This window comes from Nostoc sp. NMS9, from assembly GCF_017114995.1.
GTDB lineage: Bacteria > Cyanobacteriota > Cyanobacteriia > Cyanobacteriales > Nostocaceae > Nostoc.
Genome location: NZ_JABXKL010000099.1, coordinates 1 through 57,671, shown reverse-complemented (window position 1 = coordinate 57,671; position 57,671 = coordinate 1). Strand labels below are relative to the sequence as shown.

The following is a 57,671-nucleotide window of genomic DNA, read 5'->3' as shown; positions in this document are numbered from 1 at the left end:
AGTCGCAGATGTATGTGTGCATACACCCACTGCGGCAGCAGAAATGGTTGTGCCACCACTTTCAGAGTTGTATACTGAGCATCGCCAGCGAGTTGTGGCTTTACATGAGACAGTGCATGACTTTAGAGAAAATGCTGAAAATAAACTGCAAGTATTACGGAACCGTTTGCGACGTTTGCGGTTAGATCGGCAAGTGCAGCAGGAGGTGGAAAAGCTAGCTTGGAAACGTCAGCATTTGGTGCAAATTACGACGGGGCGATCGCAGCAAGCAACCCAGCATTTAGAATTATTGCGGCAAAAGTTGGCTAGTCTTGACCCGAAAGCGGTGTTACAGCGTGGTTATGCAGTGGTGAGGCGGGAAAATGGAGCGATCGCTCGTTCGGCAACTGAATTGGCTGTGGGGCAAGATTTAGTGATTCAGTTGGGGCAGGGTGGGGTTAAAGTGAAGGTTATGGAAGTGAATGAACCGCAGAGGCGCAGAGAACATGGAGAGTTGAATGGTTAAACGTAAGGGTGCTTCTAGTTCTGAGGAGGGTTGGAATTATGAGGCGAAGGTTGCTGAGATAGAAGGAATTATTACTCGCATTGAGGCGGGTGAGTTGGAATTGGAAGCTGTGTTTGACCAATTTGCAACTGCTGTAGAGTATTTACGTCAGTGCGAAGGTTTTTTGCAGCAACGACAACAGCAGGTGGATTTGTTGATTGAAACATTAAGCCAAGAGTAGAAGCCAGAGCCTGATATCAAGGCTGAAACAGTCAAATTCAAACCAACAGAACCCCGACTTTTTGGAAAAGTCAGGGACTTGTTTATGCGCGTTTGATTCAGGATTGCTATAGTTAAAGTATCTATTTAAAACCTGTATATTTTATAGAGAGTTTTATTAGTCAGTTAAATATAATTAAAAATATAAACAGCTAAAAAGAAATAATTTGACTTAATAAATCTCTATTCTAACTACATATTCAACATTTCTGATTTATCCCAGAGTTTTAATGAGGAGTTTGAGAAACTGAGAATGACTGATGAGATCATTGATTTGACAAACTGCGATCGCGAACTGATCCATATTCCAAGTCTGATTCAGCCTCACGGGGTTTTACTAGTTTTGCAAGATCCTACTCTGGAAATCCTTCAGGTGAGCAGAAACACCCAGGAATTTGTTGGTCGTCAACCTGAAGAATTGCTGAACAAGTCGCTGTCAGATTTACTCGATGCCAAGCAGATTAAGCTGATTCAACAATGTCTGGCAGAGAATTTTGAGAGCGTTAATCCCCTTAACCTGTCTATCAAATATCTGAATAAATTAATTTTTTTTGATGGCATTGTACATCGTTTAGATAATATCATTATTCTGGAATTAGAGCAGAAAAAAGCGAAGGGCAAAACAGGCTTTTTTGACTTCTATCAACAGGTAAGAGGAACGATTACCCGTATTCAGAAAGCACCAATGCTGCTGGAAATGTGCCAGATTGTGGTTACAGAAGTCCGGCGAATCACTGGCTTTGATCGCGTCATGGTCTATCGATTTGATCAGGAAGGGGCAGGCAGGGTAATCGCTGAAGAAACCAATCAGGAAACGCCCTATTTGGATTTACACTATCCGCCCTCTGACATTCCCAAGCAAGCCCGACAGCTATACACTCTCAACTGGCTGCGGCTGATTCCAGATGCCAGCTATCAGCCTGTCGCCTTAATTCCAGCGAACAATCCCTTAACAAATCAACCGCTGGATCTCAGTTTATCGGTGTTGCGGAGTGTTTCTCCGATTCATCTAGAGTACCTGCAAAATATGGGCGTGACCGCCTCTATGTCTATTTCTCTGATGCAGGATCAAAAGCTTTGGGGATTGATTTCCTGTCATCATTCCTCGCCCAAATATGTTTCTTACAATATCCGCACTATGTGCGAGTTCATTGGACAGGTGATGTCTGTAGAACTGGCAAACAAAGAAGCCAGTGAAGATATTGATTACAAAAGGCAATTGAAATCATTGCAAACTCAATTTGTGGAAGGTTTGTCTCAGGCTGAGTGTTTCTTGGATGGGATGGTGCAATTAAAATCTCAATTACTGAATCTGACCAGTGCCACGGGAGCGGTGATATGCAGTGGCAACCAGTGTATTCGAGTGGGTAAAACGCCATCAGAGGAAGAGGTTCACGCCTTACTTGATTGGATTAAACCTCACCTGTATCATAACTTGTTTGAGACCCGATCACTCACGAAAGATTACCCAGCCGCCGAGTCATTTAAAGCGATCGCCAGTGGCGTTTTAGCCCTAGAAATTTCTAGAGTTCATCACAATTACATTCTCTGGTTTCGTCCAGAAGTAATTCAAACGGTGAATTGGGGCGGCAATCCCAACAAGCCTATGGAAGTTTTGTCAGATGGCAGTTTCCGAATGTCTCCCCGCAAATCCTTTGAATTATGGCAAGAAACAATGCAAGGGTATGCCCTACCCTGGAAACCCTGTGAAGTTGAAGCGGTTGCTGAACTGCGAAGCCTGGTTGTGGGCGTTGTGTTGCGGCAAGCAGACAAACTGGCATCGATGAATTTTGAATTACAACGGAGTAACGAAGAACTCGATTCCTTCGCCTACGTTGCCTCCCATGACCTGAAAGAACCGCTGCGGGGAATTTACAACTATGCTAACTTCTTAATGGAGGACTATGCAGACGTACTGAATGACGATGGGATTGCGAAACTCCAAACCCTGGTGCGGCTGACGCAGCGAATGGAAGACCTGATTAATTCACTTCTTCATTTTTCCAGATTGGGACGCGCCGAACTGATCCGGCAACCAGTTAATCTGAATGAGTTAGTGCAGCAGGCAATCACCACGTTGACTATTGCTCGACCGCAGCAGAGTGAAGTTGAGTTTCGCATTCCTCAACCCTTTAAGAACGTTGAATGCGATCGCGCTCAGATCAATGAACTCTTCACCAACCTGATCAGCAACGCTATTAAGTATAATGATAAACCTGAAAAGTGGGTGGAAGTTGGTTTCATCGAAGAAAATAGGGAAAGAAGAGTAGCTTCTACTTCTGTGACTTTTTACGTTCGTGATAACGGCATTGGCATCCCCGAAGAACATCTCGAAAAAATCTTTCAGATATTCCGCCGCTTACATGGACGAGATGACTTTGGCGGTGGAACTGGGGTAGGGTTAACCATAGCCCGCAAAATCGTGGAACGGCACGGTGGTAGAATTTGGGTGGAATCTACCCCAACTCTTGGTAGTACGTTTTACTTCACCCTGTCAGTGGAGGCAAATACATGACTAGCTTTTCAGCTTCTCCTTTCAGGGAAACACCATTACTTTTAATTGTGGAGGACAGCAACGAAGATTTTGAGGCACTGCAACGATTTCTAGGGCGATCTACCATTGCGATCCCCATTCAGCGGTGTGTAAATGGGGAACAAGCTTTGGCGTTTCTTTATCGAACTGGCAGCTATGTTGAACGCGAAAGTGCGCCCCGTCCAGGCTTGATTGTGCTTGATTTGAACCTGCCTGGAACCGATGGACGAGAAGTGTTGCGCCGAATTAAACAGGATGACAACTTAAACATGATTCCGGTCGTGGTGTTTACCACCTCTAACAATCCCAAAGATATCGAAGTATGCTATCGATATGGAGTCAACAGTTACATCGTTAAGCCGATCAATTTTGCTCAACTGAAACGAGATATTCAGATGCTGGTAGAGTATTGGTTTGAAGTGACGACACTGCCCGATTGCCCGAAGGATTAGTTATGAGTCAGAGATCGCGCATTGTCTTAATTGTCGATGATTCGCCAGAAGATCGAGAACTCTATCGGCGGTGTTTGCTGCGCGATCGCGAGTATTCCTATACACTTTTAGAAGCAACTTTAGGACGGCAAGGACTAGAACTTTGGCAGCAACACCAGCCCGATGTTGTGTTGCTTGATTATCGACTGCCCGATGTGGACGGACTGGAATTTATCGCTCAATTGCAATCCCTGAGCCAACAGCCGTGCTTACCTGTGATTGTTGTTACAGGCCAGGGCAATGAGGCGATCGCAGTTCAGGCGATGAAAGCGGGCGCACAAGATTATTTGGTCAAAGAACAAATTACCCCAGAAGGGCTGCAAATAGCAGTAAATGGGGCAATTGCAACAGTGCAGTTACGCACCCAACTGCAACAGCGTATTGACCGAGAGCGCGTAGTCGCACATATTACCCAGCAAATTCACCAATCGCTGAATCTAGATGAAATTCTTCAGACAACCGTAGCGCAAGTCCGGCAGTTTCTCCACACCGATCGCGTCCTGGTTTTTCGATTAAAACCTGACGGGGATGGCACAGTAGTAGCAGAATCCGTTGGGGCAGAGTGGCGATCACTGCTCTTTGCGACGATCCACGATCCTTGCCTAGCTGAGAACTACCTCGCATGGAATCGACCGGAAAATTTAAGCTCCGATCCCGCTTTTGTCAAGAATTATATCGAACGTGATCATCAGGGTTGCGTAACTGCAATATCTGATATTCAGGATAGCAGTATTGACCGATGCCACGTTGAATTGCTGGCTCAGTTTCAAGTGAAAGCTAATCTGGTCGTGCCAATTCTGCAAGACAACCAGTTTTGGGGATTGCTGATTGCTCATCATTGTGCTTCCCCTCACTCGTGGCAACCCTTAGAGATTGACTTGCTCAAAGAACTGGCAATTCAGGTAAGTATCGCGTTGCGACAGGCAGAACTATATCAGCAGGCACAGCATGAACTAAAGGAACGCCAACAGGTAGAAGCGGAACTGCGCCAGAGCGAAGAACGGCTACAATTAGCACTCTCAGCCTCTCGGATGGGAACGTGGAACTGGAACATCAAAACGGGAAAAATTTCCTGGTCAGATAACCTGGAAGCCTTATTTGGAATGCAACCAGGAGAGTTTGACGGCTCATTTGATATGTTTGTCGCGCGATTGCACCTTGACGATCGCGATCGCGTGCTGGCAGCTGTAGCTCGTGCTGTCGCCACCGGAGAAGACTATGACATTGAATTTCGGGTAGTCTACCCAAACGGTAGAATTCGATGGGCACTGAGCCAGGGCAAGGTGTTCTACGACCAACACAGACAACCAATTCAGATGGCGGGTATCGATCTAGATATTACCGAACGCAAACGGTCAGCCGAAGCTCTGCGCGAGAGTGAGGAACGTTTTCGGCAGCTTGCAGAAAATATTGATGCGGTGTTCTGGATTAGAGAAGTGGCGGAAAACCGAGTCAGCTATGTCAGTCCTGCCTACGAACGCCTGTGGGGATTGAACCCGCAGGAATTGTATCAAGGACAACAAGCATGGGTCGATCGGATTCACCCGGAGGATCGAGAATCGACCCAGAGAGCATTTCAGGAAAAAGCTGTCGCAGGTAAATTTGATGAGCAGTATCGGATTATTTTACCTGATGGTAGTATTCGCTGGGTTCACGATCGCTGCTTTCCACTGCGAGATGAAACAGGAGAGATTTATCGGTTTGCAGGTATTGCCGAAGACATCAGCGATCACAAACGCTCTCTTGCAGCCCTGCGCCAGAGTGAAGAATTTAAAAACCGCATTTTAGACAGCAGTTCTGATTGTATCAAGGTATTAAGTCTTGATGGGCGGCTCCTGTATATGAATACAGGTGGACTGTGTTTGATGGAAATTGACGACTTAAATTATCTCAATACTGAATGGCTCTGTTTCTGGGAAGGCAGCTATCGGCAAGAAGCAGAGCAGGCACTCGCTGCCACTAAAGCAGGCCAAGTCAGCATTTTTCACGGATACTGCCCAACTGTAAAAGGCACTCCGAAATGGTGGGAAGTGGTCGTTAGCCCGATTCTGGATGCCTTTGGGCAGGTGGAACGAATTTTATTGATTTCACGAGACATCACCGATCGCAAACAAGCTGAAATCGAACGCGATCGCCTATTGCAACTAGAACAAGCAGCAAGAGCAGAAGCCGAACGCGCTAATCGGATCAAAGATGAGTTTCTGGCCATTCTCTCCCACGAATTGCGATCGCCTCTCAACCCGATTCTCGGCTGGACAAAACTGCTGCAAACCCGCAAATTTAGTGAAGCTAAAACGGCTGAAGCTTTAGCCACCATTGAACGCAACGCCAAACTGCAAACTCAACTGATTGATGACTTGCTGGATGTAGCCAAGATTCTGCGCGGCAAACTCAGCATAGATGCGGCTCCTGTGAATTTGGCATTTGTGATTGAATCTGCGATCGACACAGTAAATACAGCAGCCCTTTCCAAATCAATTGTGTTGCATTCAGTACTGCCAAATATTGGGCAAGTCTCTGGAGATTCTAACCGCCTTCAACAGATCGTTTGGAATTTACTTTCCAACGCGATCAAGTTTACCCCCAAGGGAGGACGAGTAGAAATCAGACTAGAGCGAGTTGACGATCAGGCACAGATTAGCGTCAGTGACACTGGCAAAGGCATTAACCCAGATTTTCTCCCGTATATTTTTGAATCATTTCGTCAGGAAGATGTTTCAATTACTCGCAAGTATGGGGGGTTAGGATTAGGGTTAGCGATCGTCCGGCAGTTGGTTGAGGCTCACGGCGGCACCATCGCGGCTGATAGTCCTGGTGAAGGCTTGGGAGCGACCTTTACAGTCCAGTTGCCACTGCTGAATGTTCAACCGGAAATCAAGCAGACAGATGAGTTGTCACAACCAGCACTCGAACTCACAGGGATTAGAGTTCTCACAGTTGATGATGACCCCGATGCCCGTGAATTATTAACAGTATTGCTTGCTGAATACGGCGCGCAAGTCCTGACTGTTGCCTCTGCGACGGAAGTATTGGCAAACCTAGAATCCTTTCAACCCGATGTCTTAATCAGTGATATTGGGATGCCCGAAGTCGATGGCTATTCTCTGATCCAACAGATCCGCGCTTTAACCGCCGAAAAAGGGGGAAAGATTCCTGCGATCGCTTTGACTGCTTATGCCAGAGTTGATGATTACCAACGAGTGATAAACAGTGGCTATCAACGGCACGTTACCAAGCCCCTCGATCCAGAAGAGTTAGTTCAAGCTGTGGTGGCACTGGCGCAGACGAAACTAAATTCTACCATCCCTCAAAATGATTCAGTTTAAACCTTTTTAACTACTTATCTGCTGAACTTAGCCCTTTCTGCAACACTGCTAAAACTTGTTGCATATTTCCCGCAACTAATGCTGATGCATCAAGCCACAATCCCGGAAACACTTGACTTTGAATTATGCCTGACGCATTTGGTATCAGCGCTACGTATTCACCATTTTGCAAGCTGAACCAACTAACAGTCCGCTCAAAAACCTGCCAAACAATATATTCCTGAATGCCATTGCGACGATAGGCACGTTTTTTATCATACAAATCTTTGCTAGCACTACTGGCGGCAACTTCTGCTACTAATTCTGGAGCACCTTCCACGTAACCATCAGTACCCAGATGAGATGATCCGCCACACGCTGAATCAATTAACAAAATTGATTGTATCGTAGTGCATTAAGCGAAAGAGACGTAGTACTAAGTCTCTACATTGTTTTTCGGTGCTAAGTCTCTTTCGACATCGCTCAAATTTAAACATTAGTTGTCAAAAATTGAGCGTTTGCAGCTAATATTCTTCCATATATAAGAAACGCTTAAGTATTTGCAGCAAATGTATAATTAGTTCTTGCAAACACTTAATACTTTGCAACAAATGCTCTTCCATGTATAAGAAACGTTTAAGCATTTGCAGCAAATGTATAATTAGTTCTTGCAAATGCTTAATGCTTTGCAACAAATGCTCTTCCATGTATAAGAAACGTTTAAGCATTTGCAGCAATCATTGTAATGAACTTATAAATCTATTTATTTCCTGAAATATAACAGATATCCTAAGAAGCTACGGTGTACACACAAGTCCTAAAAACCTGGTTTGATGAGGCTTGACTCGTTCCCAGGCTGCGCCTGGGAATGCATTCATTGAGTCTCTGACTCAATGTTTTGACTGGAGGCGGAGCCTCTAATAAGCCATTCCCATGCTCTGCATGGGAGAGATAAAGACTGCATATTAGCGATCGCTCTTTCTGCAACTGAGTTTAGCTGTGGGAAAAGATTTGTTGATTCAGTTAGGGCAGGGTGGAAATATATGAGTAAAGGGTAAGAGGATGTTTGAAAAGTCATGATTGATGTATCAAATATTTTTTTACCCCTCCCTAACCCTCCCCAATACATACGGGGAGGGAACCGGATTTTTCTTGTTTCCCCCCTTGTAAAGGGGGGACTAAGGGGGGTAAAAACGCAATTAAAATCACAGACAATCACTTTTCAAACAACCTCTTAGCCTAAATTTTAACTTTTGAAATTAAAATAAATTATATTCTACAAAAAAATACAAACCATTTTCTTGCCATGTATTACGTGAAGTATCAACAGAAACTAAAGGAATACCCCACTCAACAGCAGCAGTAAAATTATTACCTTGTAACCACCGCAAACCCAAACCAACAGCAGCTAGAGTGTTAATATTATTTTCATATCTATTGGATGAATTACTCCAAGCACTACCAACATCAACAAAAGGAGTCACTTGTAGAACTCCCTTCCAGGAAGGTAGATGTAAAATTGGTAGTCGTAATTCAGCAGAAGCAAGAGCGCCATTATCTGTCGATAACAAATCTTGACGGAATCGTCGAACACTATTTACACCACCTAAACCAAATTTTTCTGAAGCTAAAAGTGTTGTGGAAGCTAGTTGCACATCGCCACGAATCAAAAGTAGGGTATCAGGAGCTAATAGGCGTACCCATTGTGCTTGGCCTCGCCAAGCGAAAAAACGGCTATCAGGAGCGGTATCATTGATTGTGGCATTGAATGCATCAATTCCCAAACTAAATTGAGAACGAGCGGCAATTACTTCTTGGCTATTACGGGAAATCCATTCTTGGAAGAATCGCAGGGCAGATACTCTGGTGCGTCCTTGTGCATCAGCTCCTAGTGAGAGGTCAGAAAGGGGGATACCATATTCTTCTAGAAAAGAAGAGGAAACCTTACTTTCTCTATGATAAGCAGTGATTCCAAGGGCGAATTCTTGGTTAGGAGTTTGGAGTAGTGGCTGGCGGAATGTGAGTTCGTAACGTTCGAGGGTTGATTCAATATCTAGGATATTAAAAGGACGTTCAATAAAATTGGCTGGTCTATTACCATAGCGGAAGGTGAGAGTGCCATTGTGGGGATTGAGGGGTAAGCTGTAACTGGCATCTATAGCATTACTGCCATCAGTATTGCTGTATGCTAACGATATACTATCTCCAATTCCCAGTAAATTGGATTCCTTAACTTGCAGTTGGCGACGAAAGCTACCAGAATTAGGGGGAGGACGATTGTCCAGTACTATTTTTGTATTAAATGTATCTGCCTCAGTTACCTTGATGGCTAGTAAACTAGTATCGGTTCGTGAGCCAGCAAACAGTTCAGCAGACAAGCTTTTAATTAAAGGATTAAGCTGTAATAGTTGCAGAGACTGTAATAGGCGTTTTTGATTCAAAGGGGTGGATGCACCATTAGCTATACGACTGCGAATATAATTTGGGTTAAGTCGCCTAGTACCAGTGACTTGGATATCCTCTAATTTGCCTTCGATTACCTGGATTCGGACAACACCATCTGTGAAAGTTTGTTCAGGAATATAAGCTTCAGAAGTAATGTATCCCTTTTGATTGTACAATTCGGTAATTTTGGAACGAGCTTCTAATAATTGTGCAAAAGTAATCGGCTTGTTGATAAAGTCCTTAAGTACCTCATTCAACTTTTTTTGGCTAAAAACCGTACTACCAACGACTTCAAACTGTTTAACAGTGAAAGTGTAGGGAATTTCAGGGAGTGGTTGCTCTAGTGTGGGTAGCCCTTGATCTGGTTGGAGTAATTGGGATGGAGGGGGTAGTTGCGGTGCTGGAGACGGTGGTGTTGATTGTGTTTTAGTTGGTGGCTGGACATCCTGCACTCGCCCAACTAACCCAAGCGAGGGAGAATTGTTTTGAGATAACTGCGCCTTACCAGGTGTAGTTGTGATGCTGTTAAACAACATCAGCAAACAAGACATGGCAAAAGTATGAGTAACTTTAGCTACCATAACACTGCATAGGCTTTTGCCTGGAAGTATAAGGAGTAAGAGTGGTTGGATTAGCACTAAAAACTATTTGTCCAAAGGCATTTAGCGTCACTCCTGTGGCCTCAACAATACGTTTAGGAATATAAATAGTTGGTTTAATCCTGACAGGTAGTAGGGAACGCTTCTTGTTGCTGGGTTTAAGAGATACCCAATCTATTCGTATTGCATCAGGGTTGAGAATATCTTTAGGATTGGATGGTAAACCGCCGCGTCCGAGAATAACAAACTTGCTTTGAGCATAACCTGGACTGTAGCAGCTTGGCCCAAAAATAATTTCATTCGGGTTGAGAAAAAACAAGTTAGGAGAGCCATTGTCTTCAATCAAATCGTTGTCAATCCCGCTAATCGAGGTAAGTTGAGATTGAGCAAAAACACGCCCTTGCAAAGAAACAATAAACATACCCGTCAAAATTAGAGAACTATACCAAAACCGCCAATTTTGAGTTATTCCTGACATAACACCCCTCAATTAATCAGTAATTTGACCGTGGGTAGTAGTGCATAGTAACGATCAACTAAATAAGTTTCTGGCGGATTTTCGCCTCCTTAATCCTGACTCTGGCATTATTGACCTGAAGGCTCACTATCGTGGCTTTCGATATGTCCATGAAATATTAAAAATGCTTCCAGAAATCCCTGAGCCTCTTTTATTAACTCAGATTTTTGCCAAGCTTACATCTTTAGGTCGTATCCATCCCGTTTCTACTGGCTTTGAACCCTCGGAAATTGGCAAAGGTATTGACCTTTTACTGACAATAATTCTAACTATCCTTAATCTCGAATTGAATGTCTGGCATATTTTGTTTTTAGCAAACAAATCTCTTGCAAAAGTCCCTTCGCGCGGTAAAATAACAAAATTTTGCAAGAGGTCTAACCATGAAAGCATTTCTTTTTGTAACCGATTTAGATGACACCCTCGTGTATCGCACCGTCGGTGATGACAGCGCTTTACCAGAACTAAATCAACTGCTGGAGAGACATCGCCAAGAATACGGTACTAAAATCGTTTATTCTACCGGGCGATCGCCTGTACTTTACAAAGAACTCCAAGCTAAAAAAAATCTTTTGCAACCGGATGCCCTCGTCCTATCTGTGGGTACAGAAATTTACCTTCATGGTACTGATACTCCAGACTCAGATTGGTCAGAAATCCTCTCTCCGGGATGGGAACGGGAAACTGTATTATCTATTACGAAAAAATATCCTGAGTTAGTTCGGCAACCAGATTCAGAACAGCGTCCCTTCAAAGTGAGTTATTTCCTAGAACAAGAAGTATCTGCGAATGTTCTACCACAACTTGAAGCAGAGTTGCAGAAATCTAAATTAAATGTAAAGTTAATCTACAGTAGCGGTATTGACCTTGACATTGTACCCCATAGCAGCGATAAAGGTCAGGCAATGCAGTTTTTACGCCAAAAGTGGAAATTTGCAGCAGAACAAACAGTTGTCTGTGGTGATTCGGGTAATGATATTGCTTTATTTGCTGTAGGCAACGAACGGGGAATCATTGTGGGGAATGCCCGCAAAGAGTTACTCCAATGGCACAATGAGTATCCCGCAGACTATCACTACCTGGCTTCATGTTTTTGTGCAGGTGGAATTATCGAAGGCTTAAATTATTTTGGTCTCTTGTAATGATTAGTTATTTAAAAGGTATAGTCGCTGGTATCCAAACAATTGGCGCTAATCGCGTGATTCTGACTCTGGAAGTGAATGGCTTGGGGTATGATTTGCAAGTTCCCCAACGGCTAGCAAACCAGTTACCAGAGTCGGGAGGAGTAACGCAAATTTTTACCCATTTGCAAATTCGTGAAGAAGTGCCCTTTCTTTATGGCTTTGCTTCCCCAGCCGAACGCGATTTATTTCGCCACTTGCTGACTGTCACAGGTATTGGTGCAGCCTTAGCGATCGCACTCTTAGACACTCTGGAACTACCAGATTTAGTCCAAGCAATTATCGCTGGCAATACACAAATCTTGATTCAGGCTCCCGGTGTCGGTAAAAAAATCGCCGAACGCATCTGTTTGGAACTGAAAAGCAAATTAGTCGAGTGGCGCAAATCAGCCGGGTTCTTCGTCGCCACAGGGGGGCCTGCACCAGGAATTCTCGAAGAGGTGCAAATGACCCTCTTCGCCTTGGGATATACTGCCCATGAGGTCAGTCACGCTCTGCATGTGGTCAGCGAAGACATCGGACTACCCAAAGATGCCTATGTCGAAGATTGGATTAAACAAGCGATCGCTCATCTCAGCAGCGAACAAGTTTAATTGTCATTTGTCATTGGTCATTTGTCATTGGTCATTTGTCATTAGTCATTTGTCATTGGTCATTTGTCATTGGTCATTTGTCATTAGTCATTAGTTATTAGTTATTTCTTATTACCCCCTGCTCCCCTGCTCCCTGCTCCCCTGCCCCCCTGCTCCCCTGCTCCCCTGTCTTCACTCCAAACTCCCCATGCCCACCGATCCTTATGCTTGGCTAGAACAGTCCTTAGCAACAATTCATCGGGCAGACTGGTATCGTTCAGTACAACCGATCAATGGTCGTCCGGGTGCAACGGTGGTTTTAGCTGGGCAAGAGGTAATTAATTTTGCCAGCAATGACTATTTGGGATTGGCTGGAGATGAGCGTTTAATGGCAGCGGCGACGGCTGCGATCGCTGAATTTGGCACTGGTAGTACTGGTTCGAGATTACTCAGTGGGCATCGGGAATTGCACAGGGAGCTAGAGTCGGCGATCGCATCTACCAAACAAACAGAAGATGCCTTGGTATTTAGTTCCGGGTATCTAGCGAATTTGGGTGCAATTACCGCCCTCGTTGGCAAGCGTGATTTAATATTCTCTGACCAGTACAATCATTCCAGTCTTAAAAATGGAGCGATTCTCAGCGGTGCAGCAGTTGTGGAATACCCACACTGTGATATGGCAGTATTAAAAACTCAGTTGAACCAGCAGCGGCAAAATTATCGGCGCTGTTTGATTCTTACTGATACCGTCTTCAGCATGGATGGCGATTTATGTCCGTTGCCTGCACTGTTGGATCTCGCTGATGAATTTAGCTGTATGCTGCTAATCGATGAAGCTCATGCCACTGGGGTACTAGGAAAAACTGGCGCTGGATGTGTCGAACATTTTGGGTGTACAGGAAAGCAGTTAATTCAAGTTGGCACCTTGAGTAAAGCTTTAGGTAGTTTAGGCGGGTACGTAGCAGGAAGTAGCACTCTAATTGACTTTTTGCGGAACCGCGCACCCAGTTGGATTTATACCACTGGGCTTTCACCTGCGGATACAGCCGCGGCCTTAGCAGCAATCAAGATCGTGCAACAAGAACCGCAACATCGTGCCCAATTGTGGGGGAATATACATTACTTGAAAACTTTGCTGCAACAGTTACCTAACCTGAAATTACTGCCTTCTGAATCACCCATATTATGTTTTCAATTGCCTAATGCCACAGATGCACTTAAAGCGGGAAAACAGCTAAGAGATGCTGGCATTTTTGCCCCAGCAATTCGTCCCCCCACAGTGCCCACAAGTCGAATCAGAATATCTGTGATGGCAACTCATGAAGTAGTACATATTCAAAAATTGGTAGCAGTATTAAAGGATGTCAGCTGACGACAGTAGGGCATTGGACATAATGAACGGAGTTCTGAGGTGGATGAACCGAGTTCCGAGGTGGATTAATCCAGTTCAAAGGTGGATGAACGGAGTTCTGAGGTAGATGAACGGAGTTCTGAGGTGGATGAACGGAGTTCTGAGGTGGATGAACGGAGTTCTGAGGTGGATGAACGGAGTTCTGAGGTGGATGAACGGAGTTCTGAGGTGGATGAACGGAGTTCTGAGGTGGATGAACGGAGTTCTCAATCTCCAATCCCTTTTACAAAACTGGCAATTGATTAAACAAGATCCAATAAAAACCAAGCTGTTGGACTGCTTGGTTAAATTGTTCAAAATCAACAGGTTTGACGATGTAGCTATTCACCCCAAGCTGGTAACTCTCGATCATATCCCGGTCTTCAGCAGAAGAGGTCAGCACCACAACTGGATCATTTGTGTGCGTGGATCAGACTTGAGTTCCCGTAAAACTTCTAATCCACTTACCCTTGGCAGTTTCAAATCTAGCAAAATAACTTTGGGTTGATTCCTCATGCTACGGTGGGTGTACTCTCCCCGACAAAAGAGAAAATCTAGGGCTTCGGCTCCATCTTGAAGTAGTTGAATATTGTTGCCAATTCTACCGCGACGCAATGCTCGGATAGTTAGCTCGGCATCAGTAGGATTATCTTCAATTAATACAATGGAAATTGGTTGCTTTAAAGATGGGTCATTGGGCTGATCGATGGGTTGTTCACTCATGGGTTAATTTACCCTTGAAGGGTGAAATAAAAGGTTGCACCTAATGCCATTTTTTCTATTAGTGCAGTCGCCTGAGCTATACTCAAGTTTTTTGAGCTTTTAATCCTTTGTTTTGCAGATTTAAAACCTGATGTCATCAGACTGATCCGTTAAGTAAGATAGACGCTTTGCTTTTCAGGGTACTACTAAACGTCTTTAATACTTAAATCATTTCCACGAATCTATAATTGTGCAAAATAATCTGTAAATTTAGCTACAAAATTAGATGCGCTTACCCTGGAATTTGGCCAAGGTTATGTGTTCTCTAAACCTCTAAGATATGAGACAGCAGAAGTACTTCTAGCAAGTTAAACTATGTATTTATCCTCTGGTGAATCCGACAACAAATGAGCTAATGAAAAAAGCAGAAAAAGCTCTTACCCAGATATTATTCTATAATTTTTGTTATAAATTAATTAGCTTCATGTTTGTATTTAGTATTTTACATTAGTAAAACAGTGTCATTTATCTTGAGGGATCGAGCTAAATTTTTACTTTGCATATCAGATAACTAACAACTTAACCTCTGGCAAAAGAGGTTTTTCTAATTCACCAAAAATCTATCTGTAGATAAGTTACTAAAATTTACAAACTAGCTTAGGGTATCTACAGCCTCTGCAATGAGTATTGGTTTTTCCAAGAACTTTTCATGCCCCATATTCATTATTCTCAGTTATTGCGTTATGGCATCGTTGTATTAATTGTCGCACTAACATTAGTGCTAATTTTGATGCTAGACCCCTGGTTAAGCATGAGTGAAACTCCTTTCCTGCTGTTTTTTAGCGCTGTTATGGTGAGCGCTTGGTATGGTGGTTTGAAATCAGGGCTATTAGCAACTTCCTTGTCTGCGTTACTGAGCGATTACTTCTTTCTCCCTCCAGCTTATGAGCTTAGTTTTGACTTATCCAATTTTGTGCGAATTGGGTTATTTGCATTACAAGGATTGCTCTTTAGTATCTTATGTGAGGCATTAAAAACTGCTAAAAAACGGATTGATGAAAATCTCCAAAAGCTAAGAGTTAGTGAAGAACGATTTCGATTAGCTTTAAGTAGTTCAGATATTGTGGTCTTTCAACAGGATCGTGATTTGCGATATCAGTGGATTCATAATCCTCAAGGTCTAGACACTGCTGAGGAAATGTTAGGTAAGTCTGATGATGAATTATTTTCACCCTCAGTAGCAGCGCAATTGCAGGCAATTAAGCTAAAGGTAATAGAGACTGGTGTTGCAACCCGTGAAGAAGTTTATCTGACAACTTCTGGAGAAGACTGTTTTTATGATTTGCTAGTTGAACCACTAAGGGATGCAGACAATAGCATTTTAGGTATTACCTGTGCAGGTGTGAATATTACTGAGCGCAAGCAGGCTGAGGAAAAACTACACTATATCGCCCAAATTAGTAGTTTACTCTCTACTTCGTTAGATTATGAACAAACCTTAGAACAGATCGCCAAAATTTCAGTTCCCCAGCTTGCTGATTGGTGTAGCGTCGATATTTTAAATGAAGATGGTTCTATTCGCCGCCTACCCATTGCCCATGTAGACCCATCGAAAGCGGAGTTAGCGCGTAAACTTCAGGAGTATGTGACAGATTACAAAGGTGCAAGTGCAATTACTAGAGTACTGCAAACTGGGCAAAGTGAATTGATCTCAGAGGTATCTGACTCGCTATTAGTAGCAACTACTCAGAATCAGGAACACTTAGAACTTGTTCGGCAATTGGGGATGAAGTCTGTAATGATTGTGCCGTTAATCGCAAAAGGGCGCATACTCGGCTGTATTACCTTTATCAACACCCGATCGGATCATCGCTACGATCGCACTGACCTAACTTTAGCAACAGATATTACTCATCGTGCTGCCTTAGCGGTGGAAAATGCCCAACTTTATCGAGACATCCACCAAGCTTTAGTCCATTATGCTGAATCGCTATCTCTTCTAGATGCGCTGTTAGAAGCGGCTCCTGTTGCCGTATGCTTTTTGGATCGGGAACTGCGATATATCCGCATTAATCAAGTTTTCGCCCAGATTAACGGTTTAGCTATAGAAGAACATTTAGGACGCAAATTTAGGGAAGTGTTGCCAGCGATGGCGGCTGAGTTAGAGCCACAGTTACAGCGCGTGTTAGATACTGGAGAACCCCTGCTGAATATGGAAATCAGCGGTGAGACAAGGGAGCAACCCGAACGTTACGGTTACTGGCTGGGCAACTATTACCCAGTTCATAACGCAATGGGTGAAACGGTAGGAATTGGAATTATTTTGGCAGATGTGACAGCAGCAAAGCAAACAGAAGTTGCTTTGCGAGAAAGCGAAGAAAGGTTTCGGGCAATGTTCAATCAGGCAGCTGTCGGTATTACTCTAGTAGGGTTGGATGGACGATTTCTGCAAATTAATCCTGCCCTATGCGAAATTACTGGGTATAGCCATGAAGAGTTAATTCAAATGAACTTTCAGGAAATTACCCACCCTGACGACTTAGAAGTTGATTTGGAAAATGCTCGGCGAGTTTTAGCAAAAGAAATTAGTGGTTATTCCCTAGAGAAGCGCTACATCCGCAAAGATGGTTCCATAGTTTGGGCAAACCTAACCTCATCAGCAGTTTGGGATGCTAAGGGAGTTCCAATGTATGCATTAGGGATTATTGAGGATATTAGCCATCGCAAACGAGTTGAAGCCACACAAAACTTTTTAGTCGAAGCCAGCACCTTACTAGCTGCCTCATTAGATTATGAAATCACCTTGGAAAATGTGGCAAATCTAGCAGTTCCAACTTTAGCCGATTTGTGCATTGTAGATGTCTTCCAGGAAGATTGGTCAAGTAAACAAATTGCGATCGCAATTGCCGATCCCACAAAACTAAATATTTTAGACGAAATCCGACGGCGTTATCGACCCCAAACCAGAGCCAAACAGCTTTTACGGCAGCTAAGGTTAGGAATATCTGTCTTTTATCCCGAATTATCTGACTCACATCTTCTACAGATGTCTGAAGACAACGAACATCGGCAATTGCTGCAAAGTCTGGGTATTCGTTCTCTAATGGTGATTCCAGTTCGTTCTCGCGGGCAATTATTTGGAGCAATCTCTTTTTTTACCGCCGAGTCAGGTCGGTACTATCAACAAACAGACTTGGCTTTAGCAGAGGATATTGCTCGGCGGGCAGCGACAGCCATCGACAACGCCAGACTTTACCAGGAAACTCAACGGTCTGTCAATCGCACAGTACTTTTACAAAAAATAACTGCTGCCTTCTCAGAAGCCTTAACTCCCCAACAGGTGGCTGATGTAGTGGTGAACCAAGGCATTGCCGCCTTGGAAGCTACTGGTGGTTCCGTTGTCTTACTTACTGAAGGAAATACTACCCTAAAAGTTGTGCAAGCAATTGGCTATCCGCAAACGCTCATAAATACTTCGACAAGTTTTCCGATCGCAGCACCTAACCAAATAGCAGAAACAGTCAGAACTGGGCAGCCGATTTTTTTAGAAAATTTAGCAGCCATGATTGCTAGATATCCCGACTTAGCAGATGTTGTCACTGTTATAGCGAATAATGCCTGGGCTTCCATTCCCTTAATAGTAGAAGGTAAAGTAATTGGGGCTTTGGGATTAAGCTTTACTACTGGACAAATATTTAATGAAGAAGACCGGGGATTTATGTTGACACTGGGACAGCAGTGTGCGCAAGCGATCGCTCGCGCTCAACTTTACGAAGCTGAAAAGACCGCAAGGGCACAAGCTGAGACAGCTAACCGCATTAAAGATGAATTCCTCGCTGTCCTTTCCCACGAACTCCGAACTCCCTTGAATCCGATTTTAGGGTGGGCAAAGTTACTCAGAACCCGCAAGTTTGACGAAGCTACTAAAATCCGAGCATTGGAAACAATCGAGCGTAATGCTAAATTACAAACCCAATTGATTGGAGATTTACTTGATGTTTCGCGGATTTTACAAGGTAAGGTTAGGTTAAATCTCCATGCAGTCGATTTAAAAATAGCGATCGCATCTGCATTAGAAACGGTACGTTTAGCAGCAGAAGCCAAATCAATTCAAATTCAAACGGTGTTAAGTAATGATATCGGCAAAGTTCTCGGCGATGGCGATCGCTTGCAACAAGTGATGTGGAATCTCCTCTCCAATGCCGTTAAATTCACACCCACAGAAGGACTTGTAGAAGTGCGTCTAGAGCAAGTTGGTTTAGATGCTCAAATCCAGGTAATTGATACAGGTAAAGGAATTAACCCAGAATTTTTGCCCTACGTCTTTGATTACTTCCGCCAAGCAGATGCTAAAACAACCAGAGTATTTGGCGGATTGGGATTAGGACTGGCAATTGTGCGCCATCTTGTAGAACTTCATGGTGGTACAGTTCAGGCAGAGAGTCTGGGAGAAGAACAAGGGGCTACCTTCACAGTTAAATTACCTTTGCTTAAAAATTCTGAGTTGCGAATCAGCAGTAGTGAGGCTTCTCAACCAGAACTCAATACTGAGGAGACATTACTTGCTGGAGTGCAAATCCTGCTTGTGGACGATCAAGCTGATGTGCGAGAGTTTTTTAACTTTGCGCTGGAACAATATGGCGCGACGGTAACAGCAGTTGAATCAGCAGATGAAGCGCTGCAAACATTAGTGCAATCAAAGCCAGATATCCTCTTAAGCGATATTGGAATGCCCTTGATGGATGGGTATATGTTGCTACGTGAGGTGAGAAAATTACCGCCAGAGCAAGGCGGACAAATTCCCGCGATCGCTTTAACTGCTTATGCTGGAGAAATTAACTACAACCAAGCAATGGCAGCAGGATTTCAAAAACACCTACCTAAACCCGTCGATCCAGTGGATTTAGCTACAGCGATCGTTAGTCTCATTGGACACACTTCACCTTCAGAGTAAATCAACTCTTCAATTTCTCTTCTTTCCTTTAGAAATTAAATATGTATTTTTTATTTTTCTTCAGAAATTTGCCATTTGCAAATTGATGTTATAAATTGGTGCTCAGGTTTTAATCAGAGATTTATTTACCAATGAAAACCCAACAGTTCAGTTCAACAACCCTAGAAAATAGACCTACCAAGACGAAAAAACAGTCTTTTCCTGGTATGAGTATTGGTACTCCTAAAGTACCATTCCCTAAATGCCATAAAATAGCACAACAACATGAGTTACTTAGTGACTGGGAACACGCGAGTTGAAACCATGTAAATTAAAGGGGTGATGATTTCTTTGGCTCTATTGCCATAAGCCAACAATCTGAGTATTTTCCTTCATGCAGTTCATGTGCGGGCAATAGCTTTACCTTCACAAAACCAGATTTCTCATAGCAGCGAATAGCACGAGAATTGTCAACGTGCGGATCTATGACAATTTTATCAGCTTGCCGCTGTTCAAAAAGATAGTTGATAACTATCTCAAGAATTGTTTCTAATTAACTGCAAAAGTATTGATTCAAGGCTTTGTAATGCAGCATTAGTAGTGCGTTGATGTTCTTCAAAATTATGCTGGTGTTGTTCATGACTATCACGTAACTCAAGCAATACGTCATCCAAAATTGCACTACGAGCTAAAACACGGTCAACATTATCTGTAAGGTTGTTAACACTCGCTGTAAGCTCTCTCATTTCCTGCCTTAGTTCATCTACTTGTGTCTGGGTATTAGCTTGTCTTTCAGCTAATCCTAAAATTATTTGTTCAGCACGGTCTAGTCGGCTAGGGAAAGGTGTGTCGGTCATTTTCTTTGTGTTTAACTCCTACAATTTTACTTTTTTATTTGATTTAACGTGAGTTCGACGCATAGGAAAGCGCAAAAAGCTTGCTATGTATAAATTTGCTCAACTGAGCATTCTTCAGGCGATGTCTACGACAAGCCGCTTCTCTACGTTCGCGTAGCGTGTCGCAGACAGACGCTCCGCGAATGCGTCTACGCGACGATTGATTGAGAATCGGTAAAAAAGTAACAAAAAATGCCGAGACTAAAAATATCAAAGAAAAATCAAGGTCTCGGCTATATCAAGGATTAAGAAAGTAAACTATTTGCTGACAATACATTTCATCTTGCATTAGACGAATAGATATTTCGCCTTTTTGAATCAGCATATCTTGTCTATATATTTTTTTACAGAAATTATTTAAATCAGCGATGCAATGATATTAATACTCATAGCTAAAATGGTGGTATTGAAAAAGAAGGATAATATGCCATGTAACAAAGTCAAGCGCCTCATATCGGGTGATGTTGTCTGCACATCTGAAACTTGACTAGTCATGCCAATTACAAAAGAATAATATAAAAATTCCCAGTAGTCTGGATAGTCATTATGAGGAAAATCTAAACCTCCGGTGATTTCTTCACTATGATTACGATTAATATATTTGTAATAGCTGTGTGCATATTGCACTGCAAACATCGTATGAACTAGTAACCAGGAACCAACAATGGTCATAATTGAAAGTATGACATGTAGAGTAAGCAGAGTTGTTGACAATCCTTTTTTATCAGTTAATAAAAACCCAATGGCTAAAACACTGGCACAAGCCGCAGCAATCACCAGCATCAATATAGCCAAATGTCCTTCATATTCACTCTCAGCATAGCGGCGAATTTTTTCTGGGTTAGCTTTAATCATTTTCCACCACGTTATGGCTAAGAAAAAGTCAATACCGGAGTTCCAAGCGCAGAGAATGCGAGTAGGTAAGTGCAGCCAACGCGGCAGGATTACTGAAACTAATACCGCAAGTCCGACAGCAACAATCAGTCGGGGTCGGGAGTCAAAGTTTTTAAACAAATTAAGTTTCACAAATATTGCGATCGCAGAGTTTAACTAATTCGTAATTCATAATTTTCGGTGAAACACCACACCACATTGCACAATCGTCATTCCAGATTCTACTGGATCTGAATCCACATAAGTAGATGGATAAAAATATTTACAACCATTGCAAATCAAGTGAAGTAATCCAAAACTCTGCGATTGTCTCTCTTTTCTACGAAAGGCTATGCGAATGTCTCACTTGTAATGACATCGTGTAATTAATTTTGCCCAACTACTTACTTATTTTCCCAGTCTTTAATCTCCAGTCCTTAGTTCAATTACAAATTACTTGAACTTGGCTCTAATCGTCTCTATTCGTTGACGATTAACACCCAAATCGCTCTGACCTAAACGTGAAGCTGAACGCACATGGATAACATTCGCATTCCGGTCTAGATAGAATTCTACATCATCCACAAATCCCAGTAAAGCACTTTTAAATTCTGCATATAAATAATCTTGACTTTCGGTAATGATTTTGGTTCTTGGTAAAGACTCAATAATCTGTTTAAGATTAGTAATTGCTTCTTCTGAAGTAGATGTAAAAGTCAGTGGTGCAATTTGGTGCGATGCATCTGTACTCTGACTAGAAACGCAGTTAGGGGAATTAGGGCAGGATGCTAATTTACCGTTGCTAATACCTAAATTATTTGGTCGTTTGCCAGCAAAAACCATAATTATATCTCCGGGTGAGTGAATAAATATACTCTCACACATTTGTTTGAATCACTGTAATACTTTGCCGTAATCGCATCTTCTTACAAATGACAGATTCACTCCAACATCGGTGATGCGATCGCTGTTTATGACTCATATTTGACTTTTTCAGAAAAAAAGCTTGTATTCATTGCTCAATAAAGCTTACAGGCTATATTACACCTATACCAAGTCACTTCAGACTAGTACAGTATGGCGTAAATAAACATACCATTTCAAATGGCGCAAGAAGCTCGGAATATAATTATGCGTGACTTTTGAATGCGTGACTTTTAACTTCCGCCTTGCGGTACTAGGCGATACTCAAATTAACTCGGACAATCAAATCGTTGTAATCTCGATCGCCACCATTTGCCAAATCCTCAAAGCCAAAAGCGTTATTCCCTAACAGGCGAATATGATCTGCTTTGTCAGTGTTAGCGCCCAAGAAGGAGAAGTAAACTGCCGGATCGTTATTAGTATTGCTATCAAGAATTGCATCAGTCCCGGCATTAACAATGATAAATGGGACAAAAATAGCACCAGGTTGAAAAGTACCTGTAAAACTTGCTGTACCTTCGTTAGCCACACTCAAATCAATACCAGCGACACGATTACTAATAGCAGCTTGAGTATAACCAGCCTGTCCAACAAGCACATCTGCTGTACCATCGCCATTGGTATCGATGCCACCATTCTCATCAGTTATCTGATAAAAGCCGACAAAGTTATTAAAAGCTGCTTCTCTATGAACCACAAATTCGGCTTTCACCAATTGTGTCACATCTCGTAAATCAATCAGTTCAGGTTCATATTTTCCTTGAAGACCAGTACCTAGAGGTGGGTCTTGCTCTGTTGCTGCAATCTTGACAACCAAATTCTGAAAGTTGAGAGAGAATCCTTTATCATCCACATTCGTATCCGAGGAAAAAAGCACCTGAGAAAACGAAGTTTGTCCAGATAGCACCGCCTGAGTAGTGCTGCTACGGATTAAATAAAATCTTAGGTTGCTCTGAGAGTTGAATTCCAGTAGCCTGCTTAGGTCAGTGGAATTAAAACCATTAGGTAGTTTTGCAAGAGATGAAAGAAGCACCATTGCTCGTTGGAGAGCTAGTTCGGTGTAATTTGCACCACCAGGGGCTACGCCGTTAATCCTACCTTCTGCATCGTCAACGACAAATACACCCAGTTCATTGACTTCTTCAGAGGTATTGCTTTTAATCTTGACTGAGAGTTTGGCTTTTTCACCGTTAACTTGATTTTTTATCGTAAAGATATCACCTGTAATTCTTGTGAGTAGGCTGGTTGATTGAGTCTCAGCGGTAATCACTTGAGCAACGGTGAGTGCAAATACATCACTAATTTCAGCCCCAACCGAATCTTTGGCGGTAACTTTGATGTTCAAGCTACCCAAGTTATTATTCGTAGGAACGCCGCTGAAAGTACGCTTATTAGGATTGAAGCTTAACCAACTGGGTAGTGGGTCGCCGTTGTCTAAGCTAGCAGTGTAGATCAAGGTATCTTCAATATCTACATCCCTAAAGGTGTTTTCAGGGATGGTGAAATTAAAGGTAGTTTCTGCCGTAACTTTTTGATCAGCGATCGCCCGATCTACAATTGGTGGATTGTTGGCTTTAGCAATTGTGAGTGCAAATACATCACTAATTTCAGCAAAAGCCGGATCTGTTGCGGTGACTTTAATGTTCAAGCTACCCACATTATCATTCGTAGGAGTGCCGCTGAAGGTAAGCTCATTAGCATTGAAGCTTAACCAACTAGGTAGTGGATCGCCATTGTCTAAGGTAGCAGTATAGGTTAGGGTATCTTCAAGATCCACATCGCTAAAAGTGTTTTCAGGAATGGTGAAGTTGAAGGTAGTTTTTGCTGTAGCTTTTTGGTCAGCGATCGCTCGATCTACAATTGGTGCACTATTGAACTTAGCAACTGTCAATACAAACACATCACTGACTTCATCCCCAGAAAGATCCTTGACTGTGACTTTGATATTCTGATTACCCAAATTCTCTACCGTAGGAGTACCACTAAAATTATGGGTAGCAGAATTAAAAGTTAGCCAACTGGGAAGTGGATCGCCGTTTTCGAGAGTAGCAGTGTAGGTGAGGCTATCGCCAGCATCGATATCAATGAAAGTATTTTCTGGGATAGTGAAATTAAACTGCGTATTTATGACTACCTTTAAATTAGCGATCGCCTCAACTACCTCTGGTGCATCGTTAATGTTCTTAACAGTGAGTGCAAAATCATCACTGACTTCAACCCCAAAAATATCCCTAGCAGTAACTTTAATGTTGAGGTTACTCACGTCCGCATTTAAGGGAGTGCCACTCAAGGTTTTGGTCGCAGCATTGAAGCTTAACCAACTGGGTAGAAGATCGCCGTTTTTGAGAGTGGCAGTGTAGGTGAGGCTATCGCCAGCATCGATATCAATGAAGGTATCTTCTGAGAAAGTGAAATTGAAACCCGTGTCTTCTGTTGCTTCTTTGTCTGCGATCGCCTGAAATACCTCTGGCGGATCATTGGTATTCTTAACAGTGAGTACAAAAACATCACTGACTTTAGCAAGATAAGTATCCGTGGCAGTAACTTTAATGTTCAGGCTACCGACATTTGCATTCAAGGGAGTACCACTGAAGGTTTTGGTAGCAGCATTGAAGCTTAACCAACTAGGTAAAGAGTCACCGTTTTCGAGAGTGGCAGTGTAGGTGAGAATGTCTCCAGGATCTTGATCTTGGAAGCTATCTGAGATTGTGAAGTTGAAATTTATGTCTTGTGGAGTTTCTTTGTCTGCGATTTCCTTCACTATCACTGGATTTTGGTTAACCCTGTAGCGTGCCACAGCAAAGTTATTGGCGCTTACTCCCGCGACTATTATCGTACCATTATGTTGGGTGAGAGCGTAGGCATTATCAGTAGTATTTGTGCCGATATCAGTAGTGATGATGCCAGTAGTGTTGAAATCAGTGTCAAGAGTACCATTGCTGTTGTAACGTACTAAAGCAAAGTTATTGCTACTCGAACCCGCCACAATAATTTTGCCATTAGCTTGCACGCTAACGCTGTAGGCGGTGTCAGTACCGCCCAAGTTAGTAATGACCTTGCCAGCACTACCAAAGCTGGTGTCGAGACTACCATTGCTGTCGTAACGTACCACAGCAAAGTTACTGCTACTCACTCCTGCCACAATAATTTTGCCGTCAGCTTGCACGCTAACGCTGTAGGCAGTGTCTGTGGTATTAGTACCAATATCAGTAATAACCTTGCCAGCACTACCAAAGCTGGTGTCGAGACTACCATTGCTGTCATAACGTACCACAGCAAAGTTACTACTACTCACTCCCGCCACCAGAATCTTGCCATCGTCTTGCAGGGCAATGCTGTAGGCGATGTCAGTACTGCCCAAGTTAGTAGTGACTTTGCCATCACTATCAAAGCTGGTGTCGAGACTACCATTGCTGTTGTAACGTACCACAGCAAAGTTACTATTACTCACTCCCGCCACCAGAATCTTGCCATCGTCTTGCAGGGCAATGCTGTAGGCGATGTCAGTACTGCCCAAGTTAGTAGTGACTTTGCCATCACTATCAAAGCTGGTGTCGAGACTACCATTGCTGTTGTAACGTACCACAGCAAAGTTACTATTACTCACTCCCGCTACCAGAATCTTGCCATCGTCTTGTATGACAATGCTTCTACCAGTGTCAGTGCTATTAGTACCAATATCAGTAGTGACCTTGCCATCACTATCAAAGCTGCCATCGAGAACTACAGGTAGAATTGAAGCGTAAGCTGTTATTACTTCTTGCCCAAACGCTAAACGAGGAACAATAGGCGCTGTACAAACCTCCAGTTCCCAGTCACCACCTAATACAGCACTCCCTGTCAAGTCATCAGAGGCCGCTACTACTGCACCTGTCAATTCGCTCAGACAGCGTATAAACAATACACCTGGCTCGGTTTGAGCGACCTTGCAACCATACAGCAGTAGTTGTGCATCTTCACTCAAAGCATTTGCCCAACCCATAAGTTGGGCTGCGTAACCATTGAGCGTTTCGTTGTTGAGTTGACTGTTGCCCAAATAGATGCACCCAGGTGCGCCGTGGGAAACAATGTGCAGACTATTGACCCTCTGATGAGACTCCAGCACTTGACTAATTTGCTCAATACCATCTTGGTTGGCATCTAAGACTGCAACTAAGGTATCTGGTAATACACCCATTACCAGACTTTGGTAGTCATCAACCTGTGGGTCAATAAAAACTAGGCGAGTAGGATACAAGTCTAAAGTTGGTTTAATATTAATGCTGTTAGATATTTTGTTTATAGTAAAGTTTTTATTGCTACTATGCTTTATCATAATTGTCCAATAGTAAATCCCTGATATTGAGCAAAAATGAAACTTTTTGCAGGTCATTGATGGTAGTTGCTTTCAATGTAGGAATAAAATAAATCCTTTCCCTCGGTAAATCCACCAGTTTAATTAATGGGAATTTAGAAATTTTGGGCATAGAAAGTAGCTGAAACCTTTGATAAAAAAAACTCAGTACACATCTACATCCCGGCGTTGCATATTTGCGGGATGATTTAGCAACTTCCAAAAATTTCTCCCTGCTTCCCCTGCTTGCCTCAATTCATGCCACTGTTCTGCAATGCCCTATTCCCAGATTCCTGTTCCCTCCCTACACAAGTAAGTTCAGGAATCAAATCGGATTCCTATATGATCCGGTAAGTATCGTCTAAATGAAGAGAGATTTATGACGCAAACAATTTCAATTAACGACTCTGGGCGCTTGCAACTCACGCCGCTAGAAATCCCATCCCGTCTGCTGTTGGGACCAGGGCCATCTAATGCCCATCCCACAGTTCTCCAAGCGATGAATACTTCACCCGTTGGGCATCTTGACCCAGCTTTTCTCGCACTCATGGATGAAATTCAGTCGTTGCTACGCTACGTATGGCAAACAGAAAACTCACTTACCATTGCAGTCAGCGGTACGGGAACAGCTGCAATGGAAGCAACCATCGCCAATGCTGTAGAACCCGGTGATGTAGTTTTAATTGGTGTAGCTGGTTACTTTGGTAATCGCCTCGTAGATATGGCTGGACGTTATGGCGCTGATGTGCGAACCATTACCAAACCTTGGGGACAAGTTTTCAAATTGGATGAACTCCAAACTGCCTTAAAAACTCATCGTCCAGCTATCTTAGCTCTAGTTCATGCCGAAACTTCCACCGGCGCACGTCAACCGTTGGAAGGGGTCGCTGATTTGTGTCGTGAATTTGGCACTTTGTTATTAGTGGATACGGTGACAAGTTTGGGCGGCGTCCCCTTGTTTTTGGATGCTTGGGGAGTTGACTTAGCCTATAGTTGTAGCCAAAAAGGGTTAGGTTGCCCGCCTGGTGCTTCTCCCTTTACTATGAGTGCGCGTGCTGTTGAGAAATTGCAACAGCGGCAAACGAAAGTTGCAAACTGGTATTTAGATATGTTGTTGCTAGGCAAGTATTGGAGCGCTGAACGCACCTATCACCACACAGCACCGATTAATTTATACTATGCATTGCGGGAAGCACTACGTTTGCTTGCAGAAGAGGGATTAGCAAATTCCTGGCAGCGGCATCAAAAGAACGTAGAATATCTCTGGGAAGGTTTAGAGAATTTAGGACTGAGTATGCACGTTGAGCAAGAGTATAGACTGCCAACGCTTACCACTGTCCGCATTCCAGCCGGAGTAGATGGTAAAGCGATCGCTCGGCAGTTACTCAATGAACATAATATTGAAATTGGCGGTGGTCTTGGCGAACTCGCTGGAAAAGTTTGGCGCGTGGGATTGATGGGCTTTAATAGTCGCAAGGAAAGTGTTGACCAACTTTTAGCAGCACTACGGCAGGTTTTACCTAAGTAGTTTTGATATAATTTGGTGCGTTAACAGTAGCTTAACGCACCTGAGAAAAAGAGCGTAGGTGTAGCCCACCGTAGGCATCGCGCTAACATTATTTAAGAATTAAAGGAAAGTTGATACTTTACACTTACTTACTCTTTTTACTTATCCCAAAAATTAAAGAAAGAGCAAGGTTAATTTTTGCAGGTCAATACAATCGCATTGTCAGTCGTTGCATTAACTAATGTAGTATTGTGTTTAAATAATAGTTATGATTCCCACAGTCATTGCACCCCACCCCTTAATCCCCTCCCCTTAGCAAGGGGAGGGGAGACAAAGCGTAGCTTTGGCGGGGTGGGGTTCTTAGGGTTCATAAATATCTATTGAGTATTCCTCACTAGTTCACTGCGAGAAAAAACCAACAACCAGCAGAGGCAAGAGTATTAAGACAGATACAATCAAAACGAGGGTTGCCGGATCGACTTTAATTTGGTTCTTCTCTGGATCGCGCATTTGGCACTCTCTCGAACAATAAGTATATTAACTAAGCCTAAATGATGGTTACTTTTTTTTCCAAGCCCAATGAGGTTTAGAAGTGTAAACTTTTTAGCCCATCAGCTTATTTCTTCCAAGGCAATTTAGTCCCCATTTCAGTTAAAGCTGAGAAGATCAGATAAAGAATGAGTAACCCAGCAGCCGCAAAGAAAGCGAGTAAATTGTTATCCATAAATGCCCCACGCTAAAACTTCGCTAATCATAGCGGAATCATCTAATCTTTAGCATTTTTTTGAGTCTGCAATCTTTGATCTTCTGGGTGCAAACTGTACCAGCCATACCAGTGACGAACTGCTAGCCAAACCGCTGAAAGCAAACCCGCTAAACTAAGAGTTAGTCCGCTAAACGGTACTAATAATCCAAAAATAGGTAGCACTGCTCCAGCTATAGTGGCGACGATCGCAGCCAGAGAAGCACTGCGGCTAGCTCCCAATCCCCATGTTAAAATTAGTAAAATGATAGAAATTAAAGTCCAAGCCAACTGAGCATTGATAACGCGAGCTAGATAGGTCAAAGTCAATAGACAAGCAAAGAAAATACTAGCAGCGATCGCAATATTTCTAAAACTCATTGGCAGTGACAAATATAACAACAATATCCACCACAAAAATATTGCCGGTGCTAGTAACAAAAGTCGGGGAATGATGCCAGTATGACGAATGGGGTCAGTATTAGTAAATACTCCAAATGGATTTTTGACTGAAACATTATCGTCAAATTTCCAAGTAAACTGAGTACTACGTCCATTAACTTTAATCTCATTCGGTACAACACCACTAGCAAAATCAGCCGGAGCAAAGTTGGCAATTGCTGTGAGGCGAAAATTAGAAAGCAACTGTCCTGCGGCGCTATAAACCCAGCGAGGCCCGCCTTGAGCCTGATAGGTGACTCGAAAGGTAGTTTCTTCTCCTGGTTGCAGCCGGAAGGGAAAACCATAGTCTCCCGGATTGGTTTGTTGTAGCCTAGTACCGTTACGCTCTACTTTGTAGCCAGCAAGCAGTGTGTAGCCGTTAGGTGGCGGTGCTTCAAAAAAGAAATTATTAATATCCTTGAGTTGGTTAACTACTTTATAATCAGCAGTGTATTCCACGCGATAAATTGAACTGCGACCTGGAACATCTACGCTTTGGTCTAGCTTGACTTGAATTTGCGAACCACCCAGCGTTAAGAAGCGGTTAACCTCTCGCGTATCATTGACTTTGACTATTTTGCCATTGGCTTGCGTGGTATAAGAGTATGGCTCCTGGGTAGTGTAGCGCACTTGCGGGGCAGATTGTTCGAGCTTTTCACCTGCGACACTTTCAGCTACTTGAGTCACCCTTGTTTGTTCCCAGTGATGATAACGATTGCTCAAAGTTGAACAGAGAAAAAATCCCGGTATTAACAGAACTAATACTAGAGTTAAATGCTGTAATCCCCGCAACAGTTGGGAATAACGAACAGCCCATTCGCCAATGAATATAAATTGTTCCGGCTGGCTGCGACGCAGAGAAAAACTGATCAGTGCGATCGCAACTCCCAAAGCTACGACCAAAAATACTAATAACAGTGAAGCTTTAAGCGCCTGGGTTCCAAATTGAACAAGCTCAATCGGATGCGTCAAATCGGGTAATCCGGGAATACCTTGAGCAGAAGATGACATTGGTTGATTTTTACAGAATTTGGAGAACCAGACCAATAAAATCTCTTAAAAGTTTCTGGACAATAGTTTTATTTGATACGCAGACAGTTTAAAGAAGTGCTGCGTTGGCGTAGCCAGCCGTAGGCATTGCTCTGTCTCTGACTTGCTCAACTGTAACTTGGTATAAATACCAAAAACCCGGTCTTTATGACCGGGTTTTTGAGCGGAAACAATGGGGATATATTCCCCGAAGGTTAGTTATAGAGGTTCAGTATAATATCGATGCTCTGATATTTACTACCACGCCGTTGTTACCTATTCCGGAAAATTAGCTAAGAATTTTTGACTAGTCTTCTTTGATCTCCTAAAATACAGCAACCTACTGGTAGCATCAGCGTGTAGGATTGATAAATATTAATTTTCCGGCTTTTGCTGATGAACAATGCATTTGGTAGCTGGCAAGAATGGCTAACAGTATTTATCTATCTAGGTTTTACCGTCTTTATTATCTGGCGCGTGTTTACCGCCGAGAAGAATTAAAAAAGCTGCATATCATCTCACCAGGGCCTTTTTGCTCAAAGGGCAAAACAGTCCCAGCTTGTTGAACCTTGACTCGTTCGCGACAATTGTAAACCTCTGTAGGTCTTTTTATGCCATCTACGCTAACAATTGCCTTGTATTCCCAATAATTTTTGGCACTTCGGCTGATACTGAGAATGCAAACCCGGTGGCGTAGACCGTCGTAGACAGCATAATTGCGGCATACAGATGCAAAAGCCGGATGTACCACTGAGAAAGGTAGTATTAATAGCAACAGAAATATTATGTATTTAATCCTGCTCATAAAAAATTGTTTAACATTATTTGGAAATATTATTAAATTTTTCAACCCTTTGAGTTGATTCAATTACTTTTCCTAGTTTCACAGACCAGAGATTGCAACTCCATAGCAGACAAAGCATGAGAGCAGCAGCAAAAAAGCTCTGCTTTATGTGCTATTTTCCGCTAAAGTTTACTAAGCTAAATTGAACCATGCCCAAACACTTTCTCTACTTTGAGGGAAAACATCTAGTACAACACGGCTTAAATAAACCACCCCTGACGCTCGATGACTCGCTAACGCTGCGCTAACGGGTGACGCTCGCAGGCTCGCTAACGCTGCGCTAACGGCAGTTCCTCATGGGGGGAACCCCCATCCATCGCCTTTGGCGTCTCCCCTTCTCCCAAAGGGAGAGGCTAACGCCAAGGGAGAAGACCGGACTGCCTCACCATTCCAAATCAATGCAACGCTTACACTGTATACCTGTTTTAATTTTAAATTTTGAATTTTGAATTCCGCCTTGCGGTACTAGTGCGTCTGTTCATGTACCATACCCTAATACCAATTGGTAATATCCTGCAAGAAGCTGCACTTAGTGCCTCTATTTAATTGAGAAAGTCAGATTACATCTGGCTGGGTTCCCACCATTTGTATCTGTAGTCTTATTTTGGAAAATTGATATAACAACAAATGTGCAAAAAAAGTCAGTCGTAAGGACGATAAAATTGCAACCAAAAACAAATTTTGAGCAATCTGAGATTACACGCTGTTTTGCAGCAATACTGCTCTTTGGTCAAGTGTGGCTACATTTACTCCAAGGGAAAACCTACTATCGCAAGATTTTGCAACATCTTGTTACCGCTGGGCCAGGTTCTATCTCTCCAGTTCTCCTTGTCAGCGGTTTTGCAGGAATGATTTTTACTATTCAAACGGCGAGGGAATTAGTGCGATTTGGGGCTGTCGATACAGTGGGAGGTGCTTTTGCCTTAGCTTTTTGTAGAGAATTAGCTCCAATTTTGACCGCTAGCATTATGGCGGGACAAGTAGGTTCTGCTTTTGCAGCAGAAATAGGTGCAATGCGAGTCACCGAGCAAATTGATGCACTTTATATGCTCAAAACCGATCCCATTGATTATCTAGTACTTCCTAGAGTAATTGCTTGTTGTTTGATGGTGCCTTTGATGACGATTTTGGCTTTAGTTACAGGCATCATTGGCGGAGTTTTTGCCGCATCAAAGTTTTACCAAATTATTCCCGAAACATTTTTAGAATCAGTCAGAAATTTTTTAGAACCGTCAGATTTGTTTATTATTTTGCTAAAAGGATTTATTTTTGGAGTGCTGGTTGCTGTCATTGGCTGTAGTTGGGGTTTAACTACTAAAGGGGGAGCAAAGGAAGTAGGAGAATCGGCAACAAAAGCAGTTGTTACTAGTTGGGTATCCATTTTTATTATGGATTTTTTCCTCTCTCTACTGCTATTCGATCAGCCTGCGTTTTGAACCCAAGTAAATAGTAAACAAGATTCACAACTTTTTTAAGAAGTTGGGAATATGAACCAAAAAGGAAGTTCTGGGTAAGCAATACTGATTATGAAGCGTTGGCACAGGCATCGCTAGCTTTATTGGATATACTTCATCACATTAGCGGAATTTGGGAATATATGAACTTGTAGATTAGCGCACCCAAAGCTAAACCTCCCAATGAAAAGATAGAGGCAGTTGAAAAAGCTAGGACTTCCTTAAGACCCGCTCTTTGAAAGTCTATTCTGACTAATATAGTCGCTGAAATGATGAGTAAGGTATCAAGAAATACCTGAAACCAGGCAATCATGATAAAGAACAAGAAAGCTGCAAAGACGGCAACGCCGAAAGACCTGGTATTTGATTTAAGCAAAATCCTATAGTAATATGTCATCTTCGGCCAAGGAGCGGTCAAAGTTACAATTAAAAGTAAGATAGCAACTACAGTTGCCACCCACACAAATATAGAAGCATGTGTTTCAGATATTACCCAGCCCAAAGTACTGTAACTCAGTAGTACTAGCGCCAGGGACACCCAAGGAACTCTTTTCAAAATTGACATGGGTTTATATTTCTAGTACAGGGTTAAGGTTTTATCGCATAAATAAGTGTAGTAACTCAAGACTTTATTTTGCTTGAGGACTTGCTCAATTTATGATGGTTGTCCTCCCTTAACGATATCCCAGTATAAAAGGAGTTTTTCCCGATACGGGTATCAATGAGACAAGAAACCAGAAGTTATTACAGATAAAATTATATAGATTTTGAATATATGGCTTAAACTAGTAAGTTTAGCATTATATTTTTATAGCTTCAATCAATAGACTTTTATGCTATTCCCAAGAAAGCCAAACAAGTTTGTCGAGAATTGCGGTACAAATTAATTAAAGATTTGTAAACTGTTAGCAGCCTAGTAGCCGCGTGTCACATCTTGTTAAGGAATTATCATGAGACAACTTGTTATTGCTGAACGCGTATGCCTCATTGGTCATATCGCGTCAAAAGCCTTTGGACTGGTAGGGATGCTACTGGTAGTACCTAATGCTGAAATAATTTTCAACTTATCGCAGGTAGGTGAAACTGCCATACAGTTAAGTATGGCTGGCGGCGGTGTAGTTGATATCATCTTAGGGACAATAGCTGTCTCCATTTATGCCTACCGGACGTTGGGCTTAGGAACTTGGCTAGCATTTATGCTACCAGCTATGTTTATCTCTTTGGGGAGTGAACTACTGGGAACTAGCACAGGGTTTCCATTTGGTGATTATAGCTACTTGAGTGGCTTGGGTTATAAGATTGGAGGGCTAGTTCCTTTTACAATTCCTTTATCTTGGTTTTATGTTGGGCTGTCGTCTTACTTAATTGCAAGAACTGGTTTGAAAGTGGCTCAAAAACCCAGTTGGGGTCGCCATATTGCTGCGATAGCCGTTGGTGCTTTACTCTTCACTTGCTGGGACTTTGCCCTTGAACCAGCTATGAGTCAATCTTCTCTGCCCTTCTGGTATTGGGAACAACCAGGAGCTTTCTTTGGAACACCTTACCAGAACTATGTAGGTTGGTTTGGTACTAGCGCCCTGTTTATGAGTGTGGCAGGATTATTGTGGAGAAATACCTCGATTAAATTAGAGCGATCGCAACTAAATCTGCCCTTAGTCGTTTATTTAACTAACTTTGCCTTCGCCGCCGGACTCAGCTTGGCCGCTGGATTCTCCATTCCTGTATTACTCGGCTTATTGCTAGGTGTGATTCCGGCTGTGGTGCTGTGGTCAAGGAGTTCAACCACACCTGCTCAAGTTACTGTTGAACCAGTAACCAAAGAAGTATCAGTAGCAAAGGTTGAAGTTGCCTTGAAATAAGCCTGGGAACTGGGGACTGGGGACTGAGAATTGGGGAGGGAGAAGGGAATAAACCAATACCCAATGCCCCATGCCCCATGCCCATTTATGTTGTATAGTAGCGATTTTAATTGTTAAGTATTTTGACAACAGTAGACAACGCTTCGATAGTGGAAAGTACAATTTCTCTTTTATTGCTACTTATCCAAGTACCAGCAACGGCGATTCTGTTTTCACGCCTGTTAAAGGGGCCAAGACGCCATCCTCCAATAGAACCCCAACAACCGACACCTGAGCTTTTGGGTAGGGTTAGCATCGTTGTTCCCACACTGAACGAAGCACTTCGCATCAGCCCTCTGTTGGCTGGTTTAAGTCAGCAAAGCTATGAAGTTCGGGAAATTATGGTTGTAGACAGCAAATCTAGTGATGGCACCCCCGACTTAGTAAAAGCCTCACAGCAGAAAGATCCGCGCTTTCGCCTGATGACAGATGATCCCTTACCCTCTGGTTGGGTGGGGCGTCCTTGGGCGTTGCATAACGGTTTTCTATATAGCTCAGAGGCTAGTCAGTGGTTCCTGGGGCTGGATGCTGATATCCAACCACATCCTGGTTTAGTTGCTGGTTTGGTGAAGACGGCCGAAGCACAAGGCTACGATTTGGTTTCTCTTTCACCCCAGTTCATCCTCAAATATCCTGGGGAGTGTTGGCTACAACCGGCTTTGTTGATGACTTTGCTTTACCGATTTGACCCAGCGGGGATCAATACAGAGCAACCAGAACGGGTAATGGCAAATGGGCAGTGTTTTTTGTGTCGTCGCTCCGTTTTAGCTGCTGTAGGTGGTTATAGCAGTGCGAAGAGTTCTTTTTGTGATGATGTCACGTTGGCACGTAATATTGCTATCCAAGGTTATAAGGTCGGTTTTTTAGATGGTGCAAAGGTATTAAAGGTACGCATGTATGAAGGGGCGATGGAGACGTGGAAAGAATGGGGGCGGAGTCTCGATCTCAAAGATGCAACTTCTCGCTCTCAGTTGTGGGGAGATTTATGGCTACTCGCATCTGTTCAAGGTCTACCCCTTTTAATTGTCCTGACTTTTTTGTTGATTTCTCCCACACTCTCATATTTGCCCACTCCCCCACTCCTGCTGCTGGGACTGAATTTATTCCTGTTGGTGATTCGCTTTGCAATGCTAATAGCGATCGCACCTTCTTACGATCGCATAAACGCTAAAGGCAGCTGGTTATTCTGGCTTTCTCCTTTGGCTGATCCCTTAGCTGTGCTACGAATCTTTTTATCTGCATTGCGCACCCCGCGCGAGTGGCGAGGACGCAAGTATATATAGTGGGGCATTCGGCATTGGGCATTGAGCATGGAGAAGAGACAAGGAAGAAGGGGGAGACAAGGGAGAGACTTGTTCAATAATTCCCCTTGTCCCCTTGTCTCCCCTGCCCCTCTGCCCCTCTGCCCACTCCCTACTCCTCTTCCCCTCCTACTTGATCCCCGCGTTCCAATTCCCAAAGAATTTGATTTCCTTCACGGCGTACCCGTGACACTATCCAGTTTCGCCAGCGCCATTGATCTCCACGACTGGTGACAGCGCTGGCGTGGACATCCATCAAGTCTGCTAACTCAGAACTGGTGATTAAGTAGCCTTTTTCAGAAATTTCGTCAGCTATACGCAGAGTTTCGACCAAGCTGCGGAGTTGCAAAACCCTCATTTCTGGCGGTTTTTCATCGGTTACGGCCGCAGTTGGCCCAGTTGATAGTTCCATAACGGTTATTTCTGGTGCAGAAGTACTGATTTCTTGCGGACTTTGGTTAGTTATTCTAGAGTTTTTTTCATAATCAGCTACTTTTGCTACATTTAATTCATTTTTGTAAGGTAAAGATTTATAAAAATCTGTGGAAGATAATTGTTGTAGGGAAGGGGTTTTGCCACTAGCATAAGTGCGAGCGATCGCATCACAACGTTCGTTACCTATGTTACCAGAATGTCCCCGGACGTGTTGCCATTTTACTTGTTGGGTATTGAGTTCATCTAAGATTTCTAAAAGGTCTTGGTTTTGGACGGGTTTACCATCTGACTTTTTCCAGCCTTTATTTTTCCAGCCTTTCACCCATTTGGTAACGCAGTTAATCAGGTATTCGCTATCCGTATGAAGGGTGATGGGTTGGGCTTGTTGAGATGTTTGCAGAAATTCAAGGGCGGCGATTGCAGCTTGCATCTCCATTTTATTATTAGTGGTATGAGGGGATGCATCACCCATTTCGTGGATTGAGCCGTCGCTGAAGTAGACGACAACACCCCAACCACCAGGGCCAGGATTACCGGTGCAAGCACCGTCGGTGTATATGCTTTGAATTATGGGTTGGGTGGACATGCTTAGAGTATCGAACCGCGAAGGTAAGAGTTATTAGCGGCGAATTTTTTTTAACAATATCCAGGCTATTATACTGATAAAATCTCTTTATTCTGACTTCTGAATTCTTCTCTAATCCTCATTATCTGGCAACTTTTCCATTTCTTCACTAATTAGCGTCTGAAAATCTTCGTCACAATGATTATGCAGATGAACCACACCAGCTAGGAGTTCTGCTAGAATTTCAGCTTGTTGGTTCGCAGTTAAACTAGTTAACTGTAACTGGTTAACGAATGCTTGTACTTTCAGGCATTCTATACCTAATTCAGCAATCAAGGTACTGAGGGTTGAATTGGTTATTGCAAGAGGGCGATCGCTAATCTGCATATTTTAGTTATTGTCCCAATCTTTTACGTGCTTGTTGGATTGCCTTGTCAAAAGCACAAATCTCTTTTTACCAATGCTTAATTAAACCTTCGTCAGGAAAACTCTTCTCTGATTCTAGTTTAATCTTTTCTTGATGTTCGCTAATTCTTTGAGCTAAAGATTCAATCGCCTTTTGATGGTGCTTCTTACTCATTACTCAGAACGATAAGCAACACGGAGACTTTGGATTAAAATCACCAGAGATGCGATCGCCATTAACCCGCCCCAAAACCAGTAAGGTAAAAGCAAATATCGCTGCATTTGCGCTGTATCAGAAATTCCAAGGGGACCAGCAGAACTACTAAATAGATAATCAAGTTGATGGTACGTACTTACACAAGCTTGTACACCCAAAAATTGAATCACAAACCCTTGCGTCCAGCGAGGTGCTCTTAAGGCAATACCTAAGATTATTAAACCTAGTAAGGGAATTGCCACCAATCCAAACCAGGAACGCACCCAAATTAAGGTGGACAATAGCAAAAAACTTCCTAAAATTTTCAAACAGAGGGTTGCTGCTGTAAAACTGCGAGAAGCCAGAATCAAAGCTGCACCGGCAAGAGGCGGCCCCATTGGCCCGGCTGCGGCGATTATTGCCGGGACAATTGGCCCCAACGACGACCGGATGCCATAAGTTGCGACACCAGAACCATTGCTAAAAATCTGCAACTTCTGAAACTGTCCCCCTAATAGCAGTGCCATTAAACCGTGACCCATTTCATGAAACCAAGTTGCCAGAATTGTAAATGGGTATAAGATATAATCCCCTCCTGGTACTTGCCACAATAAAGCAGTTGCGATCGCTGCTGCAACTAGCCAGGTTCGCCCCATGCGTTCAACAACTGGCGGGGCTTCTTTAGCGAGCAAGGTTTCAAAATTTTTACTTGGTTCCCTCATAGGTCACTCATTGGCAGTGTATTTCCATCCATCCTAGTGTAATTATTCAGGTAATGGAGTTGCTGGGCAATGCAACAATTCGCACCTCGAAGCGACGGCTGTCAACTATGGCCTTTTCAAGAACAACATAGTTATCCGTCGCTTGTTTGATGCAGTTCATTTGTTGCTCCTCCAAAATGGATGCCGGAGGATGGGCAGAAAATACTTAGACTGATGTCACAATCGATCGAGAATCAGTTAAGCAAGCTGAAAGAGGAATGTCATCAAGTCTCCTTTACCCAAGCTGATGCGATCGCCTGGTCGCAAGCGATGGCGGTTCCCTGGTAAAAGTGGCAAATTATTAATATAAGTGCCATTAGAACTTCCTACATCCTCTACATAATGAGCATCTCCCTCGACGCGAATATCTGCATGAATCCGCGAGACAATTTCGGAATTGGGAAATCCTGAAACATCTATATCTGGAGGAATCCGGTCATTAGGCTTGCCGATATGAATCACAGAAAAATTTTGCGGTAATTCAATTAAGCGATCGCTTTGAACGTGGATTAACCGTGCTGTAACCTGCTGCAATTGCGTTCTGGCAGCAGTTGCAGTTGGTGCTGCTGGCGGTGGTGCTTCGGCTTCAGAGGCTGGTGCTGGTTCCACAGGTGGTGGAGTTGGAATACTACTTTGTCCAGAGACTACGGGTTGAGCTACAACGGTTGACGCTGGTTCTGGGGGGCTGCTTACTGTAACAGGTACCTGTGGCGTTGGTTCTGGGGGAACTTCTACCTCTGTTGGTGGTAAAGATGATTCAGGACGATGGGAGTTAGTAGAACCGCTAATTCCCAAGGCATCTGGTTGTAAAAGTTCTAACAGTGGATCGGGTGGAACTAACGCTGGCACTTCCACGGGAATATCGGGAGTTACTGTTGCAGCTACTGCCGTATGAACGTGTGGAACACCTGCAGAGTGAAGGTTATAGCCACACTGACCGCAGAATGCAGCATCTGCCTGCACAGTTGCCCCACAACTGGGACAATTAGTAGTCGCAGGTAATGGTGTATAACAAGCTTCACATTGGACAGCGCCGTCAGGGTTGGGATGATTGCAATTAGGGCAGACGATCATCGATATTTAGCCTTTGTTCAAGATCATCATAAATATATTTAGGACTGGCAAGCAGAGGGCGGCCGTAGATTTAGATTCTAGCAATTACTGCTAATCGAACAATGAATTGGACACTCTTACACGGGGAAGGAGAGCAGAGGGGCAGGGGTGCAGAGGAGCAGGGGAGCAGGGGAAATAATAGTAACTCCTAACTCAGCACTTAGCACTCCCAATGCCCCATTGTTCAATGTTGAAGTTCCAAACCTGCTGCCGCATCCAGCAGCCACCAAAGTTCTCCTTGGGGCTGAATTAAGCGGGATGGGTAAGTAAAGTCATCAGCTACAGGTGCAAAGACTTGCGCTAAAGCTGGTCGTTTATTAGCCCCAGCAACCAGAAAAATCACGCTACGAGCAGAGTTGATGAAGGGATATGTGAAACTTATCCTGGGGTTTCCGTCTTTGTTACCTACAGTGACGAGGCGATCGCCTACTTTCAGAGCCTCTGTGTGGGGAAACAAAGATGCGGTATGTGCATCATCACCCATTCCTAGTAATACTACATCCAACGGGGGAAACTCGAGACCAGAAGAATTGAAAAATTCTTTGAGTTGTTGTTCATACTTGGCAGCAGCCAGTTCTGGATTGGCTTCTAAAGTTGGTACGGGGTGAATGTTAGCCGCTGGGATATCAACGCGATCTAGCCACGCACGACGCGTCATCAGTTCATTGCTATCGGGGTGATCTGGTGGTACGTAACGCTCATCCCCCCAGAATATATGAATTTTATCCCAAGGCAGTTTTTGAGTAGCAATCGCTTCGTATAACGGTTTAGGTGTACTGCCACCAGATAAGGCGATGGTAAACTGCCCCCGCTGCTCAATAGCAGTTTCTAACTTAGACAGGATTAATTCTAGCGCTCGTGCAACCAGCGCTGGCTGATCCGGTAGAACTTCAACGGTTTTGTTCATGGCTTCATCATCATATTGCTGGCTTCCAGCAATACAATACCGAACTTATTACAATCTCCCTTTTTAACTTTTGAAACATTTAACATCGTGGATTAAGTAGACTGGAAAAATGTAGACCCTCCTTATCACCTTTAACCGTAAGTTGTCAGTAGTGAGTCGTACTAACTACTAACCACTCTCATGATTATTTTTATTTACATCCAGTTACTTGATACTTTGTTGATTAACGCCACAGAGGATACATTTATTAATTCTTATTAAAAATTAATAAACCTAATTAATCACAAACAACGCCTCCCAGTCTGCGATCGCTTCACGTTGGGCAATTAACAATTCCTGAATTCCTTTTTGGGCGACATCTAGCAGTTGATCCAACTGAGTGCGGCTAAAGCTGCCTTCTTCGGCTGTTCCTTGGACTTCAATGATTCCCAGATGTTGATTCATCACTACATTAAAATCTACTGTTGCAGCCATATCTTCGATATAATTTAGATCCAAAAATGGCTCTCCCTTCAGTAATCCTACGGAAACTGCTGCTACCTGTCCACACAAAGGCGATCGCTCCAATACGCCCTCTTGCAACAATTTAGAAATTGCAAGAGCCAACGCCACAAACGAGCCTGTAATTGCTGTTGTGCGAGTTCCAGCATCTGCTTGTAACACATCAGCATCCACAGTCAGCGTGCGTTCTCCCAGTGCCTCAAAATCCACTGCTGCGCGTAAGCTACGTCCAATTAGACGTTGAATTTCTTGCGTGCGTCCAGATAATTTCAATAATTCCCTTTCTTGCCGTTTTTGGGTAGCAGATGGTAGCATTCGGTACTCAGCAGTTAACCAGCCTTTACCAGTTCCTTCGAGAAACTTTGGAACTCCCTTATTAACGCTAACGGTACAAAGTACTTGCGTATCACCGCATCTTGCAAGAACAGAACCGGGGGCAAAGCGGGTGAAATTGGGGTAAAAGCTGATCGGACGTAGTTCGTAAGGAAGACGACCGTCAGGACGCTGCCAAGCCATTGGAGTTGCCTCAAGTTTTACAATACTGCCTTAAGATTACCTTAGTGTTATTGGGCATTGGGGATTGGGCATTGGGGATTGGGCATTGGGGATTGGGCATTGGGGATTGGCAAGAATTCTTCCTAACTCCTAACTCCTAACTCCTAACTTTCCCACTCAGCACGGGCTAAACGCCCCGCTACCGCTAACAGCACTAAGTACTCAGCACTCTTCAAGGAACTGAAAGTATAGTCAAAATATTTTGTTGCACCATTTCTGGTGATTGGTCGCCGTTGATTGTCAATAAACAGCGACGACGGTCGTAATATTCTAGGATGGGAATGGTGCGATCGTAGAATAATTCTACACGGCGCTGCACGATTTCTGCTTGGTCATCTGGTAGCGATCGCCCCAAGGATCGACTAACCATCACTGCTTCTGGAACTTGGAGATAAATTGCCCAATCTAGCTTTTGCCCTAAATCATCCAATAAAAAATCTAATTCTTCAGCTTGGAAGGCAGTACGGGGATAGCCTTCTAACACCCAATCGCAGTTAATATCTGGTTGTCTGAGGCGAATTCGGATCAATTCAACGATCATTTCGTCTGGAACTAACTCCCCTTTTTGCATGTAGGGTCGTGCGTGGTAGCCTAGTTCACTCAAGCTAGCGTAAACCGAAAGAGAAGTCCGGGGATCGGCTTCCAACCATCGAAATTCCGGCAGGGGCTGATTGCTAGATATTGCTTCTCGTAAAATCTCACCTGTGGAAATCAGAGGAATATCAAAGTATCTGCAAAGCCTTTGTGCTTGAGTGCTTTTCCCCGATCCTGAACCTCCCAGAATCACCAATCTCACAACAATTTACTCCTCATCCTGTCAAATTCACTACTAGCTAAGTCTGTTTTGCCCAAACAACCGACAAATCTAACATTTAGCGATTTTTAGGCGTTTTGCCTAGCTTTTTTAAATAATTGGAACTGTAACTCTTATGTTTTCATTTTTACAACTCATTTCAGAGAAAAGACAAAAATTTACAGCAGTTAGCGGTTTTATAAACTACATCCAGAGACATTACATGCAACGTCTTTACAAGCTTTCGGGTTTTGTCTACGTACTTCATTTGCTTGAAATCTGCTGTAAATCAAAATAACTCTTGACTTCAATACAAATGTAGTGTTTGACTAAGAATGCAATTTGCCAAATCCACCATACCTGTGAAAAACAGATTGATTATACAGGCAAATTTGTCAGTTTCACTGCCAGTAATAACCCTTTACTTATTGTATTTTTTTTGAACTTAATGTTATGGTTGCTCAACTAGAAACTCAAAGTATCAATTCAACCCTAACCCTACCATATCCAGTTGAAGGACTAGTGCAAGTTTTCACTAGCTCCCATCGCAACTTTTTTACGAGCGTGATGGCTCAATCACTGAGAATAGCTGGACAAGGAACGCCAGTATTAATAGTGCAGTTTCTCAAAGGAGGTATTCGCCAAGGACAAGATCGACCTATACAATTAGGACAAAATTTAGATTGGATTCGGTGTGATTTGCCTCGTTGTATCGATACACCACATTTAGACGATACAGAAAATCAAGCCTTACAAAAGTTATGGCAGTATACACAACAAGTTGTGTGTGAGAGTAAGTATTCTCTCGTGGTGTTAGATGAGTTAAGTTTAGCGATTAACTTTGGTTTAATTCCTGAAACGGAAGTTTTAGCGTTTTTGGCAAAACGCCCTCCCCACGTCGATATCATTCTCACAGGGCCAGAAATGCCGAAATCTCTCTTAGATGTGGCAGATCAAATTACAGAAATCCGTCGGAGTTATCGACCTTAAACAAAATACTCAATTTCTGCTAATATCGTAATTCTGTGTAAAATAGTTTTTGAAGCTGTGATTAAAAACGATATCTGGATTAGAAAAAAAGCTGAAAAAGGGATGATATCGCCCTTTGAGCCAAGTTTAATCCGTCATAGTGAGGAATTACCTGTCATTTCGTATGGTCTTGGTAGCTTTGGCTATGACATACGCCTATCATCATTAGATTTCCGTATCTTTAGGCATATTCCAGGAACTGTGGTTGATCCCAAAAATTTTAATCCTGAAAACTTGATGCCAGCGGAGCTTCACACAGATGTCAATGGCAGCTACTTCATTCTTCCATCTCACTCTTATGGACTTGGGGTTTCCCTTGAAAGGCTAGAAATACCTAATAACATCACAGTAATTTGTATAGGCAAGAGTACTTATGCTCGTTGTGGAATAATTGCAAACGTAACTCCAGCAGAGGCTGCTTGGCGTGGTTACTTAACTTTAGAGTTATCCAACGCTTCTAGTGCTGACTGTCGCATTTATGCTAACGAAGGCATAGTACAGTTAATGTTTTTGGAAGGAGAAACTTGTGCTGTTAACTATGAGGCACGTCAAGGTAAGTATCAAGATCAGCCAGATGTTGTAACTATCGCTCGGGTTTGAATTTCAAAATTAGACATTTGAGTTATAAAATTTTCAAATGGTTAATCTAAACTTTTTAAGAAGCTGTTTAAAAGCTATGGATTATAGTAAATGTCACATTAAATTAATTGCAATAAATATATCTAGGTGAGAAAGAATCACTTAGTTCTATCTCTATTTTCTGTAGGAGATGTTTGTACTGCTTGTTGATGTAAAATAGGCTGTAAAATTTGAACTAGTGTTAAAAGTATAGTTGCAATAGTTAGAATAATAGTAAAATACGTCTGATTTGTCTCAATAAAATCTCTAAGTTCACTGAATAAACCCTTTCTAGTGTTTCCAGCAATTCTTTTAGAAGGTTTCTTATATGGAATAGCTCCCTGTTGGACATCAAGTATATAGAGTGTACAAAATACTTGTCCTTTTTGAAGTTTAACGGTTCTTTTGCCTAAATTGAAAACTGTGATCGAAAGTTTTCCGTCGTATCCAGGATCTATTTTTGATGAGGTATTAGATAAACCATCTTGTAAAAGAGATACTTTTGGAACTATATGACCAAATCTACATTTAGGCAATTTAAACGCTTCGGCCGTCTCAATAATTACAGTAGCTCCTGGTTGTAGAGATATTCTGCCATTATCTAATAAATCAGTTTTACCTGATTCTCTATGATCTCTATATTCATCGCCAACTTTTAAATCGTAAGTTACATTACTAGAGTCTGTATTACGAATTTGTTTGGCATCAAGATTCTGTATAAATATTACGTTTCCTTCAAGACCACCAGCTTTTTCATACTCTTCCGCAGTTTCCACTACAGTTCTGTTACTACCATCCAATATAAACGGGATAACACTCATCTTGTTGTCGAGCTTAAAAACCTGTCATCTATTATACTGTTACATTTGGTAATTTTACTCTATCAAACAGAATTCAGAAAGAAAAAATTGTGCTATAACTTACGTAATGCAGCAATGCAAATACAAGACTCACCTAAAAATTGTTACGCTGGCTAAAGTCTAAGCAATTCAAAATAAAACTTTAAGTTTTGAATTGTAGTAGCCAGTAGGGATCTAATCTCACTCTACCTAAACGCTGCTTTTCATACCATTGTGCGATCGCTCTAAATCATACCCAAAAATTAGAGTGCGATCGCTTGCTTTATCCCACTGCAAATTCTGTCAGCTTTCGCATATAAGGAGGCTGATAAGCCAGCACTATATCTTGCTTAGGAATACCATATTCTATTAATTCATTAGCCACGCCAATCTCAGTCCCATCATACTGAATCCAAATCTTACGATCTCGAATATCTAGATGAATTAAACAGCCATAAACTCGACGACGATTTTCCCACCCCGTATTCACAACTTGATAATGATCCTGTTGCACATCAAAAATAGTTTGTCGTTCGATTTCACCATAGGCAGGTTTAATCTGAGCATGAATTGTCAAAACTTGCTGGATGATTTGTCTATACTCCGCTAGTTTATCCATTGTACAATTACCTCATTTTCAGGGTCAAATACTAGCTAGTTTCAATTGATATTCATGAATACTCAGTTGTGGCAACTGCCGTGAGAAAAAATCTTCATAAGTTGCTAGCGGAACTGCTAAATAGAGAACTCGCTCTGGTTCTTTTAGTTTTAGTGCTACTCGATAATTTAAACATTGTCCCAAAGCTGTATGAAACTCAGAAATCGCAGAAGGAGCAACAAAACTCTTGATTTCTACAGCAATCCGTTCGTCTTGTTTTTGGGCAGCAATTAACCGTTCTGCACCCAGATCAATTTGCAATTGTCCATCTGCTAAATCAATAGACAGTGGATCGTGTGTAATTGTCCAGCCATCTTTTTGCAAAGCCAATCTAACTAAATTATGGAAAATATCTCTTGCAGACATTCATTAAAATTTTAGGCGTTGCATAATTAAGGGATGAACTGTCCACATTGTGCATCCAACCTTATCCGTAAGAACGGGCATCGTCGTGGTAAACAGAACTACATCTGTGTCTCTTGCGACGTGCGTTCCGCCCCGCTTCGCTAACGCCAATTTCTAGAATCATATTCAAAACGCGGATACGACGACGAAATTAAACAACGATGTCTAACCATGTATGTAAATGGTATTGGTTTTCGCGCTATTGAGCGGCTGACTGGAGTCAATCATAATACGGTAATAAATTGGGTGAAAGAAGTCGCTCTAAAATTACCAGATGCGCCTGAACATTCAGAAATTCCTGAAGTAGCACAAGTCGATGAACTTGAGACATTTGTGGGTAAAAAAAAACAAAATTTGGGTATGGACGGCAGTAAATAATCATCTTCCAGGCATTTTAGCTTGGACTCTAGGAGACCGTAGTGCCAAAACCTTTGCAAAACTATGGAAGATTATTAAATGTTGGAAATGTTATTTTTACGTAACAGATGGATACCCAGTTTATCCATGTTTTATCGATGATTGTGACCAGATAATCAAAAAAACCTACATGACACGAGTAGAAGGAGAAAATACCAGATTAAGACATTATCTAGCACGCCTTCATCGAAAAACTCTTTGCTATTCTAAATCAGAAGAAATGCTTAAGCTATCAATTCGATTGTTACTGCACTACCTCCATTATGGATTTGTACCCTTAGTAGCCTAATTCATCCCGCAACTATGCAACGCCAAATTTTAAGTGTAATAACTCGAAAATTTTATAATCTAAACCTTCATCACATTCTAGCTCTCAGCCAGAGTTGGAGCGATCGCTTTATCCTACAAAACATTCCGTAAATCTTGAATTGTATTTGCTACAACAATCCTGCGTAAAATCTCTTTCAATTGCTCTAAGTCAGAAATTTGCGAAATTTGCGACATCAACTCCAAACCATCGCTGCCAAATTTCGCCTCTAAATTTGTTTCGATGCTAAAGATTATTCCACGTACTTCTCCTCGTGCTTCTCCTCGTGCTTCTCCTTCTGCTTCTCCTCGTGCTTGTCCCTCACGCAAAATTTCTTGATACCAAGGTGACTCTCTTAAGACTGTCATATCCCACCTCATGATTTCCTGAACTAAAGTACTTTCTAATACAAAGGTTGCAAAAAATGCCAGAACTGTCTCAAGTTGATTTAATTGCTCATCAGCACGCAGCATTCGCAATGCTTCCCTAATTGTAGACTCGTTTTCTCCGCCTTTGAGAATTGGTACAAAGGGAAGTAGTGACGGTAACGGCGTCTCAAAAGCAATATTTACATCAACCTCCCAAAGGTTGATTACGCGGTAATCTTGAATTGCTCTTAACCCGATAAAATTGGATGCAAAGCTTGTAGGTATTTCGCTGTTGCTGATTTTGAGAATGTTAATCAGTACAGGGTAGGTTTGTAGTTTATATTTCTCTTCCGCAAGAGCAGCATAAGCACGCATCCGACGCGGCATTTCTGATGTGTAGCGCAATTGTAACTCATTGAGGATGAGAAATTTTCCGTATTGGGGACTTTCAGCCTGAATTACAACATCACTTTGTCGGCTAATCCATTGGAATTCTGTATTTAAGATTTCGCCTGTAACAATGTCGGGAATTCCTGTCACCCATTTTGCCCAATTATTTGGTGCAAGGCTGATTAATTTTTTAGTGCTAACATCGGCAGCTTTGTTCATCAAAAAAAATAGATGCGATCGCCTTAAATCAAATCCAATAAATCCGACGATAGTCGCGTCGCTTTATCCTACCGCAAATTATGTCAACTCTCGTATATAGAGAGGCTGATCGGTCATTAATCTATTCGTCATTAATCTAAGGTGCTAACCTTGCTTTACCTAGACGCTGCTTTTCATACCATTGTGCGATTGCAGGTGCCCAATCTTCAAAATGAGGCCACATCATTTCACACAACTTTTGAATTTCCAGTTGAGCATCTTTCTTATTTCTCAGGTCACAAAAATGCAAGAAAGACCTTAAATTAAAACTAACTACAAAATGCTGGCGATAATCAAAAGGCACTTTGCCTCTGGCGTGTTCTTCAGACATTCCCGCCTCAAAATCAACTTTATATCGTTTAGCTGCTTCTAAACACCACTCCAAATCTGCTGCTCGTTGCTCTGGTGAATAGTGGTACTTTTTGCCTTGTCTATCAGTGTAATAACCAACGGGACGTAGGTAAAAAACATCTTCTATGTCTTTCTTTCCTTCTACTACATCAATAAATTGGTTGCCTGTGTACCTAAAAGATTGTACATCAAATGATACAGAAACACGATGAGTCCGCGCCTGCTGCATCACACTGTGGGGAAAGTAGCCACAGTTGAAAACAATCTGGGGATGCTCTAAAGGCCCATAGTGTCCCCTCTCACCTGCTAAAAGCCGCTTAACAATAACTTCGCCGCTTTGTGGCTCCGACGGCCAGGAGTCGCGCTCATCAAACACGAACCCATCGGTATAGTCCTGGTGCATCGCGGCATAAATCACCTGCTGCGGGTTTGGTGTTTTGGCAATAACCTCTACTCGAAATCGATGCATTAGCTGTTAGGGTATGGATTTGTGAGGTAGTTCGGTCTTCTCCCAAAGGGAGAGGCTAGCGCCTTTCCTTCGGAACGCTACGCGAACGCGGAGCGTCTCGTAGAGAAGGGGGTTTCCCCCATGAGAAACTACCGTGATTGAAAGTGCTTACGAACAAGGAGCAGAGCCTGTTGCTGAGACATGGCTTTGAACTCGATTCATCATCATATCTTTTCTCTGGCTTGGACTACTACTCGATTAGATTAAAATACTTTACAAATATTAATAAATTTGTTACAGTTGTTTACATAAACAGAATACAGGGAAAAATCCATGCGTACAAGCACTGCTATAATTGACGACCAAGGCAAACTGAACAACTTTGCGATCGAGCCAAAAGTTTATATAGATAAGCAAGGCGATCGCACTGGTTTCACTCCCTATGCAGAAATGCTTAACGGTCGTTTAGCAATGATTGGTTTTGTCTCTCTGATAGCATTAGAAGTATTCACAGGACACGGTATTGTTGGTGTTTTGGCAAATCTGTAAAAACTAATTTATTTAACATATAGCCGTTCCCATTCAGATGCGGTACAGCATTATACGAGGGGTGTAGGGTGTACCTCACGCAAATGAGAAGCGCTATAACTCTCAATAAATGATAGGAGACGCTAAAATTACTGTCTTTTAATTTATGGAAAACTTAGTGCTAGAGTGAACGTCGAAACACTACTGAAAGATTATTAGCTGGCATTTGGTAAATCTGTTGCAAGATCAGATTTTGTGCCCTAGCTACTGCTATGACATCATCCAAGTTACGCACACCCCACTCTGGGTTTTCAGTGCGTAAATATTCGTCAAAAGCTGCATTACTCCCAGATGTATTTTCTCCATCTTGTTTGAAGGGGCCATACAAATAGAGGATACCTGCTGCTTTTAGGATACGACCTGCCCCTGCCATTAACCCTATACAGGCTGACCAAGGTGAAATGTGAATCATGTTGATGTTGACAATGGCGACAATTGGCTTCGTATTCAGCCAATCAAATCCACTATTTTCCACAACCCAAACTGGTTCTCTTACATCTAGCTCAAGCGGTGCATAAACGTTATCACATACATTGTGTTCAGTCCATGAAATAATGCTGGCTCTTGATTGTGGATTTACATCGGTTGGGAGCCACAGATAATCTTTGAGCCTGGATGCAAAAAAGACTGCGTGTTCACCAGTACCACTTGCTATTTCTAAAAGAGTGCCGCTCTCCGGCAACACTTGTAAAAGTACTTCTAGAATTGCTTCGCGGTTACGCTCGGTTGCTGGTGCGTATTTTCGTGCGTCTTGTGGTGTCATCTGGATCGTGATATTTATAATTAATATGAATATGAAACTATAGACATCTCTGAAATATCAAACGAAGAACTCGACAAATTTTTAGAAAATATTTGCACAAGTTTGAGCAAGTCACTTTTTGCAGCCTCACCGTCATACAACCATTTTATTAAATCATCAGGGGATAACCAAAAACTTTCAATAAAATCATTTTTATTGTACTCTGGACTACAATTTAATTTGATTTCATAAACCTTCATAAAAGCAGATACTTGATACTGATTTGGTGTTAAATATCCCAAAAGTCGAAAATGAAGTATGTTTAACTCTAAGTTCAACTCTTCTTTAAGTTCACGTTGTAGAGCATCTTCATAGGTTTCTCCGGTTTCAACATGACCAAACAAAAAAAGGATACAAGCCCCTGAATTTATTTATGGAAAAGAAAAAATGCAAAGCAACATTAATTCAAGCCCCCGGATTTATCCGTGGGGTCTTCAATTTTGAATTTTGAATTTTGAATTCCCCGCAGGGGTTGACCCCCCATACTGACATCAAGACAAAGGGGAAAGATACTTTTGTGTGCTAACAACAAAAACATTCACAACTCTAAAATTGCATAGTCTTTGACGATATATTTCCGAACGTTTCTTCTGCCCAATTACGCAATCATTTTCATCTACAATGTCAAGTATTTCATCATCTTGTATCATAATTAAATCTCTCTAGAATTGGAATTGGCTGATTAAAATATACGCCAATGTTAATAACTGTACGCAATCTGAAATGTTGGAGTGAATCGCTTTGGAGTGGAATGCCCAACAAAGTCAGAGCGAACGCCAGGAGACGAAGATAAATAACTTTTGACTACAATCGTTAGTTCGCTTTTAGCGAGAGGCTTTCATTAATTTGGCTCTCTAGCTCAAGAAAAATTTTCCAGAGATTGGATCTTGCTTGAGGGATTGAATAAAATCCCTCAAAGTCATCATGCTACCTGTTAAGGTGAACTTAGGAGTGCCATTTTGAGTAACGATTCTCACCTCACTGTCTTGGATCTGAATCTTATTTTTAATGCTATCCCATAGAGCATCGAAGCTCTCATCATCCTTACAACCATTGGCTTCAAGGAATTTTTGGCGTACTTCTGTTTTCAGTGCCAGTGCTTCTGCTGCTTGAGTACGCGCCTCAAAGTGCTTAACTACATCTTCATAGGCACTTTCTCTCAGAGTTTTGTTTTCAGCCTGAACTTGTTCTAACTGAGTTTTGATGGCTTTCAGTTGGGATGCTAAAGCGGCTGATTTTTGATATTCAGCTTTTAAGGCTTGCTTTGCATTGGCTAACAAGGTTTTATAATCTAGCTGATCTTGATTTTTTTCGGATTGCATTTTTATCTCTCGATCAACACATTTTCGGTGATCAACTCTCGTCAGTTATATAACAAAACTGGCGAGAGCTTAGTAAATATTGTCTGTGTTATCTGAGTGTCAACTATTTCACCAATAATGGTGATTCAGAGTGAGGATTCTCCTGAATACTACTCAAACTAGAACTAATGTGGGAGCGGATAGCTCGTTCATAAACACTAGTCTGCTGAGTGCGTACCCCTACAGCCTGATATATTAAGTTAACTTCTGGAAACTCAGACCAATACATTAAAAAGATGTCTTTAGCTGGAGTAATAATTTCATAATTATTCTCTTGTCTTTTCTTTCTAAGTTTACAATTATTTAGTTGTAATTTTTGTCTGAATAGTTTTTCAAATTCTGGAATTAAATCTGAAGTAATTTTCATGGTTAATACACGTTAAAACGTGCTAATTATGCAAAGACTATCTGATGATATTACTAAGTATGACACTTCAGATACCTCTTACAATATAGTGTATCAGTTATCGGGTATTTGAGAAGGGGATTCAGAGGCAGGGTCACTCGTTGGCGTAACCTCTCATGCAGAAGCAGACTGGGCGATCGCTGGAACCTTTTAATCAGGATTTTTGTGGTACAAATACACTATTTACTAAAATATACTTATCAAAAGTTTGCCCGCTTGCAATGTTATGTCAGTATAGCTAGTACAGCCGGAAGTTTGTGTACCTTTAACCAGTTGCTCAGAACAACTTGTCTGCCTATTGTCTGCTGAATTGAGATGGTAGCTGGATTTACGCGCCCACTGTACTAGTTAGCAGAACACCCTGTATAATTACACCACTAAATCATCTTTGGGGTAAAACCTTGCGAGGTATTCACTACCCAATACTGTTTGGTTAAGGCAAGAGACGTGATGAATCACCACCTCTATAATAATCAGTCTTTCGTCTTGACGGCGATTTATCGCGTCTTTGTGATCTAGAATTTTCATCAAAAAACCTTAAGCGAACCGTATTGATTCACTACCTACAGGCTACAGCCTGGGCCTTCAATACCCTCTGCAAAACTGATTAATTCCAAGTACTCTGGATTTTCCACAAGCTTTTTAGCAGCTAGCAATCCGGCAATGCTCCAAGTTTGATAAATTCGGGCTTCTTTGCCAATTAAACGACCATTGTTGCCATCATAGTATTCTGGGAATTTATCTCTAAATAAACGCCTTTCGGCAATAGCGATCGCTGCTTGAGCAAGTTCTGTTCGATCTGCTTTCAGTGCCGCAGCGGTAAATAACCACAGTAAAACGGGCCAGTTACCGCCGTTGTGATAAGACCAAGCCCTGTTCTTAGAGTCACATCCTGTAACAATTCTCCACTCTAAACCTTCCAAAGCGGGAAAGCAAATTTTAACAGGCATATAGCCGATCAAGTCTTGCCAACGTTGGGCGAATAAATTCATAATGCTTTGAGATTCTTTTTCGCTGGCTAAAGAAGTTAAGATTGCCATCAGATTTCCCAAAGCAAAAAAGCGAAAATCTATGCGTCCCGGCCCCAGATTTCCCGCTAAATATCCTCCAGTTTCGGGCAACCACTCAGTCAACCAACTAGGAATTGATTCTGAGTTGATGTTGAATTTATTAACAATTTCTTTACCAAATTCGTTATCTTTGTAACGATAGATTTCCCCCAATCGCTTCAGGTCTAGCCAATAATAGTTGCGGATATGATATTTCAAAGATCCCAATCGCCTATTGACTTTGCCGAGGTAAGTATCGCCATCCCCATCTGGTAAAAGCAATTCACCAGCAGCCCTCAAAGAGGCGTAGAATAACACCTGAATTTCTAAAGGATGTTCGTAAACTCCCATGCGACGGTCAATCATAAACGCGCCATCGGGAACTAACATTGTTGGGTACATGGAAAACCGATGTACTAAGCAAAGATCCAAAATTAGTTTGATTCCGGCTTGAAAATCTGGCTGACGCGCTAGTGACAAATCGCCTGTAGCTTTTTCATAAGCTCGTAGCAAGAGAATCCACCACATACAAGAATCAATCGGGGGAACACGAGCGATCGCTTGCTCTCCAAAATCAGCGACCAAAAATTCTTCATTCCCATTAGAATGAACCTTGAAACTGGCAGGCATTAATCCCGCTCCCGGTTCAAAGCAGTCTATTTGCTTTTCATGACTTTGTAATTTCAGTGTTTCTACTAAGAAGTTACGCACAATCTCTGCTTTGCCGTGCATGAGAAACACCAAGGCAGAAGGGATAAAATCGCGGAGGAAGCACTGGTCATAATTGAGTGCATCTGACTCCAGATCGTGGGCGGCTAGAGTCCCAATGGGTTTTCCTTGGTAATAAATTACAGACTCTTCCAATAATTTCCAGGCTTCTGCTTCCATCTGACTGTTCTTATCGATCGCGCTAGTCATAGGCGTTTAATTCCACTAATAGGTATGTATCGGCTTAATGTGGAAAGTACGCCAGCCTAACCTCAAGCTGACCAAGATTCCCGGAAGTCAGCATATAGAGTCAATCCACCATCTACAAATAGCGTTTGTCCGGTGATGTAGGCGGCTTCATCCGAAGCTAAAAAAGCTACTGCGGCTGCCATCTCCTCTGAGGAGCCAGCACGTCCCATTGGGATGTGACTTTCCACGATTGCCTTTTTTTCAGGATCATCTATCCAAGCTTGATTCATTGGCGTGATTGTTGCTCCGGGGCCAATGGCATTGACACGAATACCAAGGCTTGCATATTCCAAAGCTAAAGTTTTGGTTAGGTTTTCCATCCCGCCTTTGCTAATGGAATAACTGATATATAGCAATCGCCCAATAATTTCGTGAATGCTGGAAATATTAATAATCACCCCCGGACGATTAACAGACAGGAGGTGTTTAATAGTTTCACGGGCGCAGAGATAAGCACCCCGAAGATTGACTGCAATTACCCGGTCAAAGTCTGCTGTGGTAACTTCGTGGGATGGACTTTCTGTTTGAATGCCAGCATTATTAACTAGAATATCTAAACTGCCAAATTCCTTTACTACGGTGTTGACCATCTCAACAATGTCTGATTCTTGGGAGACATCTCCCTGAACCAGCAGCGACTTCACACCACAATTTTCGATATTTCCGCAGGATTTTTGCAATGCCATCTCTTCCGTGTCTGCCGCCTCTTCAGGGTATGAGCGGTAATTGATGGCGATGTTGCACCCTTCTTTAGCGAGTCTGATAGCGATCGCCTGACCGATACCTGAAGTTGCACCTGTAATCAAAGCATTCTTTCCTTTTAAGCCTATCATATTTCCTCCTTAAGCTGCCTTTATTTGATATTTGCATCAGTCAAACAATTAGTGAGATTTATAGTCATCTAAAGAATGATTGACTCATAAGGGGTAATCGTGCCTTGTTTGATTAAAAAGCTGGTACTGCTATGCGTAATTTTTATACCACAAACTTTTCATTGATTTAAAATGGATGCTTTATTTACACCCTGCTGTACTACAGACAGCGATCGCTCCATAGTTTCGATTAAGTTTGGATGCACATCTGTGTGCTGTTAATTAATAAATAATATATCAGTTTTTTATCCCTAATTCTTTAGTATCTGCTACTGGGAAAAAGTAAAATATCTATTACTTCACCTACTAGCAAACCCAAGACAGCAAGGACAGTTATAACCCAAAACGAATCTAGTTTATTGCAGCCAGAAAAGCGCATTTCCAAATCAGCTAAAAGTGTAGTGGCTAATGGAATAATAAAGAGCCTTAATAATATCGACCAAGTTGCTACTAAAGTAATTGATATACTTAAAAACAAGATGACAGCTAAAGTTTTCGAGCCAAACTCAACTAAACGCTCTAACCAATAAAAACTCTTTCGTACTACAGCTATAACCATAGCAACAACAAAAGCTCCTACTAACCAAATAATATGATTAGCAGCAAGATACCATCCCAGAAGAATGTAAGCCAATAAGAGTAATACTAAAGGCATCAAAGGAATCCTGTTAAAAAATTCCATATACATACTGTCAAGGCTTGTAAAAATACCAGGTTAATCTCTTAATCCTATTCAAAAATTGTTACTACTAAAACTTTTAAATATACCAGCCTTGCTCAGGATATTTCTCTATCTATAGAGCCAATTGAATGTCAAAGTATACAGCCAACAGGATTATCAACGCACTCTGGTGATTCTCTTAGAAGCTTTTGAGGAAATATCCCTACAACAATGGATGCACAAGCGCCCAGATATGTTCTGTTCCATGCCCTTATCCCAGTTCTAAGTATTGCGATCGCTCTTTGCAATATTCTGGGCAGAATTCATGCAGGCAATATCATTCATAAAGATATCAACCCTGGAAACATAGTCTTGCTTTACCAAACAATTCAGAAACGACTTCACAAAGGGAACCAAGTGGCAACCCAAAATTCCAAGTCGAAATGATGTTGGTATCTGGATTATGCTGGTATTGGGAAATCTGCGTTAGTGCAGGAAATAGACTTCTTGCACGAATGTAAAACTAGCCCACCCTGCGGGATCTTGCTACATCCCCCAACCCTTTCTTCCAAGTGTGGGAGAAGGGGAGCCGATAAAGAAATTGCCCAAATGTTGAGCATCTTAAATAGCTACAAACCCAGAGTCATCGGTCTCGACCTTTTTAGAGATAAAAGTAATTCGGCTGATGCAGAACTTGCACCTGTCTGGAGAGAGAATCCAAATCTCATCGGAGTTGAAGTAGCATTAAATCCAAAGCAATCTTTTAATGTTAAACCACCACCTGAGTTACCTCCCGAACGAGTCGGCTTTGCAGATACAATAGTAGACCCAGATGGAAAGCTGCGACGTAGCTTAATCGCAAGTAAAACTTATACCGGAGAACTTAAATACTCCTTATCTCTGCGTTTAGCACAATTTTATTTGCACGAGCAAGGAATAGAGTTTGCTCATGGGAGTCGCTCTTATCCCCAACCTTTCCGCACCATATCTCTAAGGGATATCTTAATAATAAAATTGATCCTCATTGGATTCGCGATCGCATCGTGATTATTGGCATGACTGCTGCTAGTGTTAAAGATAGATTTACCATCTCGGCAGTTAAAAATACACTCTATACCACGGGTTTAGGAGTTGACGAGTCTTCTCAATACCAATAGATTTATAGTGTAGAAGTTCATGCTCATGCCACGAGTGAAATTATTAGTCATGTTTTAGACAGACAACCACTGTTAAAAGTATGGTCAGAAATTTGGGAGTATTTATGGATTTTAACTTGGGGTTTAGTCGGCATCATTCTGGGTTTAATCCTTCAATCTCCAGCAAAAACATTGTTGAGCCTTGGTATAACTAGTATCGAAATCGTCGGAATTTGTTATGTTGGACTGATTCTCGGTTGGTGGATTCCTTTAGTACCAACCTTGTTAGCTTTTACCAGTGCAGGACTGACGACATTTTTTTGACCGAGATTTAAGAGCGCTACTCGAACAGTGCAGTTTAACTCTTAAGCACTCTTTTGAAGCAATCCATAATGGGCCTCTGCAATCCCTGGCTGTGATCTTGAGAAGTCTTGGTGAGGAAGAGATAGAGCCGGAAAAATTGCGATCGCAACTTGAACAATCAAATCAAGAGTTACGGACTATTCCTGATTATCCCACATTCTGCAGGTTAGTCAGCAAAGGAGATTAGGACTTACGCATTGACATGAAAACCCAAATATGTAGTATTGATTTCAGGCATTAAACCTTGATTTTTCGACACTATTTAGGCGATCGCTGTTTATCAAAGGATAATTGATAACAGCCTGAAACGACGTATTTTCGTTGATGCACAAGATTATAAATTTGTTACGCTATCCGCTCTTTCGTTCAAAATACCTTTCCTGTATTCTGGCTCCTGACTCCTGAATTCTGTTTCGATAAGCGATTAACCGGACTTGATATCATGGGTATTTCCCCGGATGTCAGAGAAAAACACTGGGTGCTGCTTTGCTAAAGCGTCTCTACACACCTAAAATTCTCGCTTGGGAGAAAAAACTTGACACTTAAGTGATTATTTAGTATAAATGTACTATAAAAGCACTTGATATTGCATAAAACTTTACCACTCCCGACTACGCTAATAGGAGAGTACAAAATAAATGAAGCTATCTAAGGTAGACTTGAGCAGTTTAGTAGCGATCGCTCACTCTGATGGATATTTGCAGTTGTTGCTCGACCGAGGTAACGAACTAGAGTTTTTGGAAATTCCGGCACCAATACAAGCTTATGAAGGATTGCAAGAACTGAACGAGGCGATTGCCGAAACGACTGCATTACCCTTTGAAGAAGAACCAATTGTCATGCTACCAGTTGTCTCATCAATGGCTATGGCTGTAGGCTATGATCGCAACGAACAGATTTTGCAAGTTGAGTTTCAAAGTGGAGCGGTTTATCAGTACTTAGGCGTAGACGAGGATACTTGGGAAGATTTACATTCCTCTGACTCAATTGGCAGCTTTTTCAATCAAGAGATTAAAGGTAGATATGACTGCGATCGTCTAGATCATGCAGATTAATGACTAATAACTGCATGTAGGGTTTTCAATAATTCTTGCGTTGTATAAGGTTTAGGTAAAAAGGCTGTATACTCAGCCGTTTTATAGAGCGGTACTTGTTCACTTGTTGCCAGTCCACTTACAGCAATAATCCAGCGGATTTATATTTTGCAATGTGCGAATGGTAGTTGCTCTATCCATCTTGGACATCATTATATCAATAATCGCCGCACTAATTTTCTCTTGATGCTGGGTGTAAATTGCTAATGCTTCCATGCCATCACCAGCAGTAATTGCTGTGTAATTATAGTTTTCTAGAGATGTTTTAGTAATTTCCTGAATGGCAGTTTTATCATCTACAACCAAAATGCATTCTCCCGATCACGTTGGTATTTCTATATAGGACTCCTATTTGAGTTTTGAACAAATTCCGTACATCTGAAGGGTGGCAAA

Annotated in this window: 52 protein-coding genes and 6 pseudogenes (1 of these 58 running past the window's edge); 24 read left to right on the top strand and 34 right to left on the bottom strand. The window is 42.2% G+C overall.

Annotated elements, in window-relative coordinates; translation table 11 throughout:
• The 5 genes from xseA to HWQ40_RS32820 form a co-directional block, all read left to right on the top strand.
• Positions 1 to 505: the 3' portion of an exodeoxyribonuclease VII large subunit gene (xseA, locus tag HWQ40_RS32840; RefSeq protein ID WP_292786192.1), read on the top strand. 764 nt of this gene lie to the left of the window's left edge; the window shows 505 of its 1,269 coding nt (coding positions 765-1,269); its start codon lies off the left edge, out of view; it ends in the stop codon at positions 503 to 505.
• Positions 498 to 725, top strand: a complete 228-nt coding sequence (gene xseB / locus HWQ40_RS32835) for an exodeoxyribonuclease VII small subunit (RefSeq protein WP_099102361.1) — start codon at positions 498 to 500, stop codon at positions 723 to 725. The genes xseA and xseB overlap by 8 nt, the downstream gene beginning before the upstream one ends.
• Positions 726 to 1,016: 291 nt before the next feature.
• Positions 1,017 to 3,278 carry an ATP-binding protein gene (locus tag HWQ40_RS32830; protein WP_292786190.1) on the top strand — a complete coding sequence of 754 codons (2,262 nt, stop codon included), beginning with the start codon at positions 1,017 to 1,019 and terminating at the stop codon, positions 3,276 to 3,278.
• Complete coding sequence (locus tag HWQ40_RS32825; RefSeq protein ID WP_292786188.1) at positions 3,275 to 3,748, top strand: response regulator; 474 nt, start codon at positions 3,275 to 3,277, stop codon at positions 3,746 to 3,748. Before HWQ40_RS32830 ends, HWQ40_RS32825 begins: the two co-directional genes overlap by 4 nt.
• Positions 3,749 to 3,750: 2 nt before the next feature.
• The gene (locus HWQ40_RS32820; protein WP_292786185.1) at positions 3,751 to 7,113 is read left to right on the top strand and encodes a response regulator; all 3,363 of its coding nucleotides are present in this window, start codon (positions 3,751 to 3,753) and stop codon (positions 7,111 to 7,113) included.
• A gap of 10 nt (positions 7,114 to 7,123) precedes the next feature.
• On the opposite strand, the pseudogene HWQ40_RS32815 reads toward HWQ40_RS32820, so the two are convergent.
• The 3 genes and pseudogenes from HWQ40_RS32815 to HWQ40_RS32805 all read right to left on the bottom strand — a co-directional run.
• Positions 7,124 to 7,489: pseudogene (locus HWQ40_RS32815) on the bottom strand (Uma2 family endonuclease); the annotation flags it as partial.
• An 862-nt stretch (positions 7,490 to 8,351) separates the two neighbouring features.
• Positions 8,352 to 10,118, bottom strand: a complete 1,767-nt coding sequence (locus HWQ40_RS32810; protein ID WP_292786184.1) for a ShlB/FhaC/HecB family hemolysin secretion/activation protein — start codon at positions 10,116 to 10,118, stop codon at positions 8,352 to 8,354.
• Positions 10,108 to 10,614: a hypothetical protein gene (locus HWQ40_RS32805; RefSeq protein ID WP_292786183.1), complete on the bottom strand. Its 507-nt coding sequence runs from the start codon at positions 10,612 to 10,614 to the stop codon at positions 10,108 to 10,110. The genes HWQ40_RS32810 and HWQ40_RS32805 overlap by 11 nt, the downstream gene beginning before the upstream one ends.
• 70 nt (positions 10,615 to 10,684) lie before the next feature.
• Here HWQ40_RS32805 and HWQ40_RS32800 point away from each other — a divergent pair.
• The 5 genes and pseudogenes from HWQ40_RS32800 to HWQ40_RS32780 form a co-directional block, all read left to right on the top strand.
• Positions 10,685 to 10,852: pseudogene (locus HWQ40_RS32800) on the top strand (IS4 family transposase); the annotation flags it as partial.
• Positions 10,853 to 11,033: 181 nt separating this feature from the next.
• The gene (locus HWQ40_RS32795) at positions 11,034 to 11,792 is read left to right on the top strand and encodes a sucrose-phosphate phosphatase (RefSeq protein WP_292786182.1); all 759 of its coding nucleotides are present in this window, start codon (positions 11,034 to 11,036) and stop codon (positions 11,790 to 11,792) included.
• Complete coding sequence (gene ruvA / locus HWQ40_RS32790; protein WP_099101282.1) at positions 11,792 to 12,424, top strand: Holliday junction branch migration protein RuvA; 633 nt, start codon at positions 11,792 to 11,794, stop codon at positions 12,422 to 12,424. Before HWQ40_RS32795 ends, ruvA begins: the two co-directional genes overlap by 1 nt.
• A gap of 187 nt (positions 12,425 to 12,611) precedes the next feature.
• Positions 12,612 to 13,775, top strand: coding sequence for an 8-amino-7-oxononanoate synthase (gene bioF / locus HWQ40_RS32785; protein ID WP_292786180.1), 1,164 nt, complete (start codon positions 12,612 to 12,614; stop codon positions 13,773 to 13,775).
• Positions 13,776 to 13,856: 81 nt separating this feature from the next.
• Positions 13,857 to 14,060, top strand: coding sequence for a hypothetical protein (locus HWQ40_RS32780; RefSeq protein WP_292786179.1), 204 nt, complete (start codon positions 13,857 to 13,859; stop codon positions 14,058 to 14,060).
• Between the two features lie 129 nt (positions 14,061 to 14,189).
• On the opposite strand, the gene HWQ40_RS32775 is transcribed toward HWQ40_RS32780, so the two are convergent.
• Complete coding sequence (locus HWQ40_RS32775; RefSeq protein ID WP_334985238.1) at positions 14,190 to 14,516, bottom strand: response regulator; 327 nt, start codon at positions 14,514 to 14,516, stop codon at positions 14,190 to 14,192.
• Positions 14,517 to 15,204: 688 nt separating this feature from the next.
• Here HWQ40_RS32775 and HWQ40_RS32770 point away from each other — a divergent pair.
• A complete protein-coding gene (locus tag HWQ40_RS32770) occupies positions 15,205 to 19,449 on the top strand; it encodes a PAS domain S-box protein (RefSeq protein WP_292786178.1) in 4,245 nt (1,414 codons plus the stop codon).
• Between the two features lie 131 nt (positions 19,450 to 19,580).
• Entirely contained in the window at positions 19,581 to 19,748 is a 168-nt protein-coding gene (locus tag HWQ40_RS32765) for a hypothetical protein (RefSeq protein ID WP_292786176.1), read from the top strand.
• 11 nt (positions 19,749 to 19,759) lie between these two features.
• On the opposite strand, the pseudogene HWQ40_RS32760 reads toward HWQ40_RS32765, so the two are convergent.
• The 5 genes and pseudogenes from HWQ40_RS32760 to HWQ40_RS32740 form a co-directional block, all read right to left on the bottom strand.
• Positions 19,760 to 19,981, bottom strand: a pseudogene (locus HWQ40_RS32760) (GNAT family protein); the annotation flags it as partial.
• A complete protein-coding gene (locus HWQ40_RS32755) occupies positions 19,965 to 20,285 on the bottom strand; it encodes a hypothetical protein (protein WP_292786175.1) in 321 nt (106 codons plus the stop codon). The gene HWQ40_RS32755 and the pseudogene HWQ40_RS32760, both read right to left, overlap by 17 nt.
• A gap of 396 nt (positions 20,286 to 20,681) precedes the next feature.
• Positions 20,682 to 21,350: a DUF1345 domain-containing protein gene (locus tag HWQ40_RS32750; RefSeq protein ID WP_292786174.1), complete on the bottom strand. Its 669-nt coding sequence runs from the start codon at positions 21,348 to 21,350 to the stop codon at positions 20,682 to 20,684.
• Between the two features lie 300 nt (positions 21,351 to 21,650).
• On the bottom strand, positions 21,651 to 22,040 hold the full coding sequence (locus tag HWQ40_RS32745; RefSeq protein WP_292786173.1) for a DUF1499 domain-containing protein: 390 nt from the start codon (positions 22,038 to 22,040) through the stop codon (positions 21,651 to 21,653).
• A gap of 334 nt (positions 22,041 to 22,374) precedes the next feature.
• Complete coding sequence (locus tag HWQ40_RS32740) at positions 22,375 to 26,436, bottom strand: putative Ig domain-containing protein (protein WP_292786171.1); 4,062 nt, start codon at positions 26,434 to 26,436, stop codon at positions 22,375 to 22,377.
• Positions 26,437 to 26,833: 397 nt separating this feature from the next.
• Between HWQ40_RS32740 and HWQ40_RS32735 the strand changes: the two genes are divergently transcribed.
• Positions 26,834 to 27,982 (top strand): alanine--glyoxylate aminotransferase family protein, encoded by a 1,149-nt coding sequence (locus HWQ40_RS32735; protein WP_292786170.1) that lies wholly within the window; start codon positions 26,834 to 26,836, stop codon positions 27,980 to 27,982.
• 745 nt (positions 27,983 to 28,727) lie between these two features.
• On the opposite strand, the gene HWQ40_RS32730 is transcribed toward HWQ40_RS32735, so the two are convergent.
• On the bottom strand, positions 28,728 to 30,155 hold the full coding sequence (locus tag HWQ40_RS32730; RefSeq protein WP_292786169.1) for a hypothetical protein: 1,428 nt from the start codon (positions 30,153 to 30,155) through the stop codon (positions 28,728 to 28,730).
• Positions 30,156 to 30,654: 499 nt separating this feature from the next.
• Positions 30,655 to 30,978, bottom strand: a complete 324-nt coding sequence (locus HWQ40_RS32725; protein WP_292786167.1) for a hypothetical protein — start codon at positions 30,976 to 30,978, stop codon at positions 30,655 to 30,657.
• A gap of 701 nt (positions 30,979 to 31,679) precedes the next feature.
• Between HWQ40_RS32725 and HWQ40_RS32720 the strand changes: the two genes are divergently transcribed.
• Positions 31,680 to 32,453, top strand: a complete 774-nt coding sequence (locus HWQ40_RS32720) for an MlaE family lipid ABC transporter permease subunit (RefSeq protein ID WP_292786166.1) — start codon at positions 31,680 to 31,682, stop codon at positions 32,451 to 32,453.
• A gap of 136 nt (positions 32,454 to 32,589) precedes the next feature.
• On the opposite strand, the gene HWQ40_RS32715 is transcribed toward HWQ40_RS32720, so the two are convergent.
• Complete coding sequence (locus HWQ40_RS32715; protein ID WP_292786165.1) at positions 32,590 to 33,036, bottom strand: hypothetical protein; 447 nt, start codon at positions 33,034 to 33,036, stop codon at positions 32,590 to 32,592.
• Between the two features lie 385 nt (positions 33,037 to 33,421).
• Here HWQ40_RS32715 and cruF point away from each other — a divergent pair, with 385 nt between their 5' ends.
• Both cruF and cruG read left to right on the top strand, forming a co-directional pair.
• Entirely contained in the window at positions 33,422 to 34,330 is a 909-nt protein-coding gene (gene cruF, locus HWQ40_RS32710) for a gamma-carotene 1'-hydroxylase CruF (protein ID WP_292786162.1), read from the top strand.
• A 122-nt stretch (positions 34,331 to 34,452) separates the two neighbouring features.
• The gene (cruG, locus tag HWQ40_RS32705; RefSeq protein WP_292786160.1) at positions 34,453 to 35,652 is read left to right on the top strand and encodes a 2'-O-glycosyltransferase CruG; all 1,200 of its coding nucleotides are present in this window, start codon (positions 34,453 to 34,455) and stop codon (positions 35,650 to 35,652) included.
• A 130-nt stretch (positions 35,653 to 35,782) separates the two neighbouring features.
• On the opposite strand, the gene rnhA is transcribed toward cruG, so the two are convergent.
• The 8 genes from rnhA to HWQ40_RS32665 all read right to left on the bottom strand — a co-directional run bounded on the left by rnhA (position 35,783) and on the right by HWQ40_RS32665 (position 41,904).
• The gene (gene rnhA / locus HWQ40_RS32700) at positions 35,783 to 36,691 is read right to left on the bottom strand and encodes a ribonuclease HI (RefSeq protein ID WP_292786158.1); all 909 of its coding nucleotides are present in this window, start codon (positions 36,689 to 36,691) and stop codon (positions 35,783 to 35,785) included.
• 111 nt (positions 36,692 to 36,802) lie between these two features.
• Positions 36,803 to 37,057: a hypothetical protein gene (locus HWQ40_RS32695; protein WP_292786157.1), complete on the bottom strand. Its 255-nt coding sequence runs from the start codon at positions 37,055 to 37,057 to the stop codon at positions 36,803 to 36,805.
• 67 nt (positions 37,058 to 37,124) lie between these two features.
• On the bottom strand, positions 37,125 to 37,250 hold the full coding sequence (locus HWQ40_RS32690; protein WP_292786156.1) for a hypothetical protein: 126 nt from the start codon (positions 37,248 to 37,250) through the stop codon (positions 37,125 to 37,127).
• Positions 37,250 to 37,993 (bottom strand): M50 family metallopeptidase, encoded by a 744-nt coding sequence (locus HWQ40_RS32685; protein WP_292786155.1) that lies wholly within the window; start codon positions 37,991 to 37,993, stop codon positions 37,250 to 37,252. Before HWQ40_RS32685 ends, HWQ40_RS32690 begins: the two co-directional genes overlap by 1 nt.
• 237 nt (positions 37,994 to 38,230) lie before the next feature.
• A complete protein-coding gene (locus tag HWQ40_RS32680; protein WP_292786153.1) occupies positions 38,231 to 39,106 on the bottom strand; it encodes an FHA domain-containing protein in 876 nt (291 codons plus the stop codon).
• A 223-nt stretch (positions 39,107 to 39,329) separates the two neighbouring features.
• Positions 39,330 to 40,052 (bottom strand): 6-phosphogluconolactonase, encoded by a 723-nt coding sequence (gene pgl / locus HWQ40_RS32675; RefSeq protein ID WP_292786152.1) that lies wholly within the window; start codon positions 40,050 to 40,052, stop codon positions 39,330 to 39,332.
• Positions 40,053 to 40,325: 273 nt separating this feature from the next.
• On the bottom strand, positions 40,326 to 41,069 hold the full coding sequence (gene rph, locus HWQ40_RS32670) for a ribonuclease PH (protein WP_292786150.1): 744 nt from the start codon (positions 41,067 to 41,069) through the stop codon (positions 40,326 to 40,328).
• 211 nt (positions 41,070 to 41,280) lie between these two features.
• Complete coding sequence (locus HWQ40_RS32665) at positions 41,281 to 41,904, bottom strand: nucleoside monophosphate kinase (protein WP_292786148.1); 624 nt, start codon at positions 41,902 to 41,904, stop codon at positions 41,281 to 41,283.
• Positions 41,905 to 42,354: 450 nt separating this feature from the next.
• Between HWQ40_RS32665 and HWQ40_RS32660 the strand changes: the two genes are divergently transcribed.
• A complete protein-coding gene (locus HWQ40_RS32660) occupies positions 42,355 to 42,891 on the top strand; it encodes a P-loop NTPase family protein (protein WP_289800078.1) in 537 nt (178 codons plus the stop codon).
• A 57-nt stretch (positions 42,892 to 42,948) separates the two neighbouring features.
• Entirely contained in the window at positions 42,949 to 43,530 is a 582-nt protein-coding gene (dcd, locus tag HWQ40_RS32655; protein ID WP_292786147.1) for a dCTP deaminase, read from the top strand.
• 137 nt (positions 43,531 to 43,667) lie between these two features.
• On the opposite strand, the gene HWQ40_RS32650 is transcribed toward dcd, so the two are convergent.
• The 3 genes and pseudogenes from HWQ40_RS32650 to HWQ40_RS32640 all read right to left on the bottom strand — a co-directional run bounded on the left by HWQ40_RS32650 (position 43,668) and on the right by HWQ40_RS32640 (position 45,411).
• Positions 43,668 to 44,324 (bottom strand): hypothetical protein, encoded by a 657-nt coding sequence (locus HWQ40_RS32650; protein ID WP_292786146.1) that lies wholly within the window; start codon positions 44,322 to 44,324, stop codon positions 43,668 to 43,670.
• 346 nt (positions 44,325 to 44,670) lie between these two features.
• Complete coding sequence (locus tag HWQ40_RS32645; RefSeq protein ID WP_292786144.1) at positions 44,671 to 45,006, bottom strand: XisI protein; 336 nt, start codon at positions 45,004 to 45,006, stop codon at positions 44,671 to 44,673.
• Positions 44,994 to 45,411, bottom strand: a pseudogene (locus HWQ40_RS32640) (XisH family protein). The gene HWQ40_RS32645 and the pseudogene HWQ40_RS32640 overlap by 13 nt, the downstream one beginning before the upstream one ends.
• Before the next feature lie 33 nt (positions 45,412 to 45,444).
• Here HWQ40_RS32640 and HWQ40_RS32635 point away from each other — a divergent pair.
• Positions 45,445 to 46,156 (top strand): annotated as a pseudogene (locus HWQ40_RS32635) (IS1 family transposase).
• 113 nt (positions 46,157 to 46,269) lie between these two features.
• Here the strand turns inward: HWQ40_RS32635 and HWQ40_RS32630 are convergent.
• Positions 46,270 to 47,151, bottom strand: a complete 882-nt coding sequence (locus tag HWQ40_RS32630; RefSeq protein ID WP_292786142.1) for an Rpn family recombination-promoting nuclease/putative transposase — start codon at positions 47,149 to 47,151, stop codon at positions 46,270 to 46,272.
• A gap of 136 nt (positions 47,152 to 47,287) precedes the next feature.
• Positions 47,288 to 48,010: an FAD-dependent thymidylate synthase gene (gene thyX, locus HWQ40_RS32625; protein ID WP_292786141.1), complete on the bottom strand. Its 723-nt coding sequence runs from the start codon at positions 48,008 to 48,010 to the stop codon at positions 47,288 to 47,290.
• A 312-nt stretch (positions 48,011 to 48,322) separates the two neighbouring features.
• On the opposite strand from thyX, the gene HWQ40_RS32620 reads away from it, so the two are divergent.
• The gene (locus tag HWQ40_RS32620) at positions 48,323 to 48,538 is read left to right on the top strand and encodes a chlorophyll a/b-binding protein (RefSeq protein ID WP_292786140.1); all 216 of its coding nucleotides are present in this window, start codon (positions 48,323 to 48,325) and stop codon (positions 48,536 to 48,538) included.
• 160 nt (positions 48,539 to 48,698) lie between these two features.
• Here HWQ40_RS32620 and HWQ40_RS32615 read toward each other — a convergent pair whose 3' ends face one another.
• The 8 genes from HWQ40_RS32615 to HWQ40_RS32580 form a co-directional block, all read right to left on the bottom strand.
• Positions 48,699 to 49,340, bottom strand: coding sequence for a DUF938 domain-containing protein (locus tag HWQ40_RS32615; protein WP_292786139.1), 642 nt, complete (start codon positions 49,338 to 49,340; stop codon positions 48,699 to 48,701).
• Between the two features lie 20 nt (positions 49,341 to 49,360).
• On the bottom strand, positions 49,361 to 49,723 hold the full coding sequence (locus HWQ40_RS32610; protein ID WP_292786137.1) for an NUDIX domain-containing protein: 363 nt from the start codon (positions 49,721 to 49,723) through the stop codon (positions 49,361 to 49,363).
• A 510-nt stretch (positions 49,724 to 50,233) separates the two neighbouring features.
• Positions 50,234 to 50,701 (bottom strand): hypothetical protein, encoded by a 468-nt coding sequence (locus tag HWQ40_RS32605; protein ID WP_292786135.1) that lies wholly within the window; start codon positions 50,699 to 50,701, stop codon positions 50,234 to 50,236.
• A 103-nt stretch (positions 50,702 to 50,804) separates the two neighbouring features.
• On the bottom strand, positions 50,805 to 51,107 hold the full coding sequence (locus tag HWQ40_RS32600; RefSeq protein ID WP_292786133.1) for a hypothetical protein: 303 nt from the start codon (positions 51,105 to 51,107) through the stop codon (positions 50,805 to 50,807).
• Between the two features lie 408 nt (positions 51,108 to 51,515).
• Entirely contained in the window at positions 51,516 to 51,674 is a 159-nt protein-coding gene (locus HWQ40_RS32595) for a hypothetical protein (RefSeq protein ID WP_292786131.1), read from the bottom strand.
• Between the two features lie 35 nt (positions 51,675 to 51,709).
• Positions 51,710 to 53,113 carry a glycoside hydrolase 100 family protein gene (locus tag HWQ40_RS32590; RefSeq protein ID WP_292786130.1) on the bottom strand — a complete coding sequence of 468 codons (1,404 nt, stop codon included), beginning with the start codon at positions 53,111 to 53,113 and terminating at the stop codon, positions 51,710 to 51,712.
• A 62-nt stretch (positions 53,114 to 53,175) separates the two neighbouring features.
• Positions 53,176 to 53,985, bottom strand: a complete 810-nt coding sequence (locus tag HWQ40_RS32585) for a glucose 1-dehydrogenase (RefSeq protein ID WP_292786128.1) — start codon at positions 53,983 to 53,985, stop codon at positions 53,176 to 53,178.
• Between the two features lie 298 nt (positions 53,986 to 54,283).
• The gene (locus tag HWQ40_RS32580) at positions 54,284 to 54,712 is read right to left on the bottom strand and encodes a hypothetical protein (RefSeq protein ID WP_292786127.1); all 429 of its coding nucleotides are present in this window, start codon (positions 54,710 to 54,712) and stop codon (positions 54,284 to 54,286) included.
• Positions 54,713 to 54,916: 204 nt separating this feature from the next.
• On the opposite strand from HWQ40_RS32580, the gene HWQ40_RS32575 reads away from it, so the two are divergent.
• The 4 genes from HWQ40_RS32575 (at position 54,917) to HWQ40_RS32565 (ending at position 57,239) form a co-directional block, all read left to right on the top strand.
• A complete protein-coding gene (locus HWQ40_RS32575) occupies positions 54,917 to 55,132 on the top strand; it encodes a hypothetical protein (protein ID WP_292786126.1) in 216 nt (71 codons plus the stop codon).
• 42 nt (positions 55,133 to 55,174) lie between these two features.
• The gene (locus tag HWQ40_RS32570; protein WP_292786124.1) at positions 55,175 to 55,732 is read left to right on the top strand and encodes a CHASE2 domain-containing protein; all 558 of its coding nucleotides are present in this window, start codon (positions 55,175 to 55,177) and stop codon (positions 55,730 to 55,732) included.
• 110 nt (positions 55,733 to 55,842) lie between these two features.
• Entirely contained in the window at positions 55,843 to 56,145 is a 303-nt protein-coding gene (locus HWQ40_RS35795) for a CHASE2 domain-containing protein (protein ID WP_366934043.1), read from the top strand.
• Between the two features lie 677 nt (positions 56,146 to 56,822).
• Entirely contained in the window at positions 56,823 to 57,239 is a 417-nt protein-coding gene (locus HWQ40_RS32565) for a KTSC domain-containing protein (RefSeq protein WP_094350602.1), read from the top strand.
• Here the strand turns inward: HWQ40_RS32565 and HWQ40_RS32560 are convergent.
• A pseudogene (locus HWQ40_RS32560) lies at positions 57,236 to 57,617 on the bottom strand (response regulator); the annotation flags it as partial. The gene HWQ40_RS32565 and the pseudogene HWQ40_RS32560 sit on opposite strands and share 4 nt — an antisense overlap.
• Between the last annotated feature and the right edge of the window lie 54 nt (positions 57,618 to 57,671).

Coding starts and splice junctions, on each gene's coding strand:
- xseB (WP_099102361.1), top strand. CDS start 498: ATGGTTAAACGTAAGGGTGCTTCTAGTTCTGAGGAGGGTTGGAATTAT.
- HWQ40_RS32830 (WP_292786190.1), top strand. CDS start 1,017: ATGACTGATGAGATCATTGATTTGACAAACTGCGATCGCGAACTGATC.
- HWQ40_RS32825 (WP_292786188.1), top strand. CDS start 3,275: ATGACTAGCTTTTCAGCTTCTCCTTTCAGGGAAACACCATTACTTTTA.
- HWQ40_RS32820 (WP_292786185.1), top strand. CDS start 3,751: ATGAGTCAGAGATCGCGCATTGTCTTAATTGTCGATGATTCGCCAGAA.
- HWQ40_RS32810 (WP_292786184.1), bottom strand. CDS start 10,118: ATGGTAGCTAAAGTTACTCATACTTTTGCCATGTCTTGTTTGCTGATG.
- HWQ40_RS32805 (WP_292786183.1), bottom strand. CDS start 10,614: ATGTCAGGAATAACTCAAAATTGGCGGTTTTGGTATAGTTCTCTAATT.
- HWQ40_RS32795 (WP_292786182.1), top strand. CDS start 11,034: ATGAAAGCATTTCTTTTTGTAACCGATTTAGATGACACCCTCGTGTAT.
- ruvA (WP_099101282.1), top strand. CDS start 11,792: ATGATTAGTTATTTAAAAGGTATAGTCGCTGGTATCCAAACAATTGGC.
- bioF (WP_292786180.1), top strand. CDS start 12,612: ATGCCCACCGATCCTTATGCTTGGCTAGAACAGTCCTTAGCAACAATT.
- HWQ40_RS32775 (WP_334985238.1), bottom strand. CDS start 14,516: ATGAGTGAACAACCCATCGATCAGCCCAATGACCCATCTTTAAAGCAA.
- HWQ40_RS32770 (WP_292786178.1), top strand. CDS start 15,205: ATGCCCCATATTCATTATTCTCAGTTATTGCGTTATGGCATCGTTGTA.
- HWQ40_RS32765 (WP_292786176.1), top strand. CDS start 19,581: ATGAAAACCCAACAGTTCAGTTCAACAACCCTAGAAAATAGACCTACC.
- HWQ40_RS32755 (WP_292786175.1), bottom strand. CDS start 20,285: ATGACCGACACACCTTTCCCTAGCCGACTAGACCGTGCTGAACAAATA.
- HWQ40_RS32745 (WP_292786173.1), bottom strand. CDS start 22,040: ATGGTTTTTGCTGGCAAACGACCAAATAATTTAGGTATTAGCAACGGT.
- HWQ40_RS32740 (WP_292786171.1), bottom strand. CDS start 26,436: ATGATAAAGCATAGTAGCAATAAAAACTTTACTATAAACAAAATATCT.
- HWQ40_RS32735 (WP_292786170.1), top strand. CDS start 26,834: ATGACGCAAACAATTTCAATTAACGACTCTGGGCGCTTGCAACTCACG.
- HWQ40_RS32730 (WP_292786169.1), bottom strand. CDS start 30,155: ATGTCATCTTCTGCTCAAGGTATTCCCGGATTACCCGATTTGACGCAT.
- HWQ40_RS32725 (WP_292786167.1), bottom strand. CDS start 30,978: ATGAGCAGGATTAAATACATAATATTTCTGTTGCTATTAATACTACCT.
- HWQ40_RS32715 (WP_292786165.1), bottom strand. CDS start 33,036: ATGTCAATTTTGAAAAGAGTTCCTTGGGTGTCCCTGGCGCTAGTACTA.
- cruF (WP_292786162.1), top strand. CDS start 33,422: ATGAGACAACTTGTTATTGCTGAACGCGTATGCCTCATTGGTCATATC.
- rnhA (WP_292786158.1), bottom strand. CDS start 36,691: ATGTCCACCCAACCCATAATTCAAAGCATATACACCGACGGTGCTTGC.
- HWQ40_RS32695 (WP_292786157.1), bottom strand. CDS start 37,057: ATGCAGATTAGCGATCGCCCTCTTGCAATAACCAATTCAACCCTCAGT.
- HWQ40_RS32690 (WP_292786156.1), bottom strand. CDS start 37,250: ATGAGTAAGAAGCACCATCAAAAGGCGATTGAATCTTTAGCTCAAAGA.
- HWQ40_RS32685 (WP_292786155.1), bottom strand. CDS start 37,993: ATGAGGGAACCAAGTAAAAATTTTGAAACCTTGCTCGCTAAAGAAGCC.
- HWQ40_RS32680 (WP_292786153.1), bottom strand. CDS start 39,106: ATGATCGTCTGCCCTAATTGCAATCATCCCAACCCTGACGGCGCTGTC.
- pgl (WP_292786152.1), bottom strand. CDS start 40,052: ATGAACAAAACCGTTGAAGTTCTACCGGATCAGCCAGCGCTGGTTGCA.
- rph (WP_292786150.1), bottom strand. CDS start 41,069: ATGGCTTGGCAGCGTCCTGACGGTCGTCTTCCTTACGAACTACGTCCG.
- HWQ40_RS32660 (WP_289800078.1), top strand. CDS start 42,355: ATGGTTGCTCAACTAGAAACTCAAAGTATCAATTCAACCCTAACCCTA.
- HWQ40_RS32645 (WP_292786144.1), bottom strand. CDS start 45,006: ATGGATAAACTAGCGGAGTATAGACAAATCATCCAGCAAGTTTTGACA.
- HWQ40_RS32630 (WP_292786142.1), bottom strand. CDS start 47,151: ATGAACAAAGCTGCCGATGTTAGCACTAAAAAATTAATCAGCCTTGCA.
- thyX (WP_292786141.1), bottom strand. CDS start 48,010: ATGCATCGATTTCGAGTAGAGGTTATTGCCAAAACACCAAACCCGCAG.
- HWQ40_RS32620 (WP_292786140.1), top strand. CDS start 48,323: ATGCGTACAAGCACTGCTATAATTGACGACCAAGGCAAACTGAACAAC.
- HWQ40_RS32615 (WP_292786139.1), bottom strand. CDS start 49,340: ATGACACCACAAGACGCACGAAAATACGCACCAGCAACCGAGCGTAAC.
- HWQ40_RS32605 (WP_292786135.1), bottom strand. CDS start 50,701: ATGCAATCCGAAAAAAATCAAGATCAGCTAGATTATAAAACCTTGTTA.
- HWQ40_RS32600 (WP_292786133.1), bottom strand. CDS start 51,107: ATGAAAATTACTTCAGATTTAATTCCAGAATTTGAAAAACTATTCAGA.
- HWQ40_RS32595 (WP_292786131.1), bottom strand. CDS start 51,674: ATGAAAATTCTAGATCACAAAGACGCGATAAATCGCCGTCAAGACGAA.
- HWQ40_RS32590 (WP_292786130.1), bottom strand. CDS start 53,113: ATGACTAGCGCGATCGATAAGAACAGTCAGATGGAAGCAGAAGCCTGG.
- HWQ40_RS32585 (WP_292786128.1), bottom strand. CDS start 53,985: ATGATAGGCTTAAAAGGAAAGAATGCTTTGATTACAGGTGCAACTTCA.
- HWQ40_RS32580 (WP_292786127.1), bottom strand. CDS start 54,712: ATGTATATGGAATTTTTTAACAGGATTCCTTTGATGCCTTTAGTATTA.
- HWQ40_RS32575 (WP_292786126.1), top strand. CDS start 54,917: ATGGATGCACAAGCGCCCAGATATGTTCTGTTCCATGCCCTTATCCCA.
- HWQ40_RS32565 (WP_094350602.1), top strand. CDS start 56,823: ATGAAGCTATCTAAGGTAGACTTGAGCAGTTTAGTAGCGATCGCTCAC.